The organism is Mesorhizobium sp. WSM4311, from assembly GCF_002295115.1.
In the GTDB taxonomy this organism is placed as follows: Bacteria; Pseudomonadota; Alphaproteobacteria; order Rhizobiales; family Rhizobiaceae; genus Mesorhizobium.
The window spans coordinates 56788-114458 of record NZ_NSFV01000017.1; the positions used below are offsets into that span (position 1 = coordinate 56788).

The 57671-nt window shown below is 59.2% G+C and carries 50 protein-coding genes and 1 pseudogene (2 of these 51 only partly in view); 21 read left to right on the forward strand and 30 right to left on the reverse strand.

Annotated elements, in window-relative coordinates; translation table 11 throughout:
* The 7 genes in view from CK226_RS29955 to CK226_RS29985 are tightly spaced (at most 2 nt apart) and all read right to left on the reverse strand, a layout consistent with a single transcriptional unit that may run on beyond the window.
* Window positions 1–147, reverse strand: the 5' end (the start) of a protein-coding gene (locus CK226_RS29955) for a glycosyltransferase (RefSeq protein WP_095793770.1). 957 nt of this gene lie to the left of the window's left edge; only the first 147 of its 1104 coding nucleotides appear in the window; it begins with the start codon at window positions 145–147; the stop codon falls past the left edge of the window.
* Window positions 144–1238: a glycosyltransferase gene (locus CK226_RS29960; RefSeq protein ID WP_095789607.1), complete on the reverse strand. Its 1095-nt coding sequence runs from the start codon at window positions 1236–1238 to the stop codon at window positions 144–146. Before CK226_RS29960 ends, CK226_RS29955 begins: the two co-directional genes overlap by 4 nt.
* Entirely contained in the window at window positions 1235–2365 is a 1131-nt protein-coding gene (locus tag CK226_RS29965; RefSeq protein ID WP_095793771.1) for a glycosyltransferase, read from the reverse strand. The genes CK226_RS29960 and CK226_RS29965 overlap by 4 nt, the downstream gene beginning before the upstream one ends.
* 2 nt (window positions 2366–2367) lie before the next feature.
* The gene (locus tag CK226_RS29970; RefSeq protein ID WP_095793772.1) at window positions 2368–3468 is read right to left on the reverse strand and encodes a glycosyltransferase family 4 protein; all 1101 of its coding nucleotides are present in this window, start codon (window positions 3466–3468) and stop codon (window positions 2368–2370) included.
* Window positions 3453–4745, reverse strand: coding sequence for a TIGR04295 family B12-binding domain-containing radical SAM protein (locus tag CK226_RS29975; RefSeq protein ID WP_095789604.1), 1293 nt, complete (start codon window positions 4743–4745; stop codon window positions 3453–3455). The genes CK226_RS29970 and CK226_RS29975 overlap by 16 nt, the downstream gene beginning before the upstream one ends.
* Entirely contained in the window at window positions 4742–5821 is a 1080-nt protein-coding gene (locus tag CK226_RS29980) for an NAD-dependent epimerase/dehydratase family protein (RefSeq protein WP_095789603.1), read from the reverse strand. The genes CK226_RS29975 and CK226_RS29980 overlap by 4 nt, the downstream gene beginning before the upstream one ends.
* The gene (locus CK226_RS29985) at window positions 5818–6924 is read right to left on the reverse strand and encodes an NAD-dependent epimerase/dehydratase family protein (RefSeq protein ID WP_095793773.1); all 1107 of its coding nucleotides are present in this window, start codon (window positions 6922–6924) and stop codon (window positions 5818–5820) included. The genes CK226_RS29980 and CK226_RS29985 overlap by 4 nt, the downstream gene beginning before the upstream one ends.
* Window positions 6925–7144: 220 nt before the next feature.
* Here CK226_RS29985 and CK226_RS29990 point away from each other — a divergent pair, with 220 nt between their 5' ends.
* Window positions 7145–7417 carry a hypothetical protein gene (locus tag CK226_RS29990; protein WP_095793774.1) on the forward strand — a complete coding sequence of 91 codons (273 nt, stop codon included), beginning with the start codon at window positions 7145–7147 and terminating at the stop codon, window positions 7415–7417.
* Between the two features lie 42 nt (window positions 7418–7459).
* Here CK226_RS29990 and CK226_RS29995 read toward each other — a convergent pair whose 3' ends face one another.
* The gene (locus tag CK226_RS29995; RefSeq protein ID WP_095793775.1) at window positions 7460–8119 is read right to left on the reverse strand and encodes a response regulator; all 660 of its coding nucleotides are present in this window, start codon (window positions 8117–8119) and stop codon (window positions 7460–7462) included.
* A gap of 266 nt (window positions 8120–8385) precedes the next feature.
* On the opposite strand from CK226_RS29995, the gene CK226_RS30000 reads away from it, so the two are divergent.
* From CK226_RS30000 to CK226_RS30060, 9 genes are all read left to right on the forward strand, one after another.
* Window positions 8386–11496, forward strand: a complete 3111-nt coding sequence (locus CK226_RS30000) for a CheR family methyltransferase (protein WP_095793776.1) — start codon at window positions 8386–8388, stop codon at window positions 11494–11496.
* Window positions 11493–11870 (forward strand): response regulator, encoded by a 378-nt coding sequence (locus CK226_RS30005; RefSeq protein ID WP_095789599.1) that lies wholly within the window; start codon window positions 11493–11495, stop codon window positions 11868–11870. Before CK226_RS30000 ends, CK226_RS30005 begins: the two co-directional genes overlap by 4 nt.
* A gap of 2072 nt (window positions 11871–13942) precedes the next feature.
* Window positions 13943–16336: an FdhF/YdeP family oxidoreductase gene (locus CK226_RS30025; protein ID WP_095789660.1), complete on the forward strand. Its 2394-nt coding sequence runs from the start codon at window positions 13943–13945 to the stop codon at window positions 16334–16336.
* A 56-nt stretch (window positions 16337–16392) separates the two neighbouring features.
* Window positions 16393–16953, forward strand: a complete 561-nt coding sequence (locus CK226_RS30030; RefSeq protein ID WP_095774659.1) for a cytochrome c — start codon at window positions 16393–16395, stop codon at window positions 16951–16953.
* An 11-nt stretch (window positions 16954–16964) separates the two neighbouring features.
* A complete protein-coding gene (gene coxB / locus CK226_RS30035) occupies window positions 16965–17942 on the forward strand; it encodes a cytochrome c oxidase subunit II (protein ID WP_095789597.1) in 978 nt (325 codons plus the stop codon).
* Between the two features lie 38 nt (window positions 17943–17980).
* Window positions 17981–19852, forward strand: coding sequence for a cytochrome c oxidase subunit I (gene ctaD / locus CK226_RS30040; protein WP_245437894.1), 1872 nt, complete (start codon window positions 17981–17983; stop codon window positions 19850–19852).
* A complete protein-coding gene (locus tag CK226_RS30045) occupies window positions 19849–20451 on the forward strand; it encodes a cytochrome c oxidase subunit 3 (protein ID WP_095789595.1) in 603 nt (200 codons plus the stop codon). Before ctaD ends, CK226_RS30045 begins: the two co-directional genes overlap by 4 nt.
* Before the next feature lie 343 nt (window positions 20452–20794).
* A complete protein-coding gene (locus CK226_RS30055) occupies window positions 20795–21622 on the forward strand; it encodes a cytochrome c oxidase assembly protein (protein ID WP_348629105.1) in 828 nt (275 codons plus the stop codon).
* Window positions 21623–21656: 34 nt separating this feature from the next.
* Window positions 21657–22031, forward strand: coding sequence for a c-type cytochrome (locus tag CK226_RS30060; protein WP_095789592.1), 375 nt, complete (start codon window positions 21657–21659; stop codon window positions 22029–22031).
* A 2-nt stretch (window positions 22032–22033) separates the two neighbouring features.
* Here CK226_RS30060 and CK226_RS30065 read toward each other — a convergent pair whose 3' ends face one another.
* From CK226_RS30065 to CK226_RS30075, 3 genes are all read right to left on the reverse strand, one after another.
* Window positions 22034–22957 carry a cytochrome c gene (locus CK226_RS30065; protein ID WP_095789591.1) on the reverse strand — a complete coding sequence of 308 codons (924 nt, stop codon included), beginning with the start codon at window positions 22955–22957 and terminating at the stop codon, window positions 22034–22036.
* Window positions 22958–23118: 161 nt separating this feature from the next.
* Window positions 23119–23325: a KTSC domain-containing protein gene (locus tag CK226_RS30070; protein ID WP_095789590.1), complete on the reverse strand. Its 207-nt coding sequence runs from the start codon at window positions 23323–23325 to the stop codon at window positions 23119–23121.
* A 20-nt stretch (window positions 23326–23345) separates the two neighbouring features.
* Window positions 23346–23636, reverse strand: a complete 291-nt coding sequence (locus CK226_RS30075; RefSeq protein WP_245437891.1) for a hypothetical protein — start codon at window positions 23634–23636, stop codon at window positions 23346–23348.
* A 1034-nt stretch (window positions 23637–24670) separates the two neighbouring features.
* On the opposite strand from CK226_RS30075, the gene ligD reads away from it, so the two are divergent.
* A complete protein-coding gene (gene ligD / locus CK226_RS30080; protein ID WP_095789589.1) occupies window positions 24671–27319 on the forward strand; it encodes a DNA ligase D in 2649 nt (882 codons plus the stop codon).
* Window positions 27320–27460: 141 nt separating this feature from the next.
* Here ligD and CK226_RS30085 read toward each other — a convergent pair whose 3' ends face one another.
* The 5 genes and pseudogenes from CK226_RS30085 to CK226_RS35810 form a co-directional block, all read right to left on the reverse strand.
* Window positions 27461–28270, reverse strand: a complete 810-nt coding sequence (locus CK226_RS30085) for a Ku protein (protein ID WP_095789588.1) — start codon at window positions 28268–28270, stop codon at window positions 27461–27463.
* 12 nt (window positions 28271–28282) lie between these two features.
* A complete protein-coding gene (locus CK226_RS30090) occupies window positions 28283–29149 on the reverse strand; it encodes a Ku protein (protein ID WP_095789587.1) in 867 nt (288 codons plus the stop codon).
* A gap of 31 nt (window positions 29150–29180) precedes the next feature.
* Window positions 29181–29513: a hypothetical protein gene (locus tag CK226_RS34590; protein WP_142887682.1), complete on the reverse strand. Its 333-nt coding sequence runs from the start codon at window positions 29511–29513 to the stop codon at window positions 29181–29183.
* Window positions 29514–29527: 14 nt separating this feature from the next.
* Window positions 29528–29773, reverse strand: coding sequence for a WGR domain-containing protein (locus tag CK226_RS30095; protein WP_095789586.1), 246 nt, complete (start codon window positions 29771–29773; stop codon window positions 29528–29530).
* Between the two features lie 275 nt (window positions 29774–30048).
* Window positions 30049–30564: pseudogene (locus CK226_RS35810) on the reverse strand (type IV secretory system conjugative DNA transfer family protein); the annotation flags it as partial.
* Between the two features lie 580 nt (window positions 30565–31144).
* On the opposite strand from CK226_RS35810, the gene CK226_RS30110 reads away from it, so the two are divergent.
* Window positions 31145–32056, forward strand: a complete 912-nt coding sequence (locus CK226_RS30110) for a hypothetical protein (RefSeq protein WP_095793785.1) — start codon at window positions 31145–31147, stop codon at window positions 32054–32056.
* A 566-nt stretch (window positions 32057–32622) separates the two neighbouring features.
* The gene (locus CK226_RS30115; protein WP_095789582.1) at window positions 32623–33030 is read left to right on the forward strand and encodes a DUF427 domain-containing protein; all 408 of its coding nucleotides are present in this window, start codon (window positions 32623–32625) and stop codon (window positions 33028–33030) included.
* An 879-nt stretch (window positions 33031–33909) separates the two neighbouring features.
* On the opposite strand, the gene CK226_RS30125 is transcribed toward CK226_RS30115, so the two are convergent.
* The 5 genes from CK226_RS30125 to CK226_RS30150 form a co-directional block, all read right to left on the reverse strand.
* Window positions 33910–34194: a DUF982 domain-containing protein gene (locus tag CK226_RS30125; protein ID WP_095789580.1), complete on the reverse strand. Its 285-nt coding sequence runs from the start codon at window positions 34192–34194 to the stop codon at window positions 33910–33912.
* A gap of 6 nt (window positions 34195–34200) precedes the next feature.
* Window positions 34201–34521, reverse strand: coding sequence for a DUF982 domain-containing protein (locus CK226_RS30130; RefSeq protein WP_095789579.1), 321 nt, complete (start codon window positions 34519–34521; stop codon window positions 34201–34203).
* A gap of 435 nt (window positions 34522–34956) precedes the next feature.
* On the reverse strand, window positions 34957–35160 hold the full coding sequence (locus tag CK226_RS30135; protein WP_095776116.1) for a CsbD family protein: 204 nt from the start codon (window positions 35158–35160) through the stop codon (window positions 34957–34959).
* A 722-nt stretch (window positions 35161–35882) separates the two neighbouring features.
* Window positions 35883–36797 carry a plasmid partitioning protein RepB C-terminal domain-containing protein gene (locus CK226_RS30145; RefSeq protein ID WP_095789577.1) on the reverse strand — a complete coding sequence of 305 codons (915 nt, stop codon included), beginning with the start codon at window positions 36795–36797 and terminating at the stop codon, window positions 35883–35885.
* A gap of 14 nt (window positions 36798–36811) precedes the next feature.
* Window positions 36812–38374 carry a recombinase family protein gene (locus CK226_RS30150; protein ID WP_095789576.1) on the reverse strand — a complete coding sequence of 521 codons (1563 nt, stop codon included), beginning with the start codon at window positions 38372–38374 and terminating at the stop codon, window positions 36812–36814.
* Window positions 38375–38592: 218 nt separating this feature from the next.
* Between CK226_RS30150 and CK226_RS30155 the strand changes: the two genes are divergently transcribed.
* Complete coding sequence (locus CK226_RS30155) at window positions 38593–38910, forward strand: YMGG-like glycine zipper-containing protein (RefSeq protein WP_095789575.1); 318 nt, start codon at window positions 38593–38595, stop codon at window positions 38908–38910.
* On the opposite strand, the gene CK226_RS30160 is transcribed toward CK226_RS30155, so the two are convergent.
* A complete protein-coding gene (locus tag CK226_RS30160; RefSeq protein WP_095789659.1) occupies window positions 38904–39533 on the reverse strand; it encodes a methyltransferase domain-containing protein in 630 nt (209 codons plus the stop codon). The genes CK226_RS30155 and CK226_RS30160 overlap by 7 nt on opposite strands.
* Window positions 39534–39982: 449 nt before the next feature.
* On the opposite strand from CK226_RS30160, the gene CK226_RS35195 reads away from it, so the two are divergent.
* The 3 genes from CK226_RS35195 (at window position 39983) to CK226_RS30170 (ending at window position 42235) form a co-directional block, all read left to right on the forward strand.
* Window positions 39983–40411, forward strand: coding sequence for a hypothetical protein (locus CK226_RS35195; RefSeq protein WP_179296029.1), 429 nt, complete (start codon window positions 39983–39985; stop codon window positions 40409–40411).
* Window positions 40392–40859, forward strand: coding sequence for a DUF2231 domain-containing protein (locus tag CK226_RS30165; protein WP_095789574.1), 468 nt, complete (start codon window positions 40392–40394; stop codon window positions 40857–40859). Before CK226_RS35195 ends, CK226_RS30165 begins: the two co-directional genes overlap by 20 nt.
* A gap of 818 nt (window positions 40860–41677) precedes the next feature.
* A complete protein-coding gene (locus CK226_RS30170; RefSeq protein WP_095789573.1) occupies window positions 41678–42235 on the forward strand; it encodes a group 1 truncated hemoglobin in 558 nt (185 codons plus the stop codon).
* A 361-nt stretch (window positions 42236–42596) separates the two neighbouring features.
* Here CK226_RS30170 and CK226_RS30175 read toward each other — a convergent pair whose 3' ends face one another.
* Window positions 42597–44708: a catalase gene (locus CK226_RS30175; protein WP_095789572.1), complete on the reverse strand. Its 2112-nt coding sequence runs from the start codon at window positions 44706–44708 to the stop codon at window positions 42597–42599.
* A 703-nt stretch (window positions 44709–45411) separates the two neighbouring features.
* Between CK226_RS30175 and CK226_RS30180 the strand changes: the two genes are divergently transcribed.
* Entirely contained in the window at window positions 45412–46155 is a 744-nt protein-coding gene (locus CK226_RS30180) for a DUF4142 domain-containing protein (protein ID WP_095789571.1), read from the forward strand.
* 21 nt (window positions 46156–46176) lie between these two features.
* The gene (locus CK226_RS30185) at window positions 46177–46773 is read left to right on the forward strand and encodes a hypothetical protein (protein WP_095789570.1); all 597 of its coding nucleotides are present in this window, start codon (window positions 46177–46179) and stop codon (window positions 46771–46773) included.
* 74 nt (window positions 46774–46847) lie between these two features.
* On the opposite strand, the gene xth is transcribed toward CK226_RS30185, so the two are convergent.
* A complete protein-coding gene (gene xth, locus CK226_RS30190) occupies window positions 46848–47630 on the reverse strand; it encodes an exodeoxyribonuclease III (RefSeq protein WP_095789569.1) in 783 nt (260 codons plus the stop codon).
* Window positions 47631–47707: 77 nt separating this feature from the next.
* On the opposite strand from xth, the gene CK226_RS35815 reads away from it, so the two are divergent.
* Window positions 47708–47857, forward strand: a complete 150-nt coding sequence (locus tag CK226_RS35815) for a hypothetical protein (RefSeq protein ID WP_185973342.1) — start codon at window positions 47708–47710, stop codon at window positions 47855–47857.
* 741 nt (window positions 47858–48598) lie between these two features.
* Here CK226_RS35815 and CK226_RS30205 read toward each other — a convergent pair.
* Window positions 48599–49171, reverse strand: coding sequence for an NADPH-dependent FMN reductase (locus CK226_RS30205; protein ID WP_095776108.1), 573 nt, complete (start codon window positions 49169–49171; stop codon window positions 48599–48601).
* Between the two features lie 1343 nt (window positions 49172–50514).
* On the opposite strand from CK226_RS30205, the gene CK226_RS35200 reads away from it, so the two are divergent.
* Complete coding sequence (locus CK226_RS35200; protein ID WP_179296041.1) at window positions 50515–50688, forward strand: hypothetical protein; 174 nt, start codon at window positions 50515–50517, stop codon at window positions 50686–50688.
* 167 nt (window positions 50689–50855) lie between these two features.
* On the opposite strand, the gene CK226_RS30215 is transcribed toward CK226_RS35200, so the two are convergent.
* The 5 genes from CK226_RS30215 to CK226_RS30235 form a co-directional block, all read right to left on the reverse strand.
* Window positions 50856–51806 (reverse strand): hypothetical protein, encoded by a 951-nt coding sequence (locus CK226_RS30215; RefSeq protein WP_245437892.1) that lies wholly within the window; start codon window positions 51804–51806, stop codon window positions 50856–50858.
* 593 nt (window positions 51807–52399) lie between these two features.
* A complete protein-coding gene (locus CK226_RS30220) occupies window positions 52400–54466 on the reverse strand; it encodes an FkbM family methyltransferase (RefSeq protein WP_142887678.1) in 2067 nt (688 codons plus the stop codon).
* A 71-nt stretch (window positions 54467–54537) separates the two neighbouring features.
* Complete coding sequence (locus tag CK226_RS30225; RefSeq protein WP_179296040.1) at window positions 54538–56049, reverse strand: discoidin domain-containing protein; 1512 nt, start codon at window positions 56047–56049, stop codon at window positions 54538–54540.
* Between the two features lie 146 nt (window positions 56050–56195).
* Window positions 56196–57293, reverse strand: a complete 1098-nt coding sequence (locus tag CK226_RS30230; protein WP_179296039.1) for a glycosyltransferase — start codon at window positions 57291–57293, stop codon at window positions 56196–56198.
* 19 nt (window positions 57294–57312) lie between these two features.
* A protein-coding gene (locus tag CK226_RS30235) for a hypothetical protein (protein WP_095776103.1) crosses the window boundary here: on the reverse strand, window positions 57313–57671 show its 3' end. It continues 418 nt past the right edge of the window; the window shows 359 of its 777 coding nt (coding positions 419–777); the start codon falls outside the window, past its right edge; its stop codon occupies window positions 57313–57315.

The window sequence follows — 57671 nt, forward strand, 5'->3', positions numbered from 1 at the left end:
CCACGGCACATCGCGCTCCAGAAAAGTCACGCGATGGCCGAGTTGGTGGAGGCCTTTCAGCAGACCTCGAAAGGTGGTGGCATGACCGTTTCCCCAAGACGAGGAAAGCGACAGGCCGAGAAAGAGAATGTCCAGCTGCTTGGTCATTCGGCCGCCTCCACGGTCCCGTGCGTCAAATGCCGTTTGAAGACCGCATCAGCCACGGCCGCCCGCAACGCGTAGGTATGATCGGCGAGAACGCGTCGAAGTGCGGCCTGGCCGATCGCCTTTGCCCGGACAGGCGTCAGCGCCTGCATGATTTCGGCGACATCGCCGCCGTCGCGCGCCACAAGGATCTCCTCGTCGGGTTTCAGGAACAGCTCGACGCCGAGCCAGGCATCGGTGATCAGGCAGGCGCCGGCGCCGGCCGCCTCGAAGACACGCGTGGCGGGTGAAAAACCGTTCGCGGCCATGCTGTCGCGGCTGATGTTCAGCACCGCCTTTGGCGTGACATTGAAGGCGTTGTGATCACAGGTGCCGACATGGCCGAGCCAGTCGACATTGGCGGGGAGCGGCTTGTCCCCCCACCCAGATCCGCCGAGCAGAAAACGTTGTTCCGGCAGCCGGCTCGCAGGATCGAGGAAGAACGATCCCACACGCGCTTCACGATCCGGCAGCCTGTTTCCGAGGAACGCCAGGTCGCAGGCAAAACGCGCATTGCTGGCGACCGGGTGGTGCGTTTCGGGATCGAGTGCATTGTAGATTGGCACGCACTCGTTCGCGCCCAGGGCGCGATAGGCCCAGACCACGGGATCGCCGCCGCCATAGGTCAGCACAAGATCGATTTCTTGCAGCGCACGATGCAGCGGATGGTCCGGCTCGTCGCGCAGCTGGGCGAGCGTCGCCGGCGCGTCGACGTCCCAGAACACGATGAGCGCATCGCTGCGGGCGTAGCCGAGCACGGCGCGCAGCAGCGCCTCATCCTCGAAGCCGACGCCACTCGCCTTGACAACGATATCGGCCTCGGCGGCACGCGCCGCAACCTGCATCAGGGCTTGATGGGTTGCCTCGTAGACGACGACAGAGCACCAGTTCGGCGCCTCGATGTCGCGGTTCTTCTGCCGGTCATAGACGTCAGGCTCGTAGAAAGTGATTTCGTAGCCCAGTTGCGAAAGCGCCTTCAGCAATCCTCGGTAATAGGTTGCGGCGCCGTTCCAATAGGAGGACAAAAGGCTCGATCCATAGAATGCGATCTTCATGCAACGGCTTCCTTTGCGGCGGTCAGCTCGGCGGTGTGCAGGGTCGTGCATTGCCAAAGCACGTCGAACAACTCGTCGACGCGGTGATGGCAGGTATGCCGCGAGCGGATGGTCTCAAGGCCCGAGGTCATTAGGGAAGCCGCAAAATCGGGATCGGCCAACACCGCCTGGAGGTGTTGCCGCATTTGCGATCCATCCTCGGCAAACAGGAAGTCGACGCCGGGTCTGAAAAGCTGCTCGACATCGGACCATGGCGCTGAAATCAGCGGGATGCCGCAGGCAAGTGCCTCGAACATGCGGATTGTCGGAATTCCGGGCAAGCCTTCACGATAAGGACGCCGCGGGACGTGCACCGTCACACGATGCGCGGCGAACGCCTTCGGCACGTCGGCATTGGCGATCCACCCTTCGTAGCGCAGACCGGCGGCAGCCAGATCGGCAAGTGCCCGTTCGGGATAGCGGACACCGTGAACAGTGGCCTGAAGACCCAGATCGCGGACCGGTCCGATCAGGAACTCCTTGAGTTCGGCCGTCCGCTCGTCGTCGCCCCAGTTTCCGATCCAGACCAGGTCGGACGTCGCGTGCATTTCCGGGTGCGGTTTGAACAGCCGATCGTCCGCCGCTTCATGCCAGGTGAAGACACGCTTGCCCCAGCCGGCGCGCAGATAGCTCTCGCGCAGCGCTTCGCCAAACGCGAGAACGCCATCATAATGTTCCAGGCGCAGCGCCGACATGGCCTCGGTGGCGGACACGGCGCGGTGATGTGTGTCGTGAAACAGCAAGGTGAATTTGCCGCCATCGGCCCGGGCACGGCCGATGCGAGCGACAAGCTCCGGGTCGGTCCATTCGTGGACGATCACCACGTCGGCCTCGGCGATCCATGCTTCATGGTCGAACCCGGCATCATAGGTCACCGGCATCAGTTCGGGGAAATCCTTGCGAAAACGTTCGATCGCGAAGGATCCCTTCTCGGCCAGCAAGTTCGATCGGCTCCAGCCGTCAGCCGGCTCCAGAGCGATGGCCTGATGCCGGCGCGCCACCAGTTCGCGCATGACGCCTCGAAGGAAATGGGCGTTGCCATGGTTCCAGTCGGAGACGAGCGAGTGGGCGTAGAATAAAAAGCGCATGATCAGCGCTCCGCAACGGCCAGCGCCGCCTTTTCGTAGACGTCACGCATGGCCGCTGCCTGTCTCGCCAGAGTGAACCCGCGGCTTCGGCGGAAGGCGGCGTGGCCGAGCTCTAACCTGTGCCCGGCATCGCTGGAAAGGCGATTGATGCAGGCAGCGAGATCATGCGGGTCACGCGCGTCGAAGAACATCGCGGCACCGTCCCATAGTTCGCGATAGGTCGGGATGTCTGAGAGCACCAGGGGGGTTGCCGACATAGCCGCCTCCAGCGCCGCCAGACCGAACGGTTCGTACAGCGATGGCGATACAAAAATGCCGGCCCGGGCCATCAAGGAGCGCACCTCGTCATAGGGCAGCGCCCCGAGAGGAACGGCGTGGTCGACGGTGGCGCGCTCGCCGTTCGGGCCGTGAAGCGAACCGGCTGTAAAGAGAGGCCATTGCGTCAACGAGGCGGCCTGGTCGACCACCGCCACATTCTTTCCCTCGTCCCACCAGCGGGCGGCGGCGAAAACGAGCGGCTGGCGGGTTTCCGCTGGCGGGACTGGGCGTGCGGCATTTCCCACGACGTGAAGGCGTGCGATCGGGCCATAGCAGGTCTCGAGCATCTCGGCATGGCTGCGGCTCGGGGCGATGACTGCGTCGGCCCTGTCGAAGCCACGCCTGTTGCGCTCCTTCTGCCAGCTCCATGCGTTATCCAATGCCTGTCCCTTGACGCAATGGAACCAAGTCGTCACGCATGAATGCGAGACCGCTATGACTGGGCAAGGCGCATCCAACCCCACGGCCTGCGTCGGTCCGTTGAGATGGACAAGGTCGATCGCGTAGTCGCGTATCGGCGCACGCAATTCCAGCGGCAGACCGTCGAGGTCGCCGGCGCTTCGGGTCATCCAATCCAGAGGCGTATTCAGCCAGATGAGCGTCGCGAAAGTCCTTGCCTCATTGGCCTGTTGCCCAGATGGTTGCGGCCCCAGACCGGCGAACACAACGCTGTCGCCGCCATTGACCAATTCCCGGCCGAGATCAAGCGCATAGCGCCATACTCCGCCCATGGCATCGACGGTCATCAGGACGCGGCGTTTGCGTGGCGTCAGTGTCCGCAACATGCCGCCTCCAGTTCCGCCAGCGGGCGCGGGCGCTTTTCCTGGATGTCGCTGAACTTCTGGAACGATGCGAGGTAATGATCATGGGCGCGCTCCCAGGCAAGGTCGTCGGGTTCGCCCCAAAGCTCGCGATAGCTGGGCGAACTCGGATATGGATAAAGCGGTACCGGTTCATTGGCCCACACGCCATTGTCGATCAGGTGGGCTCGCCAGTGATCGACAAGGGCAGGATCGTCCTCGACGACGCCGATCAGATTGGCCTGAACGAAAGGAACGTGGCGTCTGGCCTTAACCAGCAGCGCGGCGAGTTCCTCGGTGTCCAGCCTACAGCGCTTCGCGAGCATGGCCCGCCCTTCCACCGTCAAGCTTTCGAGGCCGGCTTCGATGGAGACGCAGCCTGCCGCGCCGAGCAATTCCAGCATCTCAGGTTTCCACAGATCGATGCGGGTCTGGACGCCGAATTTCACATCGCGGCTTACCAACGCCTCCAGCAACGCCTTTTGCGGCAAAAAGATTTCGTCGATGAAGTAGATGTAGCCGGCACCTTGGGCGATCAGCCGATCGATTTCAGTCACCACCGCTTTGTGGTTGCGGCGGCGATAGGCATCGCGGAAATCGATCTTGGCGCAGAAGCTGCAATTGTAGGGGCAGCCGCGCGACGCTTCGACCTCGGCGCCGAATCCAAACTGTTGGTCATCGAACCGGTGATGATGATGCGAATGGGCGGCGATCCAGTCGGATGGCCATTCCAGCGGCGGGTGATCGACAAACGAACTGGAATGGACCCCGCCGTTCGAAACCAGCTTGGCGTCCAGCAGATAGGCGGTCGAGGGCACCGCGCTCCAATCGTCGCGTCGTGCAAGTTCGGCGACAATTTCCTCGCATTCGCCGCGCACGACGATGTCGGCGCCCAGCTTGCGCAAGGTCGGCGCCGGCGTCGCCGAGCCATGTGGGCCGACCGCGACCGTGCGGCCGCCACGCCCGGCCAGACGATTGAGGAAATCGGCCGGCACGCGCAACTCCGGCGGTGCGCAGCGCCAGAACAGATAGGTCGGGGCGGTGCTGACAACCGTCATTGCCGGCGCGAAATCAGCCACGCGTCCGCACAGCCCTGAGTTGTCGAGTTTCTGCAATTGCCCGTCCAGCAGCAGCACCTCATGGCCGGCCGCTTCGAGCAGGGCTTTCGAATAGCCGAGTTCCAGCGGCAGATGCGGTTGGCGGCAGCCGAAATAGATGCTGTCGTCATATGTCCAGGACGGGTTGACCAGGGCTATTCTCATGCCACGTACCTCACGGCTTCGGGGCGGGGCTCAAGCCGGTGGCGCTGCAGCCAGTCGGCGAGATCGCGAATGCCCTCGCGCCACGCAACCTGCGCCTTCCAGCCAAGCGCGGTCTGGATCTTGCGGGTATCGGCGACGAAGAAGGGCTGGTCGCCGGTCCGTTCCCCATCATGGCGGACCGAGAGTTCGCGGCCGGTCAGGCTGCCGATCTCGCTCAACAGCATACGCAGGCTGAGCGCATTTTCTGGTCCGCCGCCAAGGTTGAATGCCTGGCCCTCGGTAATGTCGATATGGTCCAGCACAGCCCTGTAGGCGGCGACCGCATCGGAAACGTGCAGGATGTCACGCACCTGCCTGCCGTCGCCGTAGACGGTGATGTCCCGTCCTGTCAGGGCGCTGAGCAGGAAGTGCGCTACCCAACCCTGGTCCTCCGTTCCAAACTGGCGCGGTCCGTAGATGCAGCTCATCCGCAGTACCGCCGTGGGCATGCCATAGGATTTGGCGTAGTCGAGCACATATTGGTCCGCCGCGCCCTTGGAGCAGCCATAGGGCGTGCAGAAATTCAGGCTGTGGGCTTCATCGATGCCGCTGGCCTGGATCGCGCTATCGCAAGGTATGTAGCAGTCGTCGTGCGGTTGAACCGCGACGTCGGGGAGGCTGCCGTAAACCTTGTTGGTGCTGGCGAAAATCACCGGAATGCCCTCGCCGCTCAGCCGCGCCGCTTCCAGCACGTTGAACGTTCCGCGAAGGTTGATGTCGAAATCCTCGTCCGGCCGGACCAGGCTCGTGGTGACTGCCGTCTGTGCGGCCAGATGGAAAATCGCCTTGGATCTCATCAGAACCGGGGCCAGGGCATTGGCGTCCCGCACATCAATGGTCTCGACGGTAAGGCGGCTACCATGTTTCTGGACAAGCCATTCCAGGTTCTGTTCGACGCCGGGACGGCTGAGATTGTCGACCACCAGCACCGGCTCGCCATCCGACAACAGGCTATCGGCTAGATTTGATCCTATGAAGCCGCTGCCGCCGAGGATGGCGACCGGCGCTTCGCGTCGGTTGCGTGCGCCCGGGCTCATGACACCAACCCGCGCTCTTCGAGTTCGCGCTTCATTTCGGTGCCGCGGTCGACGGCGGCCGTATTGCGCACCCAGGAAACGAAATCCACGAGAGAATTCTCCAATTGCAGGCCGGGTTCGAAACCGAGCAGTTCACGCGCCTTGGAGATATCGGCGAAGCAGTTGCGAATGTCCCCGGAGCGCGCCTTGCCGAGCAGTTCTGGCGAACGGTTCGGTATTCCCATGGCTTCCGCCAGCAATCGCGCGACTTCGCTGATCGCATAGGCGCGGCCGCTGCCGATGTTGATGACGTGGCCCTTTGCCTGACGTTGCTGCAGCGCAAGACGAAAGGCACGTGCGACGTCATGCACATGAACGAAGTCGCGCTTCTGCTCCCCATCCTCGAAGATCATCGGCCGTTGGCCATTGGCGAGACGTGAAGCGAAATTGGCCAGCACGCCGGTATAGGGATTTGATAGTGCCTGGCCGGCACCGAAGACATTGAACAGGCGCAATGCGACCGCATCGATGCCGTAGGCTTCGCCGAAGATCAGCACGGCGCGTTCCTGGGCGTATTTTGTCAGCGCGTAAATCGAGGCGAGGTCGACCGGCTTTTCTTCATCCGTCGGCAGCGGCGAAAGGGGTTCGCCTTCCGGCGACAGCGGATTCCACTGTCCGCTTTTGATGTCGCTTAATTTGCGCCTTGCATTGTCGATGCGCCGGCCCTCGGGCGTGGCATAGAGGCCCTCGCCATAGACGCTCATCGAGGAGGCGACGACGATCCGTTCGACCGGATGCTTGATCAGCGCTTCAAGCAGTGTCGCCGTGCCCAGATCGTTGGTGCCGACGTAGCGCGCGATCTCGTACATTGATTGTCCGACACCGACTTCCGACGCCAGATGAATGACAGCGTCGACTCCTTCCAGCGCCTCGGCAACGGCCTCGCGATCGCGAATATCGCCCTTGATCAGTGCGGCACCGGTGGGAAGCGTGACCGCTTCGCCCGCATGCACCTGCTCCAGCAGGACGTCGAGAATGCGAACTGAATAATTCTGAGCGATGAGTTCTTGTGTGACGTGGCGGCCGATGAAGCCGCAGCCTCCTGTAACCAATATGCGTTTCACGACGACTCCTCTCCCCGGACAAGTGACTTCGGCGCCCCGAACTTTTCGGCAAAAGGTTTGTTCCCTGTGCTTCAACAAAGTTCCCTTCGCGGGCTTCGTCTGAAAGCAAGCGCAACGCCATCGGCCCACGATGCGGGAACATTCCCGCCGGTATGCTGTTAGGGCGCTCGACAGCCGCCGTGAGACCGTAAGGCGAAGCCTATGATCAAGGGAGATTTCAATGTCGCAGTCCCACACGACCACCAATCACGACGAAATTCGCAAATGGGCCGAGGAGCGGCAGGGCCGGCCGGCAGTGGTCCGCACCAAGGGCGAGGGCGGCATCTTGCGGATCGACTTTGGCGAACCCGAGGAAGGATTCGACTCCATTGATTGGGACGAGTTCTTCCGCATATTCGACGAGAACGATTTGGCCTTCCTCTATCAGGCCAAGACCAGCGACGGAAAGTCCAGCCGTTTCAACAAATTCGTCGAGCGCGATCGCAAGAGTTGAGAAGTCCTGGCGGGAGGCGACTTGGCCTCGGCCCAGGAGAATTCAATGCATCAGCTTTGCGCCGCGGGCTTTGGCCACCTCTCGCATGACATCGTTGAGCCAGTTTTCGGTGGACTGGCCAAGCTGCCGGTGGTCGACGTCCCGGATCGCTTGCTCGAGTGTCCTCTCGACCAGCCGGTCCGATGCGTGGACGTCCCCCAGCAGAAGACGCGCCGCGAGGCGCAGTTTGGGCAAGAGGGTGAAAACGTCGTCTGGCGGGGAGGGCACGGAGATCTCCGCTTGTTCGGATGCCTGCCGCGGAAAAAGCGCATTGAACACAGCCTTGCTGCCCGAGGACTTCCGCAAATTGCTGGCGTAGCGGAGATGCTCGGGAATCGCGATCTCGTTGTCACCGCTGAAGAATACGAAGGGGATACCGCGGCGCATCAACTTGTCGGCGATCGGAAACACGCGTCGGCCATTAAGATTGACGTCCAGGATTGCAGCTTCGGCTTGATCGGTATGTTCAGACGCCTGCTCGACTGTAGCCGCGGGCCCGAGGATGATAGCACCCATGTTGCCGAAAAACCTCGCAAGATCCCCCGCCAGCGTCCATTCGTCTTCGACAATCAGAATATGCACCCCCCGCAGATCGCGCACGTCGTTATCCTTTATTCGAACGGTGTTGAGGATGCAAAGAAGGCACTCCCATTTTCCTGTCATCCAGTGCCGCCTGCAATCGTTTCGCCAGCACGAGCATGCGATCCGGTACGGGCCCACCGAGACGTTCCACTCACTCAGGCGCCCCCCACACCATGAGCGCCAGGAGTTTCAAGCCAGCAAAGCGTTTTGTCATTGAACCATCATGGACATCGGGCCAACGTCGTCCATGCTGACTTGTTCCATCCTCCAAGCGCGCTATATGGTCATATCCTGTCCGATCCGACCTTGAGAGACTTCATGTCGGTCGGGCGAAAGGTGGACATGCCGTGACAGCCCGATCAATCAAGTTCCCCATCGTCGGCATCGGTGCGTCCGCGGGGGGCATCCCCGCAATGGAAGGGTTTTTCAAGGGCATCACCGGTAGGCCGGGCATGGCGTTCGTGATCATCACGCACCTTAGTCCCAAGCGCAACAGCCTGCTGCATGAGGTTATCGACCGCTACACCGAGATGCCTGTCGTGGTGGTCGAGGACGGCGTGGCCGTTGAACCCGACCACGTCTATGTGATGCCGGAAAACGTCACTCTGGTCATTGAGAACGGCGTGCTGCACCTGCGGCGGCCCAATGGGCTTACCCAGGAGCGCAAACCCATCGACATCTTCTTCAGCGCACTCGCCGAAGACCAGGGTGAATACGCGGTCGGTGTGGTACTGTCGGGAGGTGATTCCGATGGGACCTTGGGTGCCAAGGCCATCAAGGAGCGGGGCGGGCTTACCGTGGCGCAAGCACCGGACGGCTACGGCCCGCGCAACCCCGACATGCCGCAGAGCGCTATTGCCAGCGGTCTCATCGATGTTGCCGTGCCCGCCGAGGAGATTGGGGCGAAGCTCCAGGCTTACGCCCGCGGCTTCGACACGCTGGATGGGCTGCCGAACGAAGAGGACATCCCTACGGCCGACATAGATAAGGTCCGCGAACAGATATACGGCATTTTGCGCAGCCACTCCGGCCACGACTTTTCAGGCTACAAAACCAAGACATTCCTACGCCGGATCAAGCGGCGCATGCAGATCGCTCAGATTCAGTCCATCAGCGCCTATATCGATTGGCTGAAGAAGGACCCTCGCGAGGTGATGAATCTGTTTCGCGATCTGCTGATCAACGTCACCAACTTCTTTCGCGATCCCGATGCCTTCGAATTGCTAGAACAAAAGATCATCCCGCGGCTGTTCGAGGGCAAGACGGCGAGCGATACGGTTAGGGTCTGGATTCCCGGCTGCGCCACCGGCGAGGAGGTGTTCTCCATCGCCATCCTGCTGCGTGAACACATGGAAATGCTGTCAGCCATTCCGCGCGTCCAGATATTCGCCACCGACATAGACGAGCCTGCCCTGGCGGTGGCTCGCGCCGCACGCTATCCCGAGGCCTTGATGCAGGGTCTTTCCCCGGAGCGCAAACACCGGTTTTTCAACGGCGATGGCGAAAGCTACGTCATCAGCAACGAGATCCGCGAACTGTGCATCTTCTCGCCGCATAGCATCATTCGCGATCCGCCCTTCTCGCGCATGGATCTGGTTTCCTGCCGCAACCTGCTGATCTATTTCGGCCCAGCCGTTCAAAGCCGCGTTCTTCCTGTCTTCCACTATTCGCTGAAGCCGGGTGGCTATCTTTTCCTCGGCACGTCCGAAAGCATCGGGCAGCACGAAAATCTGTTCGCCACCATCGACAAGAAACATCGCCTCTTCCAGGCACGGGAGCATGCCTCGCCACATATCAGGCTGCCGGCCCTGTTCGGGGATTCCACTTCCGGCGTCTTTCCCGCCGAAACCGCTGGCTTGAAGAAGGGCACGGTCGGCTACCCGCTGCGGCAGGCTGTCGAAGCGCAGGTGCTTGAGCGGTTCGCGCCGCCGCATGTCCTCGTCAACGCCGAAGGCGACGTCGTCTACTATTCGGCGAGGACCGGCAGATACCTCGAAGCGCCGCAAGGTATCCCCAGCCGGCAGGTGCTGACGATGGCCCGCCGCGGACTTCGGCTGGACCTACGCGCCGCATTAAGGGAGGCGACGACAACACGCCGCACGGTTGTGCGGGACAACCTCAGCGTCGAGGAAGATGACGAACGCGTGCAACCGATCAAGCTGACGATCGAACCGCTTGCCGAGAGAGGCAATGGTGAGCCGCTTTACCTTGTCCTCTTCGAGCCGTCGGGACCGAGGCAAGCTCGGTCCAATGAGGACGGTGGCAGCCATAACAGCGACAGCACGGCCGATCTCGAGCGGGAACTGCGCGACACAAGAGAGCGTCTTCAATCCACCATAGAAGAATACGAGACGGCCCTCGAAGAGGTGAAATCCTCGAATGAGGAACTCGTCTCCGTCAATGAAGAGGCGCAATCGACCAATGAGGAACTTGAAGCGTCCAAGGAAGAGATGCAGTCGCTCAACGAAGAGCTCAACACGATCAACGCGGAGTTAGCCAGCAAGATAGATGAGCTAGATCACGCAAACAGCGATCTGCGGAACCTGTTCGAAAGCACCGATATCGCGACCATCTTTCTCGACCGCAGTCTTGTGGTGCGGACCTTCACGCCGGCGGCCTCCTCCTTCTTCAACCTGCGCCCCTCCGACGTCGGCCGGCCCTTGACGGATCTGTCGAGCCAACTCGATTATCCAGAGTTGAAGCAGCACATCGACAAGGTGTTCGAGACAGGCGAGACCCTGAACCACCATCTTGCGCGCGATTCCAGGGGCCTGTTTCACATGGTACGCATCAATCCCTATCGGGACAAGGGTAATAGGATACAGGGCGTCGTGGTGACATTGGTCGACGTGACCACGCTGGCGCGGGCGGAAGAGCATCAGCAGGTACTCATCTCGGAGCTCAACCATCGCGTCAAGAATATGCTGGCGGTGGTCGCCAGCATCGCCAACCGCACGCGGGACAGTTCGGATACGAAAGAAGCATTCGCGGATGCGTTGATAGGCCGGTTGCACTCCATGTCCAGAGCCTACGGACTGCTGACCCGCGAGAGGTGGAAGGAGGCTTCGGTCAAGGAATTGCTGCATCAGGAACTGGAACCCTTCGGCATCGAACGGATCGAACTCGATGGCGACGACGTAAAACTCGGCCCGCAACAGGGCCTTTCGCTTAGCATGGCCATCCATGAGCTGGCTACCAATGCGGCCAAATATGGCGCCTTGTCCAAGCCCCGAGGCAGGATCAGCGTCAAATGGGCCATGGATGGCGACAGTTTCACGCTTCGCTGGCGCGAAAAGTACGGGCCTGCCGTCAAGAAGCCGTTGAATGATGGCTTTGGCCTGAACCTGTTGAAGGGGGAAATCGCCTACAGGCTCGGCGGTCATGTCGAGACGTTTTTTGGCAAGGAAGGTCTCGATGTCCATATCGCCTTTTCGGCAAACCATGAGGATACGCCGTGAGCGATACACCCCGCGTTCTGGTGGTCGAGGATGAGTGGCTGATCGCGCAGGACATAGCGTCCGAGTTGCGTGCAGCGGGCTATCCGGTGGTCGGCCCTGTTTCGTCCGTGGCCGCCGCGCTTCAACTTGTGGAGGCGGACAAGATTGACGTCGCGTTGCTGGATATTCAACTCAACGGTGAAACAAGCTTACCGATCGCGGAAGTCTTGTTGGCTCGCGGCACCCCGTTCGCGTTCGTAACGGGATTTGGGGAGCGCGATGTTCCAGCCCCGTTTCGAAACTGCAAATTCGTGGCAAAACCCGCAACCGAGGCGACCATCCTCACCGCCGTGGCCGACCTAGCGTCGCTTCGCGCCGCCAAGACGCGGTCGTGATTTCAAGCCAGCCAGTCGCGATCAATCCAGCGGCTTGTCGGTAGGCCGGGGCGTGGTGCTCGGTTGACGTGGCCACCCGGCATTTCGATTGGCGACTAGATTATCCAGCGCCATGCTCAATGGCCGGGATGCGCCGGCGGCCGTTGGCGTCACCGGCTTTGCGCCGGCGTCCGTTGTTTGGCATCTCGCTTTGGGTGCGGCAGACCACCGCGTTCGGCGATCGGACGGCGGGTTTCGAGTTTGAACCTTCCTTTGGCATGGTGGCTTCTTTCCTTGCAAAGCAGGAAAAACGTTCATGCAGGCAGGTCAAACTTCGACGCGGTTGAAAGTTCCGGGACCGGGACGATACCAGGCTGGCGGCTGCAACCGCCTCGAAGAGATTTATTCCGGCTCGGAGGGTCGGCCGCAGATCATGAAGGACGGTCGATCTCGCCGTTCTGGAACCTTTGGCCTGAAGCGTGTCTTCCGCTCAGACGCGAGCGACTCGAATAAGGCGAAGTGGAACAACTTACGTCGATGCAGGTTGCGTGTCGCACGGCGTCGTCGCCCCCCTTCGTTGACGCTGCACGATCGGGATCCCTCAACCTGATCAGCCCGCGCGCTCTCCTTTGCCGGGAGGCGCGGGCTTTTACGTTGGCCGAACGATCGTGTTTTGACTACAGGCGGGAACAACCCACCGGTTCGACGGTTCGGCGTTCAGGAGAATCGGAATCCACTATGCCGATGAAATTGCATTCAGGCGCGTGAAGATGCTGGTCGAACATACGTTCTCGCCAGAAGCAGGAGGCATGATTTTGTCTCGACCGAGTTGGCGTGCAAGGCCACCCGCCAAGTGGTTCGCAGCCCGATCCAACCGAACTCGACCAATTGCTGGCCCGAAGTGCGGTAAAACAAGGACTTTCCGTGCGCTTCGACCGAATAGGTCCCTTGTCGACTGCTTTGCCCGAACTCACAGGGGAAAAGCCAGCATGAAAGCCTTGTGGTCGCTGTGCGGCATCGGCGTTGCTGGCGTTGGCGCAACAACAATGTCGTTCTCGTCAAATCCAAGACGAATACGACGCAAAGCCAGCCAGTCGGCAAGAATTCGAAGATGGATACTAGTGCTGGCAGGGAACCCAAGGCACGTGTCGCCCAAACCCTCTAGCGGTTAGCGGCCATCCGGCGGTTCAGGTGGCCGCCGCTGGTTATAGGGGTTTGGGACGTCGCCGGGAAAATGCGAAGCGACATCCTGCCAATAATTCTTACTAGAACCGATTTCGCGGCGGGCATGGGCTTTCTTGGCGCGGTGCACCAGGAGTTTGAGCTCTGATATTAGCTGGCGCAGTTTCCTTTGGGCAAGCAATAGAGTTTCGCGCGCAAGCCCCGCACGCGCCACTCGACGAAGGCGGACGACATCGTATTGACGTGCTCATCGGAAACGATGCCTCCAGCCGTCTGGGGGCGTCCAGGTGCGGAACATCTCTGCTGGGCTGATCATAACACACGGTGAGAATACGGGCATGGAGCGTGGTGATGGGCATCCTTGCCGATCTGGACAAGAAGCTGACGGACAATCTGTATGAACATGGCAGCGAGCTTACCGAACCCGCTGCCGACCTGCCGAGGGCGGTCGTCGGAACGTCGACCGGCTGATGCCTTTCATTCAGCCCGAAGCGCGCGAGGTAGTGAGAAGACAGGTCCTCGGGCTTGTCCACGAATACAGGATCGAGAACCCTGCCGGCGCGGCCGAGCAGGATTAGCAGATCTGGTAGAGGCAATTTCCCTACCCTGTCGTCGCTTCGCGGACCTGATCGGGCTGAAGGGGCTGTTCGCCGATCACCCCGAAGAACTTGGCGGAGCCTGGGACCAAGCCCTGGCATCCGATCGCATGGTCGATCCTCAAGGTCAAAACCCATCGCGAAGTGTCGCCACCGCAGTTCACATATGACCAGATCAGGAAGCTGACCTCGTCGCTCGCCCAGGGCGACACCGACGAGATGGGCGTCATCCGTGGAACCGTCCGACAACTGCTAAGTTCTATATTGCCGGCGCAAGACTCGTGCCACGCCGGCGAAGTGAGCGGCGAGGCGGAAATGACATCAAAGACACGGTCCCCAACCATCCGACCATATAAGGGACCCGCTGGCGGCTGGGGGTCGGCGAAATCCGTCGCAGCGATTAACTCGAGAGAACGTGTCCTCTTGCGAGACCCAAAGCTCCTTTCGAGCCAGAACAAGCCTGAAGGATATATGTGCGTCAGCTGCGCCTGGGCAAAGCCTGCTCAGCCACATCCGCTTGAGTTCTGTGAAAATGGCGCCAAGGCTACTGCGTGGGAGACGACGTCGCGTCGAGCCGGTCCGGCATTTTTTGCCAACCACACGCTGGGCGAGCTGGAGACCTGGTCGGATCACGACCTGGAAGAACAAGGTCGCTTGACGCATCCCATGCGTTGGGATGCAGCCAGCGACAAATACATTCCGGTCGCCTGGTCCGATGCCTTTGATGAGATTGGGAGAGAGTTGCGTTCTCTCGATCCTCATCAGGTTGATCTCTACACGTCCGGGCGTGCCTCGCTTGAGACCAGTTACATGTACCAGCTGTTCGCACGTATGTTTGGCAGCAACAATTTGCCTGACAGCTCCAACATGTGTCACGAGAGCTCCTCCGTGGCGCTCCCGGAAAGCATCGGCTCATCCGTCGGGACGGCGATCCTGTCCGATTTCGAGAACACCGACTGCATTTTCTACATCGCGCAGAACGTTGGAACATCGTCGCCTCGGATGCTTCATGATCTCCAGGACGCCGTCAACCGGGGCGTCAAGATCGTCACCTTCAACCTGCTGCGCGAACGGGGGCTGGAGCGCTTTGTCAATCCGCAGTCGGCACAGATGCTGACCGGGAAAGAGACAAAGATCTCGTCGGAATATTATCAGGTCAGGAATGGCGGCGATATCGCAGCACTGTTCGGGGTATGCAAGGCGCTGATTGAAGCTGACGACGCCCTCAAGGCATCGGGCGAGAGCCGCGTGGCGGGGCAGGACGGGAAGCCGAAGGACCAGGACAATGCCGCGATGGTCGCCTTTGCGGCCTCGATGGCCTCGGCAGACAAGAAGCACGTGCTCGATCACGATTTTATCCAGGAACACACCACCGGTTTTGAGGAATTTGCTCAGGCCGCGCGAGCCCATCAGTGGGAGGAACTCGAACGCGTGTCGGGGCTCAGCCGCTCAGAGATGATGCAGGCTGCTAAAACTTACGCGAACGCCAGCGCCGTCATGATGATTTACGGCATGGGCCTGACGCAGCACCTCCTGGGTGTCGAGAACGTTCACATGGTCTGCAACCTGGCACTGCTGCGCGGCAATATCGGCAAGCCCGGAGCAAATATCTGCGCCGTGCGCGGCCATTCCAACGTGCAGGGCCAGCGGACCGTCGGGATCACCGAGAAACCCGGGCTGGCGCCTTTGGACAAGCTTTCCCAGCTCTACGGCTTTGAGCCGCCGACATGGACGGGCCGCTCGACGGTCGAGACCTGCGAAGCGATCATCAACGGCCAGTGCCGCGCGTTCATCAGCCTGGGCGGAAACTTCCTGAAAGCGATACCCGACACGGCCGCCATGGAAGAGGGATGGCGCAAGCTGCATTTGAGTGTGCAGATCGCGACAAAGCTCAACCGCAGCCATGTGCTGCATGGAGAGGTCGCTTATCTGCTGCCGTGCCTGGGGCGCATTGAAGTCGACCAGCAGGCAAGCGGTCCGCAGGCGGTGTCAATTGAAAGTTCGATAGCTCATTTCCATGGCTCTCGCGGCAAGGCGAAACCGGCCAGCTCCGAGCTTCTCTCCGAACCTGCCATCGTTGCCGGCATCGCCAAGGCTACACTCGGACAAACGAAGGTTCCGTGGGACGCCTGGGTCGGGAACTATGCGCAGATACGAGACGCTATCGAGCGCACTTACCCGGAGACGTTCAAGGATTTCAACAAGCGGCTTTTTCAACCAGGCGGATTTGCCAGGCCGTTGCCCGCGCGAGAACGCAAGTGGGTGACGAAAACGGGAAAGGCCAACTTCATCACGCCGCACAGATTGTTTCCCGAGTTCTCCACATCGGGGAGGGCCGACGTCCTGCATCTTTCGACACTGCGATCCAACGACCAATTCAACACCACGATCTACGGCTACAGCGATCGATTCCGTGGCGTTGAAGGCACTCGCCGGGTCGTGTTCATGAACGGCGAGGATATTAGCCGCCTGGGCTTCGTCGATGGCGAGCACATCGATGTGACGACGGCGATCGACGATAATAACATTCGTAAGGTCACTGGCCTGAGGATCGTTCAGTACAACATTCCGAAGGGATGCTGTGCGGCGTATTACCCCGAGGCAAACCCGCTTTTCCCTTTGGCTCATCATGATCCGAAGGCAAAAACACCTTCCTATAAACTTCTACCTGTGCGCCTTACCAGATCGAGCCTTAATCCGGACGGCTAATTCATTTATGGGCTGAGGGCCCCTTGATAGATTCAAGAAACCCAAACTGGGCATTCGTGGCGGCAGCGTTTCTGCTGATCGGTGTCGGTGCCTGGTTGGGCTGGTTTCGCCAGGCCAGGGAGCTTCGTGTGGATCCCCCCGTAGCGGCCGATCTCGATCAATTCCGGCTCATGCCCAATGCGATCAGCGGAACACCGCCAGAGAGTTATTTTGCGCAGGGCAAGCTTTATGAAACGGATGCCTACAATCTGAGCCAAGGCAAGCGCCTTTACGCCTGGTTCGGGTGCTCGACATGCCATGGAGACGGACGCGGCGGTGTCGGCCCCTCCTTCCTTGACGGCTGGTGGCTGTATGGTCCTGAAGTGGTCTCCATCGTCGCCTCGATCCGCGATGGCCGCCCGCACGGCATGCCCGCCTTTCACGACCGCATGACTATCGAGCAGATCTGGCAGCTCGCGGGTTATGTCCAGACGATCGGCTCGTATACGCCGAAGACAGCGGCGCCTAGCCGCAACGATGACAAGCAGACCCGCCCGGCCGAGAACCGCGGCCCCGCTAAGATTCTCTTCGATGAGGGCCCGGTGGGTGTCCATCCAGATCAGGGACCTTCGCCGTGAGAGCCCCTTGCATGGGCCTGTTGTCGACGGGTGCTCTGGTGTCAGGCTGCAATGGCAGCCAGTCTGCGCTTAACCCCTACGGGGCTCCCGCCATTCATCTCGAGAATCTGATCATCGGGATAGTTGCCCTGTCCGCGATGATCTGGTTGCTGGTGATGGTCATGCTCGTCCTGGCGCTCAGGCGGGGGCGTGGGGCCGAGACGGAAGGCCGGACATCGGAAGGTCGGCTCACAATGACGGTCTCGGCCGCGGTCGCGGTGACGGTGGCCATTATCGCCGGCATGACAATCGCCAGCTTCTTCACCACCCGCAGCATCGGGGTCCCGCAAAGTGCTGCCGTGACGATCACCGTGAGAGCACAGCAATGGTGGTGGCAGGTCATCTACGCCGGGTCCGATGGCACGCCCACCTTCCAGACCGCCAACGAAATCCATATCCCCGTCGGTCAAGATATCCGGCTTCAGCTTGAAAGCGCGGACGTCGTCCATTCGTTCTGGGTTCCCAGTCTGGCCGGGAAGCAGGATCTCGTTCCGGGTCGCTCAAACGATTTGCTGCTTCGGGCGGAAAAGCCTGGCATCTATCGCGGGCAATGCGCCGAGTTCTGCGGCCTGCAGCATAGCCACATGGCGGTTATGGTCGTCGCAGAGGCTCCCTCCGATTACGCGCGCTGGATCACATCACAGCGCGCCGATGCGATGATGCCGGCCGATCCCGATGCCGCGTCGGGGCAGGCGGCCTTTCTGGCAAAGCCCTGTGCGGCCTGCCATACCGTCCGCGGAACGCAAGCTACCGGTACGACGGGACCCGACCTGACGCATATCGGCAGTCGCCAGACAATCGCCGCCGGATTGCTGGAGACCACGCGCGGTTCGCTGGCGGCCTGGATTGCCGATCCGCAGACGCTGAAGCCGGGGAACAATATGCCGATGGTTCCGCTGACCAGCATCGAGCTCCAGAATATCTCCGCCTATATGGAAAGTCTCAAATGAGGGCAGTAGCGGATCGCGAAGGCGTTCGGGACACCGGGATGGAAGCCGTCGAACTTGATCGTCGACTTGCCGCGACCTGGTCAACGCCCCCCGGCCTATGGGGTGCCCTATCGACTGTCGATCATAAGATTATCGGCCGCCGCTACATCGTCACGGCGTTTGTCTTTCTGGCACTCGGCGGAGTGCTGGCTTTGCTGATGCGGCTGCAGCTGGCGCAACCCGAAGCCCGGTTCGTCGGGCCCGATCGCTACAACCAGATTTTCACCATGCATGGCTCGAATATGATGTTCCTGTTCGCCGTGCCCGTCATGCAGGCGATGGCCATCTACCTGGTGCCCTTGATGGTGGGAACGCGAAACATCGCATTCCCGCGCCTCAACGCGTTTTCCTACTGGATGTACCTTGCCGGCGGTCTGCTGTTGTGGATCGCCTTCGCCGTCGATACCGGTCCGGACGTTGGATGGTTCGCCTACGTACCGCTATCGGGGCCTCAATATGCCGCCGGGAAGCGGGCCGACATATGGGCCCAGATGATCACCTTTACCGAGGTTTCCGCTCTCGCCATCGCCGTCGAAATCGTCGTCACCGTGTTCAAGCAACGGGCGCCGGGAATGTCACTCGACAGGATTCCGCTGTTCGTCTGGTCGATGCTGGTCACGTCCTTTCTGGTCATCCTCGCCATGCCGGCGATCATGATCGCCAGCACCAGTCTGATCCTCGACCGGCTCGTGGGGACGCATTTCTTCAACCCGGCCGAAGGCGGTGACGTGCTGCTGTGGCAGCATCTGTTCTGGTTCTTCGGCCACCCTGAGGTCTATATCATCTTCCTGCCCGCGGTGGGCATGGTCTCCAGCATCGTCGCTACATTCACACAGCGGCCGGTGTTTGGATATCTGGCCATGGTGATGGCCTTGATCGCGACGGGCGTTCTGGCCTTCGGGCTGTGGGTGCATCATATGTTCGTGGCCGGCCTTCCGCGGCTGGGCGAAAGTTTCTTCACCGCCTCAAGCATGGCGATCGCCGTTCCGGCAGGCCTGCAGATCTTTTGCTGGCTGGCGACGATTTGGGCGGGACGGCCAATCTTCAAGACGCCGTTTTTGTTCGTCATCGGGTTCATTGTCGTGTTTGTCATTGGTGGGCTGACCGGCGTGATGGTGGCATCGGTTCCGTTCGATACACAGGTTCACGACACCTATTTCGTCGTCGCGCACTTCCACTACGTCCTGGTCGGTGGCGCCGTGTTTCCCTTGCTGGGCGCCGTCTATTACTGGTTTCCGAAACTGACAGGCCGAATGATGAGCGAAACGCTTGGCCGCTGGTCGTTTGGCCTCATCTTCTCGGGTTTCAATCTGACTTTCTTCCCCATGCACATTCTCGGCCTGCAAGGCATGCCGCGGCGCATCTATACCTATCAGCCGGAGATGCCGTGGTCCGGCCTGAACATGTTCATCAGTCTCAGCGGGATCGTGCTGGCCGCCGGTTTCCTGCTGTTCTTCATTGACGCCATACGCAGCGCCAGATCAGGTCCCGTCGCACCAGCCAATCCGTGGGGCGCCTCAACGCTGGAGTGGGCGACGTCTTCGCCACCGCCGTCCTATAATTTCGCGCGGCTGCCTGTCATAGAACGCCTAGAGCCCTTGTCGGACAGATCGGACCCACTTGGTATCGTCGAGGGTCTGTACACGGACAGGCGCGAACTGCTTATCACCGGTGTCGTGGAGGCGCGTGCGCAAGCGCGTGAATCATCGGTCGGGAGTTCGATTTGGCCGCTCCTGGCGGCGCTCGCTACGTCAGCAATGCTGATTTGGTCGATCTTTACCCCTTGGGCCGTGGTCTGGGGCTCCATACCGATTGCAGTCGCACTCATTGGCTGGTTCTGGCCAAAGGGCGACCCGGAGGACGAGACATGAAGCACGACGTCGTCCTTGACGTGACGGAGCTTCCCGCGCATGGCCTTGGCACTGCCAGCCTGTCCTGGTGGGGAACGCTCGCCTTCATGCTTATCGAAGGCACCGGTTTTGTCCTTTCGATCGTGATTTATCTCTATCTGATGAGCGTGGCACCGCGGTGGCCGCTGGATACTGCGCCGCCTGATCTGCTTGCAGGCACGACCCTGACGGTCGTGCTGCTTGTAAGCCTCATACCCAATGTCTTTGTTACACGCTGGGCGCGTAGCCAAGACCTACGAAAGGTCCGAATGGGCCTCATTGTCATGTCGCTGGTCGGCGTCTTGCCGCTTATCTTGCGTGTTTTCGAGTTTCCCGCCATGCACATCAAGTGGGACCAAAACGCCTATGGATCGATTGTATGGGTGATGCTCGGCCTGCATACGACACACATCTTGACCGATCTGGGTGAGACCGTCGTGCTGACCAGCCTGATGTTCACGCGCCATGGCGACAATGCACGACGGTTTGGCGATGTGGCCGACAATGCGATGTACTGGAACTTTGTGGTGCTGACGTGGTTGCCGATGTACGTGTGCCTCTATTGGGTTCCACGACTTTGAGCAGACGCTGGTTGCGATACACGGGATTGGTCGTGCCGCCTGCCGCTTGGGCGGTCACCACCCAGCTTGGACAAATCACGCCCTATGTGGATTGCCGACAGAATTTTCCCTGGACGGCCGCCCTTTGTGCCGCGCTCCTAGCGGCGTCGATAGTTGGTGTCGTGGCATCACGTACGGGCTCCGCCGGATTGGCCAGATCCGAGCGATTTATCACCGATGCGGGTTTCCTGATCGCGCTGGCATTTGTGTTGGCGCTGTCGTTGCAGGGGGCGGCTACGATGCTGCTGGATCCATGCCAACGCTGATCCGCACACTGGTCTGCTTGATCATCGCCAGCCCGGCTATGGCGCATGGGAACGAGACACACGGTTCGGCATACCCTTGGACGTTTGACCCGTGGATCGTCGTGCCGCTAGCTGTACTTACCATACTGTACGGCGTTGGCGTCATAAGGTTGACTTGGCGGATCAGGAGACCGGGCATCATGTTGATCCGGGTCTTGCCTTACTGCGGCGGCACGCTGGCGTTGGCAGGTGCACTGCTTTCGCCGCTTCATTGGCTTGGCGAACACCTCTTTACCTTCCATATGATCGAGCACGAGATTGTCATGGCCGTATCGGCGCCCTTGATCGTGCTGGCTCGGCCAGTGGGTCTCCTGCTTTGGGGATTGCCCCGAACAACGCGCCACGCCGCTGGCTCGGTGATGCGTATGGCCGTTGTCCGCAGGGCATGGGATTGGTGTATTGGCGCCACCAACGCGACCATCATTCACGGCGTTGCCATCTGGGCCTGGCACGTGCCCGTCCTGTTCGACGCCGCCGTGACCGACACGCTCCTTCACCGCCTCCAGCATCTGAGCTTCTTCGCGACGGCGATACTGTTCTGGTGGGCAATTGTCTGGCGAAGTGATTATGGCGCCTCGGCATGGCATTTGTTCCTGACCATGATCCACACCAGCATCCTGGGGGTCTTGATGGCGCTTGCCCCGCGCGTGCTCTATGTCGCGCAGACCCAAACCGCGATGGACTGGGGACTAACGCCGCTGGAGGACCAGCAATTGGCGGGCATGATCATGTGGGTGCCGGCAGGAACGGTCTATGCGGCCGCGGCAATGACGATGCTGGCGCTCTGGATCCGGCACTCGAGCGGAAGAAAGGCGCAAAATGCCTAGCTTGCTGGGGTCTGTTCCCGGTCGAGCAGCCTTAATGGCCGGCGGCCTTATCGTGGCTTCAGCTGCGTTCGTCACGGCCAACATTGCGCGTGACAATCATACCCGAGCCGCCACCGCGAAAACGGTGACCGGTGGCGATCCCGATCGCGCTCCGGCAATCTTTCGGCGGTATGGTTGCTCCGGATGTCATACGATTCGCGGGATCCCGGGGGCGGACGGTCAGACAGCCGCTCCGCTTACGGGACTATCGAGGCGCGTCTACATCGCTGGCGTGCTGGAAAACCGCTCCGACAATCTCGTCGCCTGGATCGTTTCGCCGAGTAGCTTTTCCCCGCGGACGGCGATGCCGTCCACCGGTATCTCCGAACAGGAAGCACGAGACCTTGCGGCCTATCTCTATGCCGAATGAGCCTATGGACCAGGCGTTGCAATCGCAGGAAGCGCCTTGACGTAGCGCGCGATCGCCTGGCGGTCGCTATCAGGCAACATCGCAGAGTTCGTTACCACATCGGCCATGGACGATCCCACGCGTCCATGATTGGGCGTCTCGCCCGTCTTGAGCATCGTTGCGATATCCGCCTCGCCCCAGCTGCGCAATCTCTGCTGAGTTATGTTGGGCACGAACCCCGTCCCCTGCGGATCGATGCCACCTGCAAAAAGGGTGCCGGACTTGATCGCTCCGAACGCGTTGCGGCTCGAGTGGCACTCTGCGCAGTGCGATACCGTTTCAACGAGATAGGCCCCGCGATCACGCGTGGGTATCCCGCTCGTGTCTGCCGCCGATCGACCTTGCCGAAAGAACAGAAGTTTCCAGAACCCGATTGACCGGCGGACCATAAACAGAATTTTGGGATAGTGGGGCGGCGGCCGGCCCGAGACCGCCGGAAGCGTCCGCAGGTAAGCATACAAATCCTTTATGTCCGCAACCGTCATTCCCGTAAAGCTCGTATAGGGAAAGGAGGGATAGTAATGCTCGCCGCTTGGCGAGACGCCCCCGACAAGTGCATTCGCCAAGTCGGCCGCGGTCCACCTGCCTATACCGTCGATCGGATCGGGAGAAATGTTTGGCGGCCGGAAGGTGCCGAATGGCGAGCCAAGTGCCATCCCGCCGCCGAGCTTCAGCCGGTCCGATTGCCCGGGTGTCGCATGACACGAAGCACAATCGCCTGCCGCGAAAACGAGCTTGCCAAGCGAGGCGTCGCCGGTGCCTTGAAACTGCGGGTCGTCTTGAGAAAAAGGAGGGCGAGCTTTCGATAGATACCACGCAGCCACGGCAAGCGCAGCCCCTGCAAGCAGTAAGGCAATAAAAACGGATTTACGTGAACCGCCCAGCATGATGCTCCCACGTCCGGGTCTTGATTGCACCGCGCTTTCCCCCGTGACTGCGGAAAGTCCTGTGTCCCCCCAAACAGATGAAATTTGATGACTACGCGGAGATCCAAACGTGGGTTTGAGACTTTAGTTCCTCTACCGCCGGCGCTTAATCAAGGTGGTCGTTAGACGTCCGTTGACCGCCGATATGGATAACGGTCCCGAATGCAGTCATTAAAGAAGCGGCCTTTTGCGAAGGCGCTTCGGAATGCGGCGTAGACCTCCACTGGAACTCCCTCGTAGTCATAGCGCTTGCCGCTCGCGACAAACCAGACGGAGAGAACTTCGCTCTCGGGATCGTATTCACTCTTGCGGATCGACGTCGAAGGCATGGCGTCGACCTAGACGATCGTCATCGGCATGTAGCGGATGATGACTTATCCTGCCGGAATCTTCGTTCGAGTGCGGCACGGCGCTCGAGCCAATCCGCCAGATCGACTTCCTCCGTCATCACCTCGAAGATAACGATCTCGTCGCTGTCGGATTCCGCGCCTTGCCGCCACAGACCCGCAGGAGCCTGAAGATAGGCCGTGACGCCTTCAAATCGGCTCGCCAGTTCCTCCTTGACCCGATCGAAATTTTTCCTCGCGAAAGGCTGGCCCGCCTTATCGGCCCGGGGGAGAAGGATCTGGAAAAGGTGCATGCTCGATACTCGCTGACCGCAGTTAACGATTGCGGAGCCTACCGCGTTCCCTTTCTTTGAAGACCTCTGCTATGCCTGGCCGTGCTCACTCCGCGCGCGTTCGTCGAATGGGTCGACGCCTTCTCGCCGCGCCACCGTGCTGCCATGGACTCCGCGTTGGCTGCCGCAGCGGCTGGCAATGAAAGCGCCGGCGATGAGTGACAGTGCACCAATAAGGCAAACGGTTGCGTCGGATTTGGTGCCGCGTCAGCAGCCTTCTACGCTGTGACCTTTGCCTGCTCTACTTGCGCGAGTACGGCAGTGCCGTCGCATCCGCCTAGCACGGGCCCGTAAGTGCGTGGCGATGAGTGCCCCAGCGCCGGTTTCAATGAGATGGCGCTGGAACCCCAAACGTCGGGCGGGGCAAGCAACTCAATGAGCTGCTCAAAACGATGGTAACCGGATCGCGCCCAGCCGCGTCGGCCATTCCATCAATGGCGTCGAGAACTGAAGCCACGCATCGATACGCCTATGACGGATAGCCGCCGCGCGCAATACCAGACGCTGACTGATCGGTTCGAGCCGCGACGCGGTCGATCCCGTTTGCGCGCTCGCTAGGCGGGCAGCCCTGAAAAGCCGCCGGCTTGGGCGGCGCGCCGAAGCGGCTGATCTTCGCAAACAGCATGGCGAGAACCTCAGCAAGCGATAGCCGCGTGGGATGAGATTCTCCAAGCGCTCAAGGCGCTGGATGCGGACATTTCCGCAAGCACGCAGGCACCAGGTCCGTCGCGAAGGCAGGCCCGGCGTCGCGGGAGATTGTGTTTCCCGCATTGGGCTCGCATCACGCGCCATCGCCGGCGCGATGACGATGACGACCCGCCGCCTTGTCCTGCCTTTGCAGCCGTTCCGCCAGAACTGGCGGTGGCGGTGCCTTTGCTTATCCCGAGCCCGCACTGGCATAACGCCAGCGCGGGCGCGACGCCCGGGGGGAACATGTTTGCCACGCCGAACATTCCTGCTTGTAGGCCGATTGGTCCGTGGTCCGAGGGCATCGAATGGCGAGCGACAAGCTAACAACATACAAGGCCAAGCGCGATTTCAAGAAGACGCAGGAGCCGAGCGGTCAAGGGTCGGTCAAGCCTTCGAGCCGCCGCCGTTTCGTCATTCAGAAACATGACGCGACGCGACTGCATTACGATCTGCGACTTGAGCTCGGCGGCGTTTTCAAATCCTGGGCTGTGACGCGCGGTCCCTCTCTCGATCCTCATGACAAGAGGCTCGCCGTCGAGGTGGAAGATCATCCGCTCGACTACGGGGATTTCGAAGGGACGATTCCAAAAGGCCAGTATGGCGGCGGCACGGTCATGCTGTGGGACCGCGGCTATTGGGAGCCCGAGGGAAAGAAGAGCCCCGAGCAGGCGCTGGCCAAGGGCGATTTCAAGTTCACGCTCGAAGGGGAGCGGCTGCATGGCAGTTTCGTGCTGGTGCGGATGGCCAACGACCGCGAAGGCGGCAAGCGCACCAACTGGCTGCTGATCAAACATCGCGATGAATATTCCGTAGAGACAAACGGCGCCGCTATCCTCGACAAGAATGACATCTCTGTCGCGTCCGGACGCAAGATGGAGACAATTGCTGCCGGCAAGGGCCGCAGCCCGAAACCCTTCATGCTGCAAGGCGGCAAGGCCGAGGCCGATGCTGTGTGGGACAGTCGTACAGGCTTGGCGGCGCAGGAACGGAAAACAAACGTTCGCGGAAAAAGGAATAAGCACGGGACAGTCATTCACGCCGATCTTCCCGACTTCATTGCCCCACAGCTCTGCCAGACGCTGGCACGGCCGCCCTCCGAGAGCGGATGGCTGCACGAGATCAAGTTCGACGGCTATCGCATCCAGATGCGCGTTCTGGGCGGCGAAGCGATCTTGAAGACCCGCAAGGGTCTCGACTGGACGGTCAAATATCCCGCCATTGCCCGAGCCGCCGGCAATCTGCCCGATGCGATCATCGACGGCGAGATCTGCGCGCTCGACGAAAACGGCGCCCCGGACTTTGCCGCCCTTCAGGCAGCGCTGGCCGAGGGCAAGACTGATGCGCTTGTCTACTTCGCCTTCGACCTGCTGTTCGAAGGCGCTGAGGATTTGCGTGTCTTGCCACTGAGTAAGCGCAAGGCGCGATTGAGTCAGTTTCTGACCGACACGGGTCAGGATGATCGCATCCGCTTCGTTGAGCATTTCGAAACTGGCGGCGAGGCAGTGCTTCGCTCGGCCTGCCGGCTGTCCCTGGAAGGCATCGTGTCGAAGCGCGCGGATGCGCTCTACGTTTCCGGCCGCACCGAGACGTGGGCGAAGTCAAAGTGTCGTGCGGGCCATGAAGTCGTCATCGGCGCCTATGCCACAACCAATGGCAAGTTCCGGTCGCTTCTGGTCGGCGTCAACCGCGGCGATCACTTCGTCTATGTCGGCCGCGTGGGCACCGGCTATGGCGCAGCCAAGGTCAGGGACCTGCTGCCGAAGCTGGAAGCTGCCGCGACTGGGAAATCACCCTTCACCGGCACCGGCGCGCCGAAGAACGAACCCGGCGTCGTCTGGCTGAAGCCGGAGCTGGTGGCCGAGATCGAATTCGCCGGCTGGACGTCCGACGGGCTCGTGCGCCAAGCCGCCTTCAAAGGTTTGCGTGAGGACAAACCGGCCGAGGAGGTCGAAGCCGATAGACCTGCCTCGCCGGAGAAGACCAAGGTGCCCCAGCCGCGGGAGCCGACCTCAGCGAAGCCTTCCCGCAGTGGCGGCAAGGTCGATGTCATGGGTGTGCTGATCTCGAACCCGGACAAGCCGCTGTGGCCGGATGCCAATGATGGCACCCCGGTAACCAAGGAAGATCTCGCCCGCTATTACGAAGCGGTCGGTCCCTGGCTGATAGAGCACATCCGCGGGCGGCCCTGCTCAATCATCCGCGCGCCGGATGGAATCGGCGGCGAGCAGTTCTTCCAGCGGCATGCGATGCCGGGAACCTCAAATCTTCTTGAACTGGTGAAAGTGTTCGGCGACAAGAAGCCCTACCTGCAGATCGACCGTATGGAGGGCCTCGCCGCCGTCGGCCAGATCGGTGCGCTGGAACTGCATCCCTGGAATTGCGAGCCACAGCAGCCGGAGGTGCCGGGCCGGCTCGTCTTCGATCTTGATCCAGGTCCCGACGTTCCGTTCAAAACGGTTGTCGAAGCGGCCAAGGAAATGCGCGCCCGCCTCGACGAACTTGGGCTCGTCAGCTTCTGCAAGACGACTGGCGGTAAAGGGCTGCACGTCGTCACGCCCTTAGCGGTCACCAAGCGCAGCAAGCTCACCTGGCCGGAGGCCAAAAGTTTTGCTCATGATGTCTGCCTGCAGATGGCGCGGGACAATCCAGCCCTCTACCTGACCAAGATGGCGAAGAACCAGCGCTTCGGCCGCATCTTCCTCGACTATCTGCGCAACGATCGCATGGCGACCGCCGTGGCTCCGCTGTCGCCGCGGGCCAGACCCGGCGCGACAGTCTCCATGCCGCTCACCTGGGCGCAGGTCAAAACCGATCTCGATCCGAAGCGCTTCACCCTGCGCACGGTGCCCGGGCTCCTGGCAAAGAGCACGGCCTGGAAAGACTATGGCGATGGCCATCGCCCCCTGGAAGCATCCCTCAAGCGACTGGCAAGATCGATGCGGCGGGCGGTCTGACGCGCGACGGGAGTTTCCTACCATACGAAGTCACCGAGAATGTGAGCTTGCAGGGCATGATCGCCTGGCCCCGGACATGGTCCACGAGGTGGCCTGGGAGACCGGGGCAGCCCGACCCTTGAAACGGCTCTATCTCGACGTCTAGCGCTTGCCGGGACGATTCTGAGCTTCGACGGACTTGCGCAGGGCATCCATGATATTGATGACGTTGTTTGGCGTCGCCTTCGGCTGGGAGGCCTTCGCCTTGGCCGGACGCTTTGTCTTCTTGCGCTTAGCCTCGATGATGTCCAGGAGCTTGTCCTGCACGGGATCGGAGACCAGCTTGCTGTCCCAATGGCGGGTCTGCTTCTTAATAAATTGCTGGATGAGGGGCATCATCTCGGGATCGGACTTGTTCGCGTCGATCCCCTCGAAATAGGCGTCCTCGTCCCTGACCTCGTCGCCATAGCGCAGGGTCCACAGTACGATGCCCTTGCCGCGGGGTTCTAGCATCACCGCGCGCTCGCGCCGCGAGATCACCAGCCTGGAGATACCGACCATGTCTTCTGCTGCCATTGCGTCGCGGATGACCGAGAAGGCCTCCTGGCCGACCGGATCGTTTGGCGACAGGTAATAGGGGGTGTCGAGCCAGATCCATTCGATGGAATCGCGCGGCGAGAACACATCGATATCGATAGTCCTGGTGCTGTCCAGGGCGACGTCCTCCAGTTCCTCGTCTTCGAGAATGATGTAATCGTTCTCCCCACGCTGATACCCCTTGACCTCGTCCTCCTCCTTGACTTCCTTGCCCGTGACGGCATCGACGTAGTGGCTGACCACGCGGTTGTTCGTCTCGCGGTTGAGCGTATGGAAACGGACCTTTTCGCTCTCCGACGTTGCCGGCATCATCTGCACCGGGCAGGTGACCAACGAGAGCTTCAGATATCCTTTCCAATAAGGTCGAACGGCCATGATGATCTCCGATCAGGCCGCGCGTCTGGAACCGGCGGCGCGCTTGGGCTGCTTTCGGTTGCGGTCGGTCTTGGCGGCAGCAGCGCGTTTCGGCTTCTGGGTAGGTACCAGTCCGGCGCTCCGGCGCAGGGTCTCCAGAAGATCGCTTGGCTTCGACGATGGCGGCGCCTTCTTCTTCGGCAGTGGCTTACCTTCGATCTTTGCCTTGACGAGCTCGGCGACCGCTGCGTCGTAGCGGTCGTTGAAGGTCTTGGCGTCAAACGAGCCTTTCTTCGTATTGATGATGTGTTTGGCGAGATCGAGCATTTCACCCTCGATCTGGATCGCGGGAATATCCGTGAACGCTTCCTTCGCCGAGCGCACCTCATAGTCGAAGTTCAGCGTGGTGCCGATCAGGCCGCTGCCATGCGGGCGGATCAGCACCGTGCGCAGCCGCCGGAACAGGACCGTTCGGGCCAGCGCAGCGACTTTCGCCTGTCGCATGCCGTCGCGCAGCAGCTTGAATGCGTCGGCGCCCATCCGGTCGGGCGCGAGATAATACGGCTTGTCGAAATAGACGTCGTCAATCTCATCGCAGGGCACGAAGGCCTCGATCTTAAGCGTCTTGTCGCTCTCCGGGACTGCGGCAGCGACTTCCTCGGGTTCGAGCACTACGTAGTCGCCGTTCTCCATCTCGTACCCCTTTACCTGATCGTCGCGCTCGACCGGATCGCCAGTCTCGCTATCGATAAACTCGCGGCGGACGCGGTTACCGGTAGCTCGGTTAAGCGTGTTGAAGGCGATGCGCTCGGACGACGACGCGGCGCTATAGAGCGCCACCGCGCAGGCAACCTCGCCGAATTTGATGTACCCCTTCCAATTCGCTCGCGCTGCAACCACGACACTCACCCTCCAGCACAACTTTTGCGAGTCAATAAGCCGCTGGCCGCCGATATGGTTCCAGAGTCAAAAAGAATCTGAATTCAACAAGTTGGCGGCGTCGGTCGAGAGGACGAGAGGCGTCACCCGGCAGGCGATCGACAAGTGCATGGCGATGGCGCCTGGCTCGGTCGCGGAGGCGTTTCAGTCCGGCTGATTTTAGCGGGAAGCGGAATGGAAGCGAGGCCGCTGCCTTGCGCAATGTCTCGATTGCTCGAGCTGAGACCGGCTTGCTGTGGTGGTAGCCGTGCATTTCATCACAGTTGTTTTTGAGCAGGAAGGCCCCGTGGCCGTCGGCTTCGACGCTCTCGGCGATAACCCTCATATTCAGCTTTTGAGCTAAGGAACAACATAGCCTCGCCGTCGCTTTGCGCGCTCAAGCCGAACCAATGCGCCGTCGACGTCTTGTGGCTCATCAAAGGTCTCGATTTTGATACGGCCCTTCGTCCCGATCCGCCCCCAATTGCGGATGAGTGATGCGCCGCCGAACAGGGTCGGCTGAATAGTCAGCGAATAGAACCTGGCCATGTTGCGGGCGGCATCAATGCGGTGCAGATGAGCTGGTCGTGTCTGTAGGGTACACATGCTGCGGAGTCTCGCTCCCGAGCGCCGAAGCGTCCAACGAGTTCGATGAATCGATCACACCCAATTGATTCACAATACTGATGTATTTGAACCGGAGCCGCTGCCCAAAGACCGCCGGCGAGCATGCCGACTGAGAAGCGGAGGGGCTGAGCGCGCAATCCAAACTGCGCCGAAGAGAAGCCCCGGAGCTTCAATTGAAAGAAAAGCCCTGAGCGATGCGCCAAGTCATTCTTCTTCTTCGGTCCGAACCTGTTAGCGCGCGCGACTGGGATCGTCTCCATTCGCCGGAAATAGATCGCGCACCCATAACGCGGAGGCGGATTGCCAGCGGTGAAGAGGGTCTGTTCGTCGGTGCACCTTTGCATGACTCCGTGAAGCAGGAGAGCGGGTGTCAGATGAGTAGCCTTAAGCGGGTTCTCGACATCCCATTCATTCGCGGGGATGTGCTGGTTTGTGCGACCTCGACAGTCGTGTAGCCGCAACGCTTCGAACATACTCTTCGGTCTCCGGATCGTGATGGCCGCGAACGATATCCAAGAGGCCGACTTGAACCATTTCGGAGGCGTTGCGTTCGCCATAGGCCTCGCGCATCTGGCCGAGTGCCTCAAATAGCATAATGCCGGTCTTGCGCCCTGCATCCCTCGCTGCTTGGAGAACGCGTATGAAGCCGGATGCCACCTCTTGGAAGAAGTGCCGTCTTCACCGTTACGGTTATAGATGGCGTTCATCAGCGAACGGATTATGACGCGCGCAAGGCTCCGGTTCTGAAGTGCCTTGAGGTCGAGGTTGAGACGACGTGAGTTTTGCCCGCCTCAAAGGAGAGGAGCGACGACCTGATGTGCAAGTAAACGCAGCCTGGCGGTTTCGCTGATTGCGGCCACCGACACCATTACGCCAAAAGCGCGGCCCGGAAGCGGATAGGCGGCCCGCCATGTGCCTCTTGAGGCCAATCAGATGCTCAATTCCAGCGCACCATGAGCAACACTTACTTTTCGTCTTTGTAGGACTTGGCGGCTTCTTCTATCTTGCGCCAATCGTCGCCATATCGGCGCAAAAGTTCCCGCGCCTGGTCCGGCGAGACGTTATGGCTCGCCACGATATGCCTCACCTCCGACTCCTCGCCTTTTAGCGGGCGTGAACGGGGCTTCTTTGGCCGTAGGTCTTTTGTAGCCATTTCCTGTCGTCTCGGCATGGATTCGCCTTTCAGATCAGAGTTAATCACCGGCGGACGAGAAGGTTTCACGGCCACAGCGATGCGTTAGATGGGGTGGGCCTGTGGCGCTCCCTTGACCTGTGCATTGTGGATCAACGCTCGTGAACCTAAAGGCTGGGGAAGGCGTTCATGGAAGGGAAACGCCGTTAATCAGCACGATGGTACACTCGGACGCTCATCACGTGCCACGGAAGGGCAATGCTCCCGGCGCCGAAGCTCGCTTTGCGTTCGATAGAATGGCTATCGAGCGATTTCGGCGCGCCTTTCCCCGAGCGAGGTGGAGTGACGAGCGCAAGAGTTGGTTTGTCCCTGGCAAGACGGCAAGGCGCCGGATCGACCGCTGGTTGACACAAGAAACAGAGATGTTCGCTCTCCACGACGACAGCAAGGGTCGTGATGCCTTCGCCTTCGATCCGCTATCCAGCTCATATCTAGAGGTTTCCGACGACCTACGTGTTCGCACGCCTTATTCGAAGTCCGTCCTCGAGGAACTGCGGGCAATTCCCTGGGCAAGTTGGGACGACGAGCTGCGAGCCTGGCGGGTGCCGTTCCGTTCGTTTGAGGAGCTTCGGCGCCGATGGCCGAACATAGAAAAGGCTGCCCGACATGCCGAGCCCGCAGAAAGGATGCGACGACGAGAGGCCGCCAGAGACACTGAAGCTTACAAGGCCTCGAAAATCCGGAATGCCGAACGTCGGCGTCATCGCTATCCACTGCCAGCCGAAGATTTACCGCCTCTTGGCCGACCGGTTGCGACAGCGCAATACGGTGTCATCGTTTTCACCGAAGTGTCGGGTGAACATGTTGAGCCGTCGGCCTTGATGGCTTCATATCCAAACGCAATGCGTGAAGAAATCGACTGCGTTTGGGGTAGGTGGCGTTCGGCTACGCTCGCCGAGCTGGTCAGGACGTGGCCCGCACGCAATCCGCCAGGAGCGGACGAACTTTTGCGCGGCTGGTGGCAACCGACGCTTGCCGAACTGAGAGTCGCCCGTCGAAATGCCCGGAGCCTCGAACGGAAAGAATTAAGTCGCAAGCTAAGACGGCGAGCTGACTTGCAGTCTGAATGAGACGGATCAACAAGACAGCAAACATACTGGGCTCTTCGATAAGCGGCGGGTTACCTGAGGCACCCCGGCTTTCGGGCGCGCCTCAGGGGATCTGCTGGGCTCTGATCAGGCTTCGCGATCAACCAGAGGAAGGTCAGGATGAAACAGGCGAGCCTCGGTCGCCGATCTACCTGCTGGCTCGAAGGAACCAAGATGGACGGTGCTCATGATTTAGGAGGAGGCGGTCATCGCTGTCGCTCGCCGCCGCCTCCGAAGAATGAACCGGACATTAGAGACGCCACCCTCAAGCGCTTCGGCGGCGAGAGCCACGACAACTCCGAACTCATCGCGTTACTTCGCGGCCGCCTACGACGTCGCCCGCAGGAGCAGCACCCTCAAGGTTTGACCTTCAAATGGGGGATGACACCGAGCAGGCTTCAAACTCGCCCTGATCCAGCAAAATGCCGGGACTAAAAACATCCATGAACAACGCGTAGGGGTAAAAGGATTTGCACCAATTGCGTCCTTGGCAGGAACTGGCATGACGGAGCGACGTTTCCAGGGACACGCAGTCAAGGAGAGCTAGAATGCAAACCTCCCCCCTGAGTCCCGAGCATTCTGCGATGGCGCCTGCCATCGTTCCCTTTCATGGTACAGTGACAGTCAGATTCTCCGACGCCATTGTCGCGTCCAGCGAGCACGCAAAATTGCTCTACGAAGACGGACGAAATCCGGTCTTCTACATCCCCTTCGAGGATATCTATTTCGAGCTTTTCGAGAAAACCAACGCCGCCTCGGAATCCCCGTGGGGCACGGCTGGCTATTGGCGCGTTCATGCAGCCGGAGCATCCGCCGATAATTTCATGTGGGCCTATGAGACTCCTGAAAGGGCCGCTTTGGCCATCGCTCGGCACGGCGCTTTCGACCCCCACAAGGCTCGCATTGATGCCGATCCGGCAGAGGACAAGCAGCATACGCCGCACCTCCCCGAATAGTTGTGTGGAGGAAGCGTACGGACCGCCGAGATCTCGATTAGCAGCGCATCGGTTGACGACGGGGCGTCGGTCAAGGTTTGCGCAGCGGGCCGAAACAGTGAGGATGGACTGGCTGGAAAGCGTCCAAGGTTGGTCGTTCCGATCTCAGCCTTCTTTGTCCGCAGCACCCCTCAAAGCTGCAACCGCTCAAAGCCTCCGCGGGGGGCTTTGAGGAGCATTCCGGCGCCGCCGCACGCTGCAATATCGCCACCCAGGAAAGAGGCGCTCGCCGCTTCAAGGAGTTTTGCAGAGCAGGCGAGATTCTTTACCGCGGCGGCCAACCCACAAGCGCAGGGATACCTTTGGCAAGCGCATGCAAACGACATGGCGTTGCACTCTATACCCCCGCAAAGCGGCGGCCCGCTCTCGCCATAAAACGCCAGAACTTTGTTGCCTCCGAGCGTCCCGCCCACCTCCCGGCAGTTCGAACAAGGGCTGGCTTCGCTGTAAGTGTCCGATTTAGGGCCGGAAGGACGCGCTCGGCCACTCGGATGTCTCGGCCGGAGTTACGATGCTAAGGGTAGAGGCGGTCGCGAGTCGAGATAGGCGTCACCGCCCAGGATTATGGCATTGCCTAAGAGGCTGAAGTGAGCCGCTTGGCACCCAAGTACATTAACGCCGAAGCAACACGACCTCGGTCCCAACCGGCTGTTTCGGCGCGGGTTATCAGCTCGTCAACATGGGACGTTAAGGCATCTTGGCAATCGGCGTCATACGGAGTCGCGATTACCTCATGAGTTGGGGGTCTAATTGCGGCTTCCTTTACCATCAACGTTCTCGTGAAAATAACAAGATTGAGGGAAAGGCGGCCGCCGGCTGTGGCAACCGCCTTTTTTGGCCTTAGACGTGGTCGGGCGTCCACGTTGAGAGGGGCGAGGTCGTGACCCCATCATCCATCAGTATATCTTTTTTCCGAGCGAAGGCCGTAAAAATGCCCCGTGCGGTTTCAGGGTCGATATCGCCTACCAAAGCGGCTTTGCAGGCTCGAATAGCCGCTTTCTGTTCCGGGCTATTGCCGCACCACTCCACTGCAAATTGATAGGCCTCGGCAATTGTGTTGAGTTGACGGGGAAAGCCTAACCCAACCCAGACGCGAACCGGTTGTTCAAAAGGCTTTGATAGCATCGCTGACTACCTCCTCCCATGCTCACGTGACCAACCCGCCGCTTCGGCTCCGGCCTTCGGGAACCACCCAGGGGATGCCCCTGTTACTTCTTGATGGATCTTGGCTGTCTTTGCGAATCCACAAAATGCTTGGCGGGCAGCCGAAAGCGGGTAGTCGCTGTCGAACGCTCTCTGGCAGGCGCGAAGAGCGGTTTGGTAGACAGCACCCCGTCTCTCCTTTGGCCACTCGTAGAGGAATTCCAGGGCGTCCTCGAGATCAGCAATTTCCTGTACCAGATTGCCGCCGCCGTTTACGAAAACAGGGCTGTCGAAAATCCGATCGTTCATAGGATCCTCCAAGTCGAACGAACAACTGAGTTTTTGATGCTGGCGCACCTTACGGTGAACGCCCGACGGCGATATGGGTCTGAGGATTTTGGCCGTCAAGATCGGTCAAAACGGGCCTCAAAAAAATTGGCGCGACCGTTTCCACCTCCGCAACCATCCTGCGGCCGTCTGGTGGCGGGCTCGCCGCCTTGCCGCATCCAATGTTGGATGAGCTACGTCTGAAGCTTGATCATGCCGCTTCAAGTGCCTTGATTGCCACATCGTTGCCGAGCTTGATACTTCCCGGAGCCTTGGCCTGATGGTGGAGGAAGAAATCGCGGTGTCAAAGGATTGCGAGGACTTATTCCATGACCGGCTGGGCTCATTGCAGGTCTCGAACGCGCCCGGCCGGCCGGCAAAGGCCCGCCGCCGCGAAGGAGGCGGCGGGCTATTTTCTTACCAGCCTTGCCTGTTGTACCAGTCGTCGATATCGCGCCGGACACGGTCGCGTTCGATGCCGTAGCGCTCCTGGATCTTACCTTCGAGTTGATCGCGTTTGCCGGCGATGCGATCAAGGTCATCATCAGTGAGTTTCCCCCACTGTTCTTTGACCTTGCCCTTCACCTGTTTCCAATTTCCCTCGACGCGGTTCCAGTCCATCACGACCTCCTTAGTTACAAACAGATCGAACGTCGTTTCGCCACGGAAGTTCCAGGCCACCCCAGGCTGTTGGACCGCAGCGCCGTGTTCGGGGGCCGGGGGCCGGCCCAGCCCTGGATGGGACAACCGCGCAACTATTGGTGTGCGCAAGCCGGCACCTTTCGACAACGCGTTTAACGATTTGAACAAGGTAGCGGGGATTGCGGGATCCTATGCGGGACGATCCTGCTATAATGTCTCATGGCCGTCCGAATAGTGGCTGTCCTGGTGCTTCTTGTGGCCTTCGCCTACGGATTCACAAAACTCGTGGAACGTTATGGTGGCGTTGGACACCGGCCCTCTGGGTGTGAGCAATTCTCTGACTGCCCCCACCCGAACGCCCCGCCTCCTCCCTAGATGTTTGATCCAATGCCAGGTTGAACCACAAGAGAGCACAGCGCCGGCGTGCCGCAGAATAGCCAGACATAACCAGCCGCTATGCTTCGGAGCACCGGATGTCGGACATGCGCATGATGGCCGCGACGACACCCAGAAGAATGCCGAGCATCATGGCGAAAAAGGCCCTGATGATGGTGTTGACACGCCTGCCATTACCCATTTCGAGAACAGGTTGTCGGCGACGTGGTTCCACGAGCACTATCCGCGCACCTTTTCTTCGCGGCGGCCGAGAGCTCGTTTTATAACTAGATGCGGTATTTGCGACTATTCGATCGGGATACTGTTCAGCTCGGGCGAGCGGGCGCTTTTCTGCACGAACTGCGATGGCGGCGGGCCGGTTCGCCTTGAGGTCCACAGCCTGCCGCCAAACTGAGGGAGTTGGAAAATGCCTGGCCACCCGACAACTTGTGAAACTCTTCAAAATTGCCGGGAAAAGTATGAGCCAGGTAGCGCACGACCCTGGAGTTATCCATCAGCCGGTCCAAATAACGGCCGGCCGCCAACAGTTCCAGGCTCACAGAGCCAAGTCGCTCCATAGCGCTCAGAAATTCACTGCTTAGCCTGCTAAGTTCCGGCGTCATCGCGCCCAGTTGGTCTTCAGACACGTTGGCAATCATCGCCGGATAGAAACCCTCGGCCAGCAGCGGACGCGGCGTAAAAGCGATAAGGATCTTGGCATATGTGAATGTGACCCGCTCCATCGCGACCATCAGTCGGGCAATTTCCAACTGCCTGTCGGGGAGCACATACCGCAGCAAGCCGAAGATTTTCACCTTCACAGGGTGGTCTTGAAGGAAATCGAGGACATCCGGGCAAATCCCGCTGACAGGTTGACGGCCTGCATTCTTGCTAGGAAAGGGGTTGCTGGCACGCGGTGCTGCTCCCGGTCTAAACTTCTCGCCTTGCAACCTCTCGGCCAAGGTCTTTGGTATGGTGGCAAGCCCCTCGGACACCAACAACGAGCGAAACCTTTTATCATTCATTATCGGGCGAAGCGCTTCGACCAGGCTGCCCAACCGCTCTTCAGTTTCCACGGCTTCTCTTATGAAATCGCGCTTGCGTCGGCACTCTGCTTCATAGGCTGCCAAGAGCTTGGGCGCGAACAGCTTCAACTTTGACCCTGGTTGATCGGCAGCAATGCTACGGGCGTGTCTCTGGTCGCTGTTTTGCAGAGCATTGTTAGCGGCCTCGCTGGTCATAGGATGCTTCGGACTCACACTATGTTCTCCGCACCTGCACGCTCTGCCAGCATGATGAGGGGGCTGAGCGTGGGAAAAAGGTAGGTGTCCAGTTGTGCGCCATTATTAGCGCGCAGCTTTGATTTGCCGACGATTTCCAATGTAGGAGCAATCAGATAGTCCCGGATGACAAGGTCACCCGGACTCATTCTGATCAGGACGAAAACGTCGGGCAGTAACCGGCGCTTGATGTCCAGCGACCAAAGTGGATATCCGAACACGGAAGCACCGCAACGCGCGATTTCGATCGCCACAGTGAACTCGTCGTTGATCCGGAGAAGGCCGGTTCTTAGGTCATAAGTCGCCTGTCCGCTAGTCCTCTCAATCGCGACCAGCAGGTCATCTATTGCCTTCAAACGCACCGTCTTCAGCCGCTTTTTCGCGGCGATGATCCGGCAATTCCTTGGCAACTGATATCCGATGAATTCGTAGAGTTTCAGAAGGCTTCCGAAACGTGTGTAATAGAGGCTAGCTGCGGGGCACTCGGGTGCAGCGTCAATAATCGCGGTCGACAAGGCGCCACGGCGCGCCAAGACCTTCTTGAGCGCAGCCAGCATCTCATCATTGTTCATGCGCAAATAGAGCGTCTTTTGGATGAGTTGCGCCCGCTTGAATAGCTTGCGGTCAACAATCGGCTCGAATGCACCCTCCATTCGCACCCACTGGTCGGGAGGATTGTCTACCCCCTTGCCTCTGAGCTTACAGGAACGCCGGTTCCAGACACTGTTGCCAATGTACGTTTCATTAGTCAGAAGCCTACGCACGCTTTCCCGCTTCCAAGGGCGTCCAAGGTCCGACATCACGCCACGCCTGTTCAACAGCCTAGCGATTTCAAGCTCTGTCCGGTGCGTTTTGACGAAGTGGCTGAAAATCCACTGTACCGTCGCGATCTCGTCCGGCGGTCCGGGCACCAAGATTACTCGGTCGGTGTGCACGCTCTTCTGTTCGCGATTTGAAAGGATGAATTTGGGGCGGCCCGAATGGTCGACCAGCAGGCGTCGTAGGCCGAGACCCGGCTTACCACCCTGGCGGAACCCCATCCGTATCAGCCTTGCCTGGCCGATGAACACCTTTTGCGAGAGCATGCGACTGTGCTCGGCCGCCATGCTGCGTTTGATGGCCTTAAGAACATCAGAGCCGACGCTGCCGTCGTTCATGAATTGCTCGGCGCAGAATTCGATCCGCACGCCGGCCATATGGCAACGGTATTCGTAGGAGGCGCTTTCATCTATGTTCTGAAATCGCCCCCAGCGGCTGACATCATAGACAACGATGGTTTCGAAATCGGCACGCCCGCTCTCCACATCGGCCAGCAAGCGTTGAAGGCCAAGGCGTCCGCCCAAATTAAGGCCACTGCGACCAGCGTCCTCGTAAGTGGCGACGATCTCGTAGCCCATCACATCGGCATAGTCGCGGATGGCATCTTTCTGGTTGTCGATCGAGTGGGTCTGATGGTCTTTCGACATGCGCAGATATTGGGCCGCACGCACTACGCGCCTACCCGAAGGAGCTTTTGGGATAGTTACAACCTCGTCCATCGCTTGCGCTCCCGCCAATCGGACATGGTAACGATCTTCGGCCTGAGGTTTGGTTCAAAATACCTCTCTAGTTTATGTCGAATGCCCGGCTTTTCTTGTTGGTCTTCAACTGTCGGTAAACGCTGACTCACTTCGTGAGAGCGCGTGCCCCCGTTCCGCCGCAATGCGGCCTCACGGGACGATCGATAGGGATTTCAGACGTTTAAGGGAGACCTCAAATGACCTTTCACAAAGCCATAGCCGCCGTGCTGATGACCGCGGCACTTGCCGGCTGCCAGTCGCAGACCGAAGGCCAGCAACGGGCCACGACCGGTGCCCTGGTCGGCGGCGCCGGCGGCGCTCTCGTCGGCCAGGCGATCGGCGGCAACACCAAGAGCACGGTCATTGGAGCGGCCAGCGGCGCGCTGCTCGGCGCCGTCGTCGGCTCCGCCACCACCCCGCAGCGCCGCGGCGAGGAAATGTGCCGCTACCAGGACCGCTACGGCCGCATCTACACCGCGCCCTGCGACGATCGCTACTACAACGGCAATTATTGAGGCGCCGCTGGCTCCTTCTTTGCGAAGGCCCAGACCATTAGCGGGTATTCCTCGTCGTTGCTGAGGTCCCGCCACAGGCCGTAGGCGCGTACCGGGCCACCGATGTGAGCCCGGGCGCACGCTTTGTTGCCCCAGCCATCCACCTTGACGTTTTCTTCGGCAAAACCGCCCTCGACCATCAGCTGCTTGAGGCCGGCGGGTGTCCATCTGTTGTAGTCGTGCGGCCGGGCATGGACCCTGAATAGGAAGGGCGTCGCTACCATCGCCCAGCCGCCGGGCCTGGTCATGGCGTGGATGTTCTGGGCCGCGGCCAGCGGCCGCTGCACGTGTTCCAGCACCTGGTCGGCAATGACGATCGAATATTGTTGCTCGGTGCGGTCCTTGCAGATGTCGAAGGCCGGGAAATCGACCGAGCGGTAGTTGGGGCACATCGCTCGCCAGTAGCGGTTCCAGCCTGGTGAGATCTCGATGACGTGGGAGGCCTTGCGGTTGCCGGCTTCGAGAAAGACAGTGAAGGCCTCGATCTGGCGGATCCGCAGCCAGTTGCGGGAATCATAGCCGAGCAGGCGTTTGGCCACCTGTTTGCCGCGGGTTTTCAGGGTGCCGGCAAGGCTTGTCGTCATCAGATCGACCTCCTCCAAGCCCGCCGTGAAAACAGCCTAGCCCAGGCAAATGGGCAAAAGATGACAGAACAGCCGATCTCTCCAAGAGCGCCAGGAGGAGATCAGCAAAGGCGCGAATAGCCTACTGAACCGTCATCTGTTTGCGCCGTTCCCACGGCCGATCGAGCGCTCCAGCCAATGGCCGCGGTTGGCCGTCCTGGCTTCCATTCCGACCCGGGTATAATCCTGCGCTGTATTTCGGCCAGTCGACCGCATAGTTCCTGATCATCCATTCCCCGAGATCGACACCGCAGTCTACGGCTCCTTGATCTGTGACATTAGCCGTCTCTAAAAGTTGATGCGAGCGCCAGGTTGGTGCCCTCCATCGCCTGGCGAAGATCGGGCCTCAGTTCAGCCTGCGCTCTCTCCGCCAGAGGAATGTGGGCTTTCGACATTAAGGGGGAGCAGCGATGGTCGACAAGCCGGAAACGACTTACCTGGTAAGCGTCTTCGAGAAGCCGCACTGGCGCACCGTTCTGACCACCAAGGACAAGCAGAAAGCGTTCGATACGGCGAAGGGGAGCGGCAACGAGTGCGGTGCAGGAGATCACACCGAATCCCAAGAAGCGCTAGGAAGTGTGGACAGTTATCTGACCCTAGAATTGAAGCGGCGACGTTATGACGGCGATAGAGCAGCCAGGCAGCCCAGGAACGGTGCGGCACACGTAGCGGCCGCTATCGTCGTCGACGCAGTGAAGCCACCGACAGCACTGGATTTATGGAACATCCCCCCAAGGCCCGCGTTCCATATAGGTTCGGTTGATGCTGCACGAATCTTTTGGATTGTGCACTTTTTGCGCCCTGCTGTGGAGACGTCGCATGACCAACAACCCGCGTAGCACGGCAAGCATTGCCGGCCATCCGATCCACCCGATGCTGATTCCGTTTCCGATAGCCTTCTTCGTAGCGACCTTTGTTTGCGATTTGATCTTCTGGCGAACGGCCAATCCGGCGTGGGTGGCCGGTTCACTCTGGCTTCTTGGGGCAGGCCTGATTATGGCTGCGCTGGCCGCTCTTGCCGGCCTGACGGACGTGTTCGGTGACGTTCAAATCCGCAATCTTCGGGAAGCTTGGCTTCACGCCGGCGGCAATGTGGTTGTTGTCCTGATCGAGGTATACAACTGGTATTCGCGTTATGCCCATGGCGAGGCGGCGGTGGTGCCCACTGGACTGCTCCTGTCATTGATCGTGGTGCTCATCATGCTGTTCACCGGCTGGATGGGTTGGGAAATGGTCTACCGGCGTCGCGTAGGTGTCGCCGACGACGGCTCAGGTGAGGTGCGCTGATCGCCTGGCGTCATCGCGATTTCGAGACATTCAATCGTGATGTCGGCCGAAGAGCCTCGTGGTCAGTTGTGGCGCATCTCCCGCAGTGTTCCTCAATCGGCCTCGGGCGAAATACCAAGCTCTCCGGCACCTGTTGCCATGACACGTTGTCGATCTGCATAAGTCCCACTTGATTCGGTATAACCGGTGGACTCGCAACATTTGCGCCGTGCATGCCAATGCCAGCAGCAAATGGCACTGGAACGAGAATGGGTCTAAGGCCCGCTTGGTGTGCAACGCGAGAACCGCCGTTATTAATCGCACGCGTTTCCGCCCCTGCGACGCTCCTACGATCGCCTCGGCCCATCGTCCACATAAGGCCTCAATCTTGTCAGGCCGAGACCGAACATCGGATAGAGGGAGCCGGCGGAGAAGTCTCAGGAGAAGGCGGCGGCAAAGCCGGGGCCGATTTATTTACTCTGAGCTTTTATTCCCGCCGGATCGCAGTTGACGTTCCCGAAGACGATCTCTGGCTGGTACTTGTGGTGATGCTGCATGTATGGGGGCCGGGCGGCCTACGGTCCCACTTCACAGGAGAGATCCTGACCCACGCATTATCGAGATCGTAGCTGCGGCGCGGCTTCTCGCCATCATAGTGCCGGAAATGTTCGGCCCGCGGGTACCTCTTTCTGTTATATTAGCCAATGCTCATGTTGACGAAGCCGTTGGCTGCGCCAAGTTCTTCTGACGGGCAAAGAGCATCAAATGACCGAAACGACTTCATTGAAGCCACCGGACAGGCTGCAGCTTGCCCTGGCGTAGCAGGGAGGAGATTAGAGATGAAAACGGCTATCCCAACCTCTTTTACAAGACGGGGCGTCGTCACTGTTGCTGTGTTGGGCGCGGCCGCCGCGTCGACCGCAATATTGCCAGCTCACAATGCGCTGGCGCAGACCAAGCAAACCACGCCTGAGAAAAGTCTATATGAACGGCTGGGTGGCGTGTTCGCCATAGCTGCCGTGGTGGACTACTTCAGCGACGCCGTCGTGAAGAATCCCATTGTCGGCCAGAAGTCCAAGAACCCGCAGCTACGGGAATGGCACACTAAGAATCTCGAACGGCTGCCCGGTCTTAAGTTCATGCGGACACTTTGGGTCTGCGACGTTTCGGGCGGGCCCTACAAGTTTGTGGCCACCAGGCCGGGCTCGACGCCACTCGGCCTTGAGGAAGCCCATCGCCGCCTGAAAATCTCGCCCCCGGAATTCGATGAGGTCGCAGCGGAGCTCGGGCGCACGTTGGACCATTTCAAGATTGCCAAGCCCGAGAAGGACGAAGTGCTGGCAGCCTTCGCCGCGCACAAAGACGAGGTTACCGCCGGCTACCGCGAAAAGGGCTGAAGAGGCTCGCCCAACACGCGCTTGCGCACCTTCATCGCCTGCCTTGTCGGAAAGGGCTGCTTTGCTCGTAGAAGTCCCGGCCTGCCTGGAAATGTGTACAGTCATCTGAGCCGACCAGCCTCGGAAGAGGGAAGTGTCGCATCTCTAACCGCATTACTAAATAGATGCTACAATGTAAAGTTGCATAACATACATTATGGAACCATTTTTTATTATTTTAAATCAAGTAGTTGTCTCAGTATCGCGGCTTATCTTTGTGTAGGTTGGCACGCTGACCAAAACCCACCAGACCCAGACCATCGCTATGCTGATGCTGCGGCGGGCATCTTTTTCGCGTGCGGTGGCGTTCTTCGCTATTGTCCTAAACTTTTACGCTGGCCTCCCTCGCCCAAAGCCGCAGCTTTCTGCAGGATTCAACATACGCGTCCACGGCGTCCGCGTCCGTCAATGGTACGAGGCCTTCATCGGCGGCGGAGTCAACGCCAGCTTTCATAAGCAAAGGCAATGCCCCTGGCGTGAACCCGATGAATTTGCAGTGCGCAAACGCGTCTGCCACGAAATCCCGCGCCGCCGCTTCCCTCGTCAGCAGTTCCGCACCTTCTTCCGTTAACAGCAGAGCAACCGAGTCAAAGAGCACCGACGGCCCGCCATCCACAATGTGCCTGGCGACGATCGTAGTGTCATCGTCGGCGACTACGTTGCCTGCTTTCAGCGCGATCACCTCCATTGTTGCTCCCTCCGCCTCTAGGGCCGCTTGCAGCGCGGTGAAAAGAGCAGCATCCATACCATTGCTGACGAGCACACCGACCTTGCGTCCTTCAAAACTGTCAGGGCCATTTTCTATGATGCTCAAGGCAGGAGACGGCTCCAGATCCTTTCGCGGTGTCACGGCAGCGTCCGCCGCCTTAGGCATGTCGGCGATGCCAAGTTTGTCCGCCACCGTCTGTGCCAAGCCCTCATCAATGTTGAGGAGATGAGCAATCATTCGCTCTCGGATAACCGGTGCCTCGACCTTGCTCAGTTCGAACGCGAGGGCCATTGCGATGTGGCGCTGCTCGGTAGAACTCTGGCTGTTGAAGAACTGGATTGCCTGGCTGTAATGATCCGCGAAACTTTCGGGGCGCAGTCTCACCTTTTGGCCGTCCTCGCCGTCGGCAAAGGATCGGAATCCTCGGTCAGGTGACTCCCTGGGCCCTTCACCAAAGGAGTTCGGTTGGTAGTTGGCCCGTCCTGTGGGGTTGTGCATCGCCATGTGCCCGTCCTGCTGGAAATGATGGAAGGGACATTTCGGTGCATTGATAGGCAGGTGGGTGAAGTTGGAACTTCCAAGGCGCTTCAATTGGGTGTCCAGGTAGGAGAAATTCCTGCCCTGCAAAAGAGGGTCGTTGCTGAAGTCGACGCCGGGAGGGACATTCTGCGTCATAAACGCGACCTGCTCCGTCTCGGCAAAGAAATTGTCGGGCATCCGGTCAAGGACCAATCGGCCAACGGGGATCGGTGGAAGGACTTCTTCGGGGATCAGCTTTGTCGCATCGAGGACATCGAAGTCGAAACCGTCCGCAAACTCCTGGTCAAAGAGCTGGACGCAGAGCTCCCATTCCGGGAAATTGCCCGACTTTATCGCGTCCCAAAGATCCCGGCGGTGGAAGTCCGGATCGGCGCCGTTGATTTTCACGGCTTCGTTCCACATGACAGACTGCATGCCGAGCTTTGGTTTCCAGATGAATTTCACGAAAGTGGATTCATCTGACGCATTGACCAGCCTGAATGTGTGAACGCCGAAACCCTGCATAAAGCGGAATGAGCGTGGGATAGCACGATCCGACATCACCCACATGACCATGTGCATCGATTCCGGCGTCAGGCTGATAAAATCCCAAAATGTATCGTGTGCCGACTGCGCTTGCGGAAATCCCCTGTCTGGCTCAGGCTTCACGGAGTGGATCACATCGGGAAATTTGATGGCGTCCTGAATAAAGAAAACTGGGATGTTGTTGCCGACGATGTCCCAATTTCCTTCCTGCGTGTAGAGCTTGACCGCGAATCCCCGCACATCGCGAGCCAAGTCGAATGAGCCCTTGCTTCCTGCGACGGTGGAAAATCTCACGAACGCCGGTGTCTTCTCGCCGGCGCGCTGGAAAATATCCGCGCGCGTGTATTTGGCTAGCGATTTGTAGGTCTCGAAGAAACCGTGCGCGCCATATCCACGCGCATGCACCACCCGCTCGGGGATGCGTTCATGATCGAAATGAAAAATCTTCTCTCGGAAATGGAAATCCTCGATGAGAGTTGGCCCGCGCGCGCCGACCTTGAGAGAGTTCTGGTCGTCGGCGATTGGGCTTCCCTGCGCGGTGGTCAGGGCCTTGTCGCTGCTTCCAGCAAGTTGGTGTAGCTCTCCACCCTCCCCTCTTACAAGGGTCTGATCATGGATGGTTGCAGTATTGATCTTCTTGGTCGTCGCCCTGCGCGCCATATGGTCCTCCTTGAGGGAACAGTTTCACTGAACAAGCTGCTCAGCAACCAGCGCAGAAGCGACAGGTTCCGCCCGAAACTGCGAGTTGTCGGATTTCTTTAATTGGACTGATGACGAAGGGATTTGAGGGCAGCTGCCGTCACTGCGCGGTTAGCGACCGTTGGCGCGCTACACGCGGAGGAGTTAGCTTGCGCGGTTCTTAATGGGCGATCGGTCATTGCGAACGCGTGCAGGGGCACGGCAAAGAACGCCGCCCTCGATCTACTGATGGCAACGCGACGCTTTCGCCTCGCTGAAACGGGACCGCGTAACTGCTCCTGGCTAGTGCAGCTGGCGCGGCACGAACCATGGCAGGTTCAACCGGGGAAGGCGGCATAAAGCATCACGCTCACCGAAATCTCACCGGGGCTTTCCAAGTCAGCGCATAACGCTTCCCGGCTAGCCTGACATGAGGTGCGGGTCGGCACTCGTCTTCCGCGCTGCTCCCTGTAATGCGGGCCAGCTTCGATATCGGTATTCGACCTGTCTGCCATGACATCATCCATGTGAAGGACCTGGCAACCGTCTCTCCAACCTAAAGTCTCGATCGGGGGCGTAAAGCACCCCACTCGCTTAACAATCGGCCCGAGCGTTTTTCCATTGGAACCAAGCAAAGTCCGGGAGGTTTGCCTGTCATCGTCATCGCCAACAAGGGAGTAGCTGCATGAGAAATTCTTTTCGCCTGGCGTCTCTATCGCTCGCCACCTCACTGGCGTTTGCATTGCCGTCGCTCGCCGCCGAAACCGCGCAAGACTTCGTAACCAAGGCCGCGATTGGCGGAATGTTCGAAGTCCAGTCGAGTAAGGTCGTCCAAGACAAGATTCAGGATCAGACGCTCAAGGATTTCGCCCAGAAGATGATCTCCGATCATGGGGCTGCCAATGCTAAGCTCGAAAGCATCGCCGGCGAGCAGAAACTGCAGGTGCCTGCCGACCTCGATGCTTCTCACAAGACCGACGTCGACAAGCTAAAATCAGCCCCAGCACCGGTCGATAGGCCGTATGCGGACTTGCAGAAGGCGGCGCATGCCGATGCAGTCAGTCTATTCGAGACGTACGCGAAGGATGGCGACAATCCCGCCCTGAAAGCCTTCGCATCGGAGACGTTGCCCACGCTGAAGATGCATCAGGACATGATCCAGAAGCTTGCAACCAGGGCCCCTGCCGGCGAGAGCACCACGCCTGCGGTCACAAGCAGCGGCGCCAACAATCCCGCAGCTCCTGTTCCCGGCGCTAACAGCTTCACGGAAGGCCAGGCAAAGAGCGCGATCGAGAAGGCCGGTTATGCCGACGTCTCTGCTCTGAAGAAGGACGACAAGGGCATCTGGCGGGGAACGGCGAGCAAGGACGGCAAGTCCACCCCAGTCGCTCTCGACTATCAGGGCAACGTCGTTGCCGGCACTCAGTAATCAGAAACAAAGGACAATGAGATGCAAACCATAACAGGATTGTTCGACAACTATGACGATGCCAACGATGCCATGGGCGAACTTGTTGCAACGGGCGTGCCTCGCGATGAGATCAGCATCGTGGCCAACAACGCGACCGGGTGGTACAAAGCCGACGAAACCGAGGCCGGTGAGGATGCGGCCGCCGGAGCTGGCCTGGGCGCCGTTATTGGCGGCGCCGGCGGCCTGGCGACTGGCCTCGGGTTGATGGCCATTCCGGGCCTTGGCCCTGTCGTTGCCGCAGGATGGCTGGCGGCCACCGCTGTCGGCGCGGTCGGTGGCGCCGTGGTCGGTGGGGCAGCTGGCGGCATTATCGGGGCTATGACGAAGGCAGGTGTCCCGGAAAACGATGCCCATGTTTATGCGGAGGGTGTCCGTCGCGGTGGAACGATGGTCACGGCCAGGGTCGAGGATAACCTCGCCCCGAATGCCGAACAGATCCTCAAGCAATACAACTCCGTCGACATCGCTGACAGACGCTCTGAGTACGAAGCCAGCGGCTGGACCGGTTTCGATCCAGAGGCCGACGTCTACCCTGAGGAAGACCTCCGCCGGGTCGGACGCGGGCGCGATCTCTGATGTAAACCGCGGGGCGGCGAAAGCCGCCCTGTCCTTCTCTTCGATCCGATCGATCTACCCGAGCGCCTAAGCGGCTAGCGACCCTTGAGGTCGACCCAGGCGGGAGCATGGTCGCTTGGTTTCTCCCATCCGCGCAATTCAACATCGACGCCAGCTGCGTGAATCCGGCTGGAAAGCGCCGGACTCACCAGAAGATGATCCATGCGCAAGCCGGAGCTGCGATCGTAACCGCCCTGGTAGGAGAAATTCCAGTAGGTGTAGATGCCTTTTTCCGGATGCATTGTGCGTACGGCGTCGACCCATCCGCTGGCCAACATGTCAGCATATGCCTTGCGACTCTCGGGGAAATACACCGCGTCTCCAACCCAGCGCTGCGGCACCACCGCGTCTATTGGGGTTGGGACGACATTGTAGTCGCCACACAGAACCGTCGCCACGTTTTCCTGGAGCAGCAGGTGTCCGTGGGCAATCAGACGGTCGAACCATCTAAGCTTGTACTCGAATTTTGGTCCCGGCGCCGGATTGCCGTTTGGCAGATAAAGACAGCCGACGATCAGACCATCGACCTCGGCCTCGAGATAGCGGCTGTGCGTGTCGTCCGGGTCGCCCGGCAGACCGCGTCGCCGTTCCAGGGGCACTCGTCCGCGAGCCAGGATGGCAACACCGTTGTATGATTTCTGACCGTGCCAGATCGCGCCGAAACCGGCGTCCTCGATTGCGTTGACCGGGAATTTCTCGTCCGATGTCTTTAATTCCTGCAAACAAACGATTTCGGCAGGGGTTTGGGACAGCCATTTCAGCAGCACAGACAGCCGACCGTTTACACCATTCACATTGAACGTTGACACACGGGTCATTGTCGATCGCATTGCGCCACCTATTGTGTTGATCTCGGGGGTGGATGACGTCGCCGCATGATATCGATAAGGCTGCTATGAAGATCATCCCAATTTTCAATTATGTCTTTGTCGGTAATGCCTTCTGCCTCTGCTTCAATTACGAGCCGTTTCGCGAGTTCCGTTATGACGGCATTGTCCACGCGCCGGCCATCAAGCAGACCGTTTCTCTCCATCCACAGGTGTAAAAAGCGAACGGCGCGCTGACATATCACTTTGGCGCTCCCGAATTCTCGATCGCATAGACAACAATTCGCCAGAGGCTTTCCCTCTCTCCATTCCACCTAGGCAGAAAGTTGACGCCGCGCGTGTTCATTTATTCATAAGCTCATGCACGCTTTTCCGTTCCGGTTGTCGTGGCGAGTGCCGGAGACGTTGCAAAAGTTGCTCCCGCGCGACTGGCGAAATTCCATTCCTGTCGACAGGAGCGCTGCCTACGCTAGATCGTTGGCGAGGGCTCTCGAGAGGGTCAGACAACCAGAAAGAAGGCTAAACCTGAAGATGCTCGAGCCGCGTTGAAGGGCTGGGCATTCTTCGCCGTTCTCATGGCCGGCATCTTTGGCGTGGCCCATGCCTTAATCGAAGTGTAAGTGACTAACGATCCCGTCCGGTTAGCATTCCATCCTTCCAGTCACACCGACCGTGGCCCGGCGCCTGGGGACGATCATTTCACAACTGCTTCAACCCGCGTAGCGCATCCCGCGCGTCGGCTCGCGCCTCGCTTGCTTCCGGATAGACGGCATAGGCCGGATAGTTGAATTCCCGGGCGCGCCTTCCACGACCTCCAGCTGCCCCGCCTCGATATGGGAAGCTGCGGCGCCCATGTACCTTCCGCCGGCGGCAAGGATGTACTTCAGCACGAGCGGACCAAGACCGACCATCAATCCCGGTCCTCCGAAGGCAGAGGAACTGGTACCATTCTGGCGACGTCAGGCGTCTTTAGGAAGCACCTGAAGTACCCGTGCAATGAACATATGGAACTCCGCCATGTAGTTGCGCAAAAACTGCTCGGTGGATTCAACCGTCACTTCGCCGCTATCCGTGATCAGGCCCGGCGTGAACTGTATATAGGCTTCCGGGGCATTCATTTGCGGCGAATTGCAAAAGCTCAGCACGCTCCGCAGGTTCTGCTGGGCCACGGCGGTTCCGATAGTGCCGGGCGAGGTCCCAATGACGGCCGAGGGCTTGCGAGCGAAGGAATTCTTTCCATAAGGGCGGCTTGCCCAGTCGATCGCGTTCTTCAGCCCGCCTGGGATCGAGCGGTTATACTCGGGTGTTATGAAAAGCACTGCCTCCACAGCGGCGATGGAGTCTTTGAAAGTGCGCGCGACAGGTGGAAAGTCGGCATCGTAGTCGTAGCTATAGAGCGGCAAATCCTTGAAGGAAATCTCCGACATCTCAAGCTCTGGCGGGGCGAGCTGAACGAGTGCTTTTGCAAGCTTGCGATTGATCGAGGCATTGGCGAGGCTGCCGATCAGGTAGCCGACCTTATGCGTGGTCATGAAGCCCTCCGGCGTTTCCCACCGACCCAACCAGCAGTATCCGCTTAATCAAGGGTAGGAGCCAGTAAAATTTCGTCAGGTGTCCAAAGCCAATCACAAGCTTTGGATATCAATCTTGGCCGGGCAGGCAAGGCATTCGCCACGTCGGCGTGCTCGGCGATATGGCAGTCATACCGGTCAAATGCCCCGTTGACGGCGACCCTTTTTAACCAGCAATCATATCCCGCGGACGGCCACCTGGATACGTTCTTGTGGATTGTGCTAATCGCCGGCCTCCTGTGGCTGGGGTCGCTGCGCTTAAACGCAAGCCATTGATCCGGTCACTCTCCTGGCCGGAAACATGGATCGGCCCGCTCCGTCGCTGGCACTTCCGATTACGGCAAACCCATAAGTTGACTCAGTGCGGTTTCTGCAGGCGCGGGCGCGCAGGCTTGGACGCCGATGCTTCCTCGGTTCTTCGCGGCCATAGTGATGGTTAGCGTATGGACCCACTGGGGAATGCCGGATAGCCGCGATGGTTGGCGTAAGCAAGATTTCGCGCGTTTGCAGGTCCAGCGCCCCCGCTTGCGGCCTTTTCTATACTGAGCGATACTCTTTGGGGAAAGCTTGGGTTGTTGGGGGTGAACTATGCCAATTTACGACGTCGCAGAGATGTGCCTCGATCGAATTGTTAGATCGAAGGCAATCGAAGCATGTAGTCCAGACGCGGCTGCATTGATCATGAATTCACGCAGGTCAATCTCCCAAAAATGGGAGACAGATTGGATCCGCGTGACTGACGAAAATGGTGGGCGAGTATTCGCGTACACAATCGCCGATGATGGGGCCGACGATCCCTGTGTGTGATGCGCGGCGGACCTGAAAAGCGGGCCGTCCGTCGGGCGCCATTCCGGGCAGCCTGCAACGGAATTGCCCAGTTCAACGATTGGATGACGTGGCAACAACTCGCCGGGCAAGACCCCAGCCACCTTTAGCCCGGCGAGCCTGCTGCCTAATCAGGAGCGTGATCAGGCCCGGGATGACCCGGTGCCTGGTCCAATGCAAGATCGCTGCCAGCGCCCCTGTCCCGAAATGGGACGGCAACGCCATGTCGAGTGCCTTGTGTTTGTTTTGGTGGTCAACACCACGGTGCGCCAGTGCGCCTTGTCGAAGACATTGACCAGTAGGTCGTCAGGCTTGTCGGTCATTAATGGCCCCCCTCCTTCATATGCATGCTTCGCGCATATTTGCATTGGCGCATACGTCGACCAGCCGGCGGGCCGTGCTCACAAACAGCCCGTCGGTTATTCCCGGCTCCTATTCACATCCCAATCTATAGGCATCGGGCCGCATGGAGGACCGTCATGGAAGCAGTTGGCCTTTACCGGTGCCCAGGAATTCCACCATTTGCCTGCATCGTCGAGCGGGCCAAGGCTAGTTACATCAGCCAGGACGCCTACAGATCCGGCGGCTACAAGCCAGACTTCGACGCGTTGCCTTGGGAGGCTGAGTACAGGGCCGCAAAGCAAAAAGCCTAGGAGGGAAGCTCGGTTTTGGCGGCAGGCTTAACCGAAGCCCGCCCCTTTGCCGTCGAGCGATGCGGGCTACGGACGCGCGTTCGCACGAGCTTTTCATCACGAAGCCTTTGCCTCCTGCTGGTTCCCGTGCGGTCTCCGGAGATGACGGGTGGCGGGTTTGCTGCTGATCAGACTATGCGCAACAGCTCGCGCAGGCGGACTGGCAATCTCGGCGAAGCCTGCAACTCAACACAGCTCGCCTCCCAGCGCTGCAGATACTCGGCAATCGGGATACCGGTACGACCGGGCCAGCGATTGAGTGAGCCCAGTGCCTCGACGCAGTCTGGTGCGCGGTCGTATTCGGCGAGGATGGTCACCGACATCGCCTGGGCGAAAGGATTGAGGCCCGGTGTTTCGATTTCGCTGCGATTGTCCGCAAACCACGCCTCGGCGTTGCCCGTGAGCGCTTGGCTGTCGGCCAGCGTGGTATAGCCTCGGATGATGTTCTGGCGATACCCGGCAATGGCATCGCCGAAGGCGTTGTCGCCGGCGAAGGGCGGGTTCTGCTTCCAGTCCATCGCCAGGCGGCCCAGCCCGCGCAGCGAGAAGGCTTCGACCATCGCTTCCTCGAGCCACTGGCAGGGTGGTGACGGCTTGGCCTCGGCCTGCCAGCTGTTGGCCGTGACGTGGCCGAGCTCATGCCCGAACTGGTAGGCAAGCTTCGACCAGTCGCGCTCGCCAATATCCACAATGATCCACGCCATGGTGCTGCCGTCCGGATGCAGCCAGACGGACGGTGGGCCTGACGTATGCTCGTCGACGCGAAGCCGGGTCGGCTGGCGATCGGAGACCAGGCGGACGCCATCCAGGCAGGCGTGCCGCATGCGCTCTACGACTTGCTCAGCTGCGCGCGGCAGCATGTGGCCCCAGTTGCCTGCGAGTTCGATGGGGGCGGAGAGAAGGGAGGTGGCGGTAGGATAAGGCGATGTGGTGGCCGCGCCGCTCGTGCCCCAACCACCTGACTGAGTCAGCGTCGCAGGGGCTAGGCTTCCGGCTGCTGAGCCCGCAAACAGGGTAACGAAATCCCGTCGCCGCATTTCGATTCCTGATGTCCGATCCATCATAATGAGGAGCATCATGTGAAAATCACAGAGCGTGTCCGTGAGTGGGAACGCGCACTTCGACCTCAGGGTTCCACACTGTTTGACTAGGCAAGCCGAAAGCACGAGGTGTCACGCCCTGGGCAGAGCTGAGCTACTCCCAAGGATCACCTCGGAACGGCGCGCCGATGGGCAGCTGATAGCAGACGGATGGTGCAGTCCCATTCAGGATGGAACGCGTAGCCGCGTGTCTTCATCCCGGCTCCGGACGTGAGCCTTTTTGATAAGTCGCGCTATCGACGTGCCGGGCGGATAGTGATGGACGTGGAGCACTAGGCCCGTCGCCGAGCTTTTGCTGCTCGACCTTCTATACCCGGACACCCGTTCCATTTGAGCCGCCGCCATCGCGATCGTCAGCTCGCGGGCTTTCGGATAGCGCTCGCGCACGATCGCGCCAAGCCATTGGCGGAGACTTGCGAGACTGCCTCCAGACCGCCCCATCCTTGCCCGCGCCCATCGAGCTCCGAGCCGACCAACTCTCACTTTTGCCGAATCCCGCTCGCAATGCGAATTATGTTGTGACGGGACTCTTAAGTTCGCCAGCTGTCGCAGCGCCTACCGCACTGGAAGCCCTACCATTCTGTTGAAGGTGGGAACTGCCGCACCTGCTCGGTGAGTCCCCACTCGGAACAGATTACCGAGAGCTTCCATTTGCTCGCAACATCCAATTGCGCAATGCGTTCCTGCCGGACAGTAAACCACGCATCTAATTCTACGACGTCGCCATCGAAGTGGTCGACGGGCGAAATTCTTCGCAGAACTAATCCGAATCCGTCGAGCAACATTACAAGATCATGAAAAAGTCTCTGCTTCTCGTAAATCGGATATAGGTGTGCTTCCAACTGCAAGCCCAAGCATCCGCTGAGCAGATCCCCAAATCCTTTGATAATTTCAAATTCCGTTCCTTGCGTGTCTATTTTGATAACATCAGGCGGCGGGACTTCGCCGGCTAGAAATAATTCTAAATAGGGTTTCACCTCGACATCAATATTCGACCTTATATCAAACGCCGGTCTCACCGAATATCGATCGAGGAACGTTCGGTTAGGCAAACGCGTCGACGAGCAACCACTACTTTTGGTCAAATACAAAGTCGATATACCAGAGGCTTCGCCGAGAGCACTCTGAATTACCACGACCTCCGCAAACCTGTTCGAGCTTTTCCTAAGTTCAACTGCCCTTGCCGGGTTTGGTTCGAACATCACCGCAACAATGCGATCCTCAACTTTTGACCATGACTGCTGAAGGCCACCGGCCGCTCCGATATCCGCTACCACGAGGTGTTTGCCAAGATCTAGATCGCGCCCCGACCGACTAGTCCACGACCTCCAGCTGTCGGCGGTTCTCACTTCGGGTCTTGCAGGCACAGATGCTGGAACTGAAGCGTCGATCATGTTGAGGAATCTGTCCGGAACAATCGCAAAACCACCTTTGAAACTTTGAGACGTGTTGGCACGATCTATTCTTAATCGGGATAAATCATCGGAAAAATCGAAGTCTCCTATGAGAGACGCATTAACTTCTTCAAGAGAATATGGAAACATTTTTCTTATAAACTCATCTTCGCTAAGTCTAAATTGCGTACCATGGCCCGTCCCCAACGAACTTTCCGCCCATTGAATAGACTGAGTTTTTCGCAAATTTTCGAGCGCCAGGTTTCGATCCATAGCTTTAAGATGAAAGAGGAACAGGCTTCTGTTTACCAGTTGAGGGTACTGGCAACTATGAAATCCCGGATCCCACGTCAGTGGAATCCTAGAGATTAGAGGTTTACAATAATCTGCAGCAAATCGAACGTACCGCCTTTGAGACAATATCGGGCGACTTAGGTTGATATTCGGCTCCACGTTCTGCAGATGCTGCACCTCGACTCCAAGGGCAGTGACAAACTGGTCACACTGCCGCCCCACGAAATCGACGAGTCCGGCAAACAGCGCTGGATCCGGAATCAATATCTCATCAACGTCCGAGAATATCACCGCGTCGTAGTAGCAGAGCAAACTCGCTTGAAATCTGCTTACAAATGCCGATCTTTGGTACTCATCAAATTTGTCTCGAGGGACACGAACGGTATTTGCACGTCCTAAGTTATTTGTACTCCCATCGTCCGAGCCGTGGTCTAGAACGAATAGGTTTTCTTCACCGACGGCCCGCCCGTAGTGCCGTCGCCAGATTGGCAGGAACACTCTCTCGTTGTATACCATCGTAACCGCGGCGATCTTTAGCTGCTTTGCCACGTCAGGTTCGCGAAGCGTGAACCTCTCCCACGCGCCGCATTCCGTGCGCGAAAGAGTGATCCGCCCATCAGATTCTGCACTGAGAAAGGCGCCTAGCGCCTTGAGTGCAATCTGACCTCCGTCAAGACGCACCACTTCAAGAACGGTTGAAGTTGCGGTAGTTCCCGCTCCCAACGGCCCTACAATAGACCAGGAATGGTTGGTTGAGCAGGCTATCGGGTGAAGCGTCGTCAATACGACGTGCATGATTTGGGCGCGCGGTCCATCAAACACGAGTCTCGCATTCGGCGGGCTGATTGCGGGGGAGCCGTGCCGCAACTCACCTGTCGTCGGATCAACATTCAGAACGGTTCCGTGCGTCGTGAACACACGCATCGGCGATCCTGGTTGTTCTGTCGGCACGCCATCCTCCGATACCTAGCAGTTCATTCGGCCCTCTTCCTACTTCAAATTGGTCCTTCTCGGAATCGAGTTTAGCACTGGAAGTGGCCATAGACTTCGACTTCCGATAAGTGCAGATACTCCCTTCGTGGAATCGAAATCCGCACGAAGCGGATCAGGACCGGTTCCTCGGCGCTCCACAGCAATGGGCGGCCGCTGCTGCACCCGCCAAAGACCTGCCCGGGCTCGGTGCGGAAGAGCAACGTCCATCGCTCTCCATCTGTTGATCCCTCCACAATCAGTGGCGAGGCTCGTCGCTGCATCCACTCTGGAATATTGTCACGATTGAATATCCTAATAGCTAACACTTGAGCTAGCTGTTCAAGGTCAACCATCCACCACGGATTTTCGGTATTGTTAGTGTGAAATCCCAGCACTTTCGCTGGATTTCCGTTTGCGGCATTCCCCGCGTCTTCCTCCACGGTGCGGCCATTGGACCATTGACTCACGGAACTTTGAGTGGCTCGCTTGTTAAGCGCGAGATTCGGCAGCGACAGGTCTATGCGCGGTTGCGCCTCAAGCTCGCGGACCGGCTGGTAGCCCCGCAGTCTACCAACTTCGAGATAGTGGTGCAGCGGATCCTCGAACCACCCTTCGCTTATCTCCATTGCGGCGTCGATGTATCGGTGCGCGTACCAGACGGAGTCGAAGGTGATGGCAGACCCCTGCGCCGCCCTCGTCGGCAAGCCATTGTCGTAATTCTCCCTCGGCACACGCAGGAATGGAGCGGCGGTCTTCAGCAGCGCGACCTGATTGCGCGATATTTCTTTCCATCTGCCTGATATCCGTTGGTGATATTCCAGGCTCTGTTCCTCAGGCAATCCATAGTTCAACGGAAATAGAAAGTATCTATAGCGAATGTCGTCAACCGGCAGCAGATCGATCTCGCGATGGTGCGCTGGATTGTAGAAACCACTGAGTGGAAGAAAGATCGTCTGCGCTCGGGAAAGCCACGCCGCTAACCAGGAGAACGTACTGACCGCAACGACAATGTTCTTTGCGGAACGAATCAAATCGAAGTCCGCCCTAGGCCCTTGGCTGTCGTAAAATATAGCTTTCGGGAAGCGAGATTTAAGCTGTCGTACGTACTCTGAATCGGCGAGCTGTCCGGCAAACACCGGGTTTAGCCCTGTCGAAGCGATCACATCCTCATAAAACTCTATTGGAAGGAGTGGATAGTGGGGTACACCCTGAAGAATTTCAGCGGTACGAACATTAATCAGCAAGTCACTTTCGCCGATTTTCCGCGAGGGGGGGCTGTAAGGGAAAAGCGGTTGATAGACGTGAGGCGGCTCAAGGAACTCCATCCTCTGCAGATGGTCGGCCATCATTATGCGGACCGACTCGCTCCGGTTCGCAAGAACGCAAATCTCATTAATGTGAGGCCGGAAAGCGTCCCAGGTCCATAGATCAATATTATCAAAAAAGTGTTCATTCTGCGTATCGTCGGGAATTTCCAGATCCCACTCCGGAATCGAAACGTTAACAATGCTACAATTCGCAATCCGGTTAGATATTGTTAGAGCACCCATATACTGGATCATTTTATTTGCTAAGTTGCCTCGATGCCTCATAACGACTACGCGCCTGCGCGTAAAGTAATTATCTTTCGTCAACTGCATCATTGCGCCATACCCCTACGTAGTCCCGGTCTCCCGCCATACTTACTAACGGGTTTTCGAACCCCACATCAAAACTGATGCACAGTTGCATCGCCTTGCGCACTATTCTTCAACTGACAGAAGTGTTGCAGGTTATTTTTCAACCTGTTGTTCTCCGGGTCCAAGTTCAGCGCCCTTTGTCCCCATTCCACGGCACGGTCCATGACATTGAGGCGCCAGGCCGCGATGGCGCCAAGGTCGTACAGCCGAAACCCCCAGCAGTTCGCGTCGTCAAGGTAACTACCTGTGCGGTAGGTCTTCTCGATCCCATTGGTGCTGGCCCAGAAGAGATTCAACCAGTCGGCCTTGCCATGAAACTCTTCAGCCAGGTCAAGCCAGATCTCGCGCCGGTGCGGTGCTTCCATCCTGGCCTTGTCCAGCCAGGACAATTTCTGCTCTGGCCGCATGCGCGCGATATAACGCATCGCCTCGGATCGTTCTTCCGCCCACTTGCTTGTCGGCAATTCAAGGTAGCGCTCAAGCAGTTGAACGGCCCGCTCTTGTTGGTTGGCCCACATCAAGTCCCGCCCGAGCCAGAAGCAGATCTGCGCGTCGTCGGGATCTTCCTTGTGCGCAACCTCCATCAGTGGCAGGTAGCTGCTCCTTGTTGGCTTGGTGAGGTCCTGCACTTCGAACATGACAATGTCGTTGCTGTTCGTGGTGACCTCTCGATCGCCGGTGAAAAACAAGGCCTCATGCACTGGCCGCTTGAAACGATATCCCCAGCGATGGTGAAAATTCTTCGCCGGCCAGCTTCGCAGCGGCGTAGGGTCATCGACACTCGATCTGTAGACCGTCTGGCAATAAAGGGCTGTCGTCTCGGGCGTCCAGGCCGCCTCAAGCTTCGGCCGCCAGCCGGGCTCGAGAAATCGATCCATGTCCATTGTACAGCAGACATCGACGTCGGCCGGGATTAGCGCCATGGCTGCGTTGCGGGCATCGTCGAAACGCCACGGGCGGACCGCTATCCGGTGCACGGTAACGCCGGCAGCGGTCAGCCGCGCCACCGTCTCATCGGTACTGCCGGTGTCAGCGACAATGCGATAATCGGCGTCGACAGCCGAGTTGGCCCAGCGCTCCACGTTTGCGGCCTCATTCAACGCTATGGTGTAGACGGCGACTTTCACCAGAAACCTTCCATAGGATCTATGCGCGAAAGGAGTATGTTCGGTAGATGAAACGTATCGGCCTGGCGATGTATGGATTGGTATCGATCATGGTAAGAATTGACTTCATCTCTTCATAAGGATCAACACCGATCGAGCGAAGATACGAGTAAAATGCACCCGTCTCGTGATTGCTTACTTGGGTATGCCGCATCAGAAATTCATCGACGATGCCCGCTGTCCAGCGGTCCGCGAGGTGATGACCCCAATATAGATCCAGTCCCCATCCTGAGATCGATAGGTCAAAGGAATGGAGCATCTCCTGCAGGAACGCGCGCCGGAAGAACGGGGCCATGACCTCGACCCAATTGGTGGTCCGCAGCTTGAGGCCGGGATGCT

Bases quoted from the DNA above. Each gene is read 5' to 3' on its own strand.
- ctaD (WP_245437894.1), top strand. From the start codon at position 17,981: ATGGAAGCCGTCGAACTTGATCGTCGACTTGCCGCGACCTGGTCAACG.
- CK226_RS30185 (WP_095789570.1), top strand. From the start codon at position 46,177: ATGCAAACCATAACAGGATTGTTCGACAACTATGACGATGCCAACGAT.
- CK226_RS30070 (WP_095789590.1), bottom strand. From the start codon at position 23,325: ATGCCTTCGACGTCGATCCGCAAGAGTGAATACGATCCCGAGAGCGAA.
- CK226_RS29970 (WP_095793772.1), bottom strand. From the start codon at position 3,468: ATGTTGCGGACACTGACGCCACGCAAACGCCGCGTCCTGATGACCGTC.
- CK226_RS30135 (WP_095776116.1), bottom strand. From the start codon at position 35,160: ATGGACTGGAACCGCGTCGAGGGAAATTGGAAACAGGTGAAGGGCAAG.
- CK226_RS30055 (WP_348629105.1), top strand. From the start codon at position 20,795: ATGGCGCATGGGAACGAGACACACGGTTCGGCATACCCTTGGACGTTT.
- CK226_RS29995 (WP_095793775.1), bottom strand. From the start codon at position 8,119: ATGACAGGAAAATGGGAGTGCCTTCTTTGCATCCTCAACACCGTTCGA.
- CK226_RS30025 (WP_095789660.1), top strand. From the start codon at position 13,943: ATGACATCAAAGACACGGTCCCCAACCATCCGACCATATAAGGGACCC.
- CK226_RS35200 (WP_179296041.1), top strand. From the start codon at position 50,515: ATGGAAGCAGTTGGCCTTTACCGGTGCCCAGGAATTCCACCATTTGCC.
- CK226_RS30115 (WP_095789582.1), top strand. From the start codon at position 32,623: ATGCAAACCTCCCCCCTGAGTCCCGAGCATTCTGCGATGGCGCCTGCC.
- CK226_RS30180 (WP_095789571.1), top strand. From the start codon at position 45,412: ATGAGAAATTCTTTTCGCCTGGCGTCTCTATCGCTCGCCACCTCACTG.
- CK226_RS30155 (WP_095789575.1), top strand. From the start codon at position 38,593: ATGACCTTTCACAAAGCCATAGCCGCCGTGCTGATGACCGCGGCACTT.
- CK226_RS30065 (WP_095789591.1), bottom strand. From the start codon at position 22,957: ATGCTGGGCGGTTCACGTAAATCCGTTTTTATTGCCTTACTGCTTGCA.
- CK226_RS30205 (WP_095776108.1), bottom strand. From the start codon at position 49,171: ATGACCACGCATAAGGTCGGCTACCTGATCGGCAGCCTCGCCAATGCC.
- CK226_RS30045 (WP_095789595.1), top strand. From the start codon at position 19,849: ATGAAGCACGACGTCGTCCTTGACGTGACGGAGCTTCCCGCGCATGGC.
- CK226_RS29965 (WP_095793771.1), bottom strand. From the start codon at position 2,365: ATGCGCTTTTTATTCTACGCCCACTCGCTCGTCTCCGACTGGAACCAT.
- CK226_RS35195 (WP_179296029.1), top strand. From the start codon at position 39,983: ATGGTCGACAAGCCGGAAACGACTTACCTGGTAAGCGTCTTCGAGAAG.
- CK226_RS29980 (WP_095789603.1), bottom strand. From the start codon at position 5,821: ATGAGCCCGGGCGCACGCAACCGACGCGAAGCGCCGGTCGCCATCCTC.
- CK226_RS34590 (WP_142887682.1), bottom strand. From the start codon at position 29,513: ATGAGGGTTATCGCCGAGAGCGTCGAAGCCGACGGCCACGGGGCCTTC.
- CK226_RS29990 (WP_095793774.1), top strand. From the start codon at position 7,145: ATGTCGCAGTCCCACACGACCACCAATCACGACGAAATTCGCAAATGG.
- CK226_RS30170 (WP_095789573.1), top strand. From the start codon at position 41,678: ATGAAAACGGCTATCCCAACCTCTTTTACAAGACGGGGCGTCGTCACT.
- CK226_RS30145 (WP_095789577.1), bottom strand. From the start codon at position 36,797: ATGACCAGCGAGGCCGCTAACAATGCTCTGCAAAACAGCGACCAGAGA.
- CK226_RS30215 (WP_245437892.1), bottom strand. From the start codon at position 51,806: ATGATGCTCCTCATTATGATGGATCGGACATCAGGAATCGAAATGCGG.
- CK226_RS30125 (WP_095789580.1), bottom strand. From the start codon at position 34,194: ATGCTATCAAAGCCTTTTGAACAACCGGTTCGCGTCTGGGTTGGGTTA.
- CK226_RS30225 (WP_179296040.1), bottom strand. From the start codon at position 56,049: ATGATCCAGTATATGGGTGCTCTAACAATATCTAACCGGATTGCGAAT.
- ligD (WP_095789589.1), top strand. From the start codon at position 24,671: ATGGCGAGCGACAAGCTAACAACATACAAGGCCAAGCGCGATTTCAAG.
- CK226_RS30085 (WP_095789588.1), bottom strand. From the start codon at position 28,270: ATGGCCGTTCGACCTTATTGGAAAGGATATCTGAAGCTCTCGTTGGTC.
- CK226_RS35815 (WP_185973342.1), top strand. From the start codon at position 47,708: ATGAAGATCATCCCAATTTTCAATTATGTCTTTGTCGGTAATGCCTTC.
- CK226_RS29960 (WP_095789607.1), bottom strand. From the start codon at position 1,238: ATGAAGATCGCATTCTATGGATCGAGCCTTTTGTCCTCCTATTGGAAC.
- CK226_RS29975 (WP_095789604.1), bottom strand. From the start codon at position 4,745: ATGAGAATAGCCCTGGTCAACCCGTCCTGGACATATGACGACAGCATC.
- CK226_RS30150 (WP_095789576.1), bottom strand. From the start codon at position 38,374: ATGGACGAGGTTGTAACTATCCCAAAAGCTCCTTCGGGTAGGCGCGTA.
- coxB (WP_095789597.1), top strand. From the start codon at position 16,965: ATGGGCCTGTTGTCGACGGGTGCTCTGGTGTCAGGCTGCAATGGCAGC.
- CK226_RS30075 (WP_245437891.1), bottom strand. From the start codon at position 23,636: ATGCACCTTTTCCAGATCCTTCTCCCCCGGGCCGATAAGGCGGGCCAG.
- CK226_RS30130 (WP_095789579.1), bottom strand. From the start codon at position 34,521: ATGAACGATCGGATTTTCGACAGCCCTGTTTTCGTAAACGGCGGCGGC.
- CK226_RS30110 (WP_095793785.1), top strand. From the start codon at position 31,145: ATGGTACACTCGGACGCTCATCACGTGCCACGGAAGGGCAATGCTCCC.
- CK226_RS30095 (WP_095789586.1), bottom strand. From the start codon at position 29,773: ATGTGTACCCTACAGACACGACCAGCTCATCTGCACCGCATTGATGCC.
- CK226_RS30160 (WP_095789659.1), bottom strand. From the start codon at position 39,533: ATGACGACAAGCCTTGCCGGCACCCTGAAAACCCGCGGCAAACAGGTG.
- xth (WP_095789569.1), bottom strand. From the start codon at position 47,630: ATGACCCGTGTGTCAACGTTCAATGTGAATGGTGTAAACGGTCGGCTG.
- CK226_RS30165 (WP_095789574.1), top strand. From the start codon at position 40,392: ATGACCAACAACCCGCGTAGCACGGCAAGCATTGCCGGCCATCCGATC.
- CK226_RS30060 (WP_095789592.1), top strand. From the start codon at position 21,657: ATGGCCGGCGGCCTTATCGTGGCTTCAGCTGCGTTCGTCACGGCCAAC.
- CK226_RS30175 (WP_095789572.1), bottom strand. From the start codon at position 44,708: ATGGCGCGCAGGGCGACGACCAAGAAGATCAATACTGCAACCATCCAT.